Origin of the sequence: Lysinibacillus sp. FSL K6-3209 (assembly GCF_037976175.1) — a bacterium.
GTDB lineage: Bacteria > Bacillota > Bacilli > Bacillales_A > Planococcaceae > Lysinibacillus > Lysinibacillus sphaericus_D.
Genome location: NZ_CP150264.1, coordinates 4,033,209 through 4,090,879, shown reverse-complemented (window position 1 = coordinate 4,090,879; position 57,671 = coordinate 4,033,209). Strand labels below are relative to the sequence as shown.

Below are 57,671 nucleotides of genomic sequence, written 5' to 3'. Positions count from 1 at the left end.
TTGGATGTCATAGCAATGCGTTGAATACCAATACTCATTTCTTCAATTGTAATAGAACTTTCTTTAGCCTTTTGCACTTGTAAATCAGCACCACTAGCTATTTCTTGCATTGACGACGCTACATTATTGTATGAATCTGTTGCTTCTTGCATATTGCTTGATAAAACTTGTGCAGAGTTTGAAACACGTGAAGAAACATTTGTTGCACTTTTAATAACTGTTTTTAAGCTGTCAATCATAACATTGAAATTAGTTGTTAGTACGCCAATTTCATCATTTGAGTGAACAGGTAACGCTTCAAGCTCTAGGTTACCTTCCGCAACTTTTTTAGATTGTAAAGATAGCTGTTGGATAGGTGTTAGCTTCTTTCTTAATAGTGTATAAACCACGATGGAAGAACCAATTAGGAATAGTACAGTAATTAACAGAATCCATAATGCTTCTGTTAATGCTTTGGCATTTACCATAGATACATCATAATCGATGGCGTAAGCAGCTACAACGGAACCATCTTTATCTAAAATAGGCGTAAGACCTGTTTTATAGCTTCCAAACTCATCTTTATAAATATCTGTAGCTGTTGCTTCTTTTGTTTCAAATACTTCCTTTATTCTTGCAAGAAAATCTGGGGAAAGTCCCATGGCAACCATATCTTGGTTATATTCTGCACCTACTTCAAGTACGCTTGTGGAAAGAACCGGTGCGTTAATATTTTCACCATCTACTGTAATAAGAAAGAGATTGGTAATAATGTCTGATTCCTCGTTAATGGCATCCATTTCTTTCGTTAAATGTAGGACATCATTATTGTCAGCATTTGGGCTTTCTAGTACGGATTTTAATGTCTTTTGGTCTATTGTCTTAGATAAAATCATCCCTTTATCATAAAGAGATTGGTCCATATCTTTTAAATTACTATTTTTCACTATATAATAGGCAAATCCCATAGTCACTAGCCCAAATAATAGTAAAATACTAACCATGATGACGGTTAATTTCTTGCTAATCGACATTTGCTGTTTCTTATTTTTCTTCATATCTCTTCCTCCTAAAATTGTATACAAGACATATTTCAAGCGAAAAAGGGACGGCCGATAATGCGAAAGTCAAGTGTAATGGGAATAGTACAATGTTACAATTGACTGTTATGATATTCAAATATATGGAATTACCTTATACTTTTTTATCATTATTTCTTTGATTGTAAAATAATCCATTCATCCCCTAACATTAATCAACTATACTGCCAAAAAATACGATTCACAACCCAAAAATCCTCCTATTTAAAGTGTGAAATTTCGGTGAGCGAAATAATATATAGTGTTTTTATATCAATGTTTATTGGTGTCTATGCACATAATTAATAGAAAACGCGCTAATAATAGTATATTTTGTTTCTGGGACTAGCTATTATAATAAAGTGTTTATTATTCTGGACAAATATTATACGCAACCCAAGGGACAAATTGTTGTTGGTCGTTGCTATGTAGAAAAAATAAAGGCTCTCCATTTGTTCATTACTGAACGGATGGAAAGCCTTTTTTTATCTTGGATTACCAAATATGCCAGGTAAAATATCGGAAATACCTGGAGGTGTTAAACGAGGGAATCCTGGTAATTGCCCGCCTGGATATGGAGGAGGTGGGAATGGCTGCGGTGGATATGGACGTGGTGGATATGGTTGTGGCGGATGTGGATATGGTGGATATGGTTGCGGTGGGTACGGTTGTGGTGGATGTGGACGAGGCGGAAATGGTGGAGGGTAAGGGGGTGGATAAGGAGGTGGATATGGTGGAGGGTAAGGAGGTGGATATGAGCCAGGAGGCAAACCTGTCCCTGCTGCGGCAATTTGATTAACATCAACTGTTATAATTTGTCCAGAATCTAGTTGAATTTCTGCAGTTCTTCCGTCTTTTCCAAATGTTCGAATTAATGTACCGGAATAAGTACCAGTAGGAAGCGTGACCCATATTTTCATACCAGGTCGGAATTGCTGATTAAAATCTTCAGGGGCTAATCTTGGATAGACCAATAGAACACACCTTTCTTCATTTTTCTTTTCTAACATATGTCCCATATTATCTTTGTCATAGGCATATGGCATAAGAGAAATAAGAAAGAACAGGTATTATCGTTATATTTGTTATAAAATATAGCGATTTTAATTATAATAGGAAGAAATGACTGAAAAGGATGTTTGAAATGGCCATTATCAAAATAAAAAAAATAAAAATCCAAAATTTAAGAAATGTCCGAAATGGTGAGCTCACATTAGCCGTGAATTTTGCTTCGCTTATGACGGCAAATGTTGTGGGTGTGTATGGGCAAAATGGTTCAGGGAAAACAACTATTGTCGACGCATTTAGTTTGTTGAAGACAATTATTTCTGGTTGGATTGCTGAGGTAAAATTGCCATCACAAGATAAACGCTTAATTATGGCAGGGGAAAAAACCGCTAGTTTGGTTTTTGAATTTCTAGTGGACAACCAATTCGGAACATTTTTTGTCAACTATTCTGTAACATTGCAAGAAGATGAAAAACGACTGTTCATTATTGCAGAGCGCTTGACTTACAGGGAAGATGAAAAAGGAAAACGCTCAAAAGTGTTAGTAAGTGTCGCAGATGAGGATGTTCAAATTCGAAAAAGCTCTTTACGAGATATGAGTGAAAAGATACGTATAAAGACGCTTGTTATTCAACAATTAGCACGAAAACAATATATGTCTTTTGTCTTCCATAAAGATTTAAAGCCGTTGCTACAAGAAAAGCTATCAGAATTAGAAATGGAATTGCTTCGTAATATAGCAGTCGACTTTAATCGGGACTTACATGTTATTAATAACCAAAATATTGCACCTTTATTTGAAGAGCGTATTATGCCTTTTAGTATTCATTTAGAAAAAACGCGAGGCTCGATTCCTTACGATTTGAAAGGACCAGCATTATTGCCAGAGAATGCTTTCAATGTATTATGTGAAGTCATTGAGCAAAGCAACCAAGTATTGTCGACCATTATTCCAGGGCTAACGATTAAAATTCACGTTATTACAGAGCAATTATTAGATAACGGTGAAAAAGGCATACGTTTTGAGTTCTTATCGAAACGCGGTGAGCGGGAATTACCGTTACGAACTGAATCGGAAGGAATTTTGAAAATCATTGCTGTGCTTAGCGTTCTAATAGCTGTTTATAATAATCCGACTGCATGTGTCGTAATCGATGAATTAGATTCTGGTGTATTTGAATATTTGTTGGGTGAGTTGTTAACAGTGATTGATGAGGGCGGAAAAGGCCAGCTTATTTTTACGTCCCATAATTTACGGGTGTTAGAGGTGCTTGCGATTAAAAACTTATGGTTTACAACAACAAATGAGAATGATCGATATATGCAGCTAAAGGGCATCAAAGAAGTCAATAATGCGCGAGATGTCTATTTGCGTGCGATACAGCTTGGCGGACAGGACGAGGAAGTGTATAAAGAAACGAAAACGTTCAAAATTAAACGTGCTTTTAGAAAAGCTGGTGTGCAACATGACTAGAAAAGTACTATTAGTTATTGTTGAAGGTCAAACAGAGCAAATCATTTTAGAAGATTTTTTGGATGAACATTTTACTGATTCGACGATTCGCTTTGATGTACAACGAGAGGATATTTTGACGAAGTGGGATGCAAAAAAGAGAATCCCCAATATTAAAAATAGTGTTAGCCGAGTCATTCATAACTATCTTGAAAAGTATAAGTTTTTAGCAAAAGATTTAACGGCAGTTATTCATATTACAGATGCAGATGGTTGTTTTATCGCCCCGGAGTTTGTCAAAATCAAATCAGATATGGAACAAAATTTATTTTACACAGAAGATGCCATATTTGTAAAAACAGAGAGGCGTAAAGAGCAAATCGAACAGCGAAATGAAATGAAAGCGAATAACGTTAAGATTTTGCTTGCCAACGACCATTTTAGTATTGAGCGTTTAAAAGTCCCGTATCAACTTTTTTATTTTGCTACGAATTTAGAGCATGTGTTATGGAATGAGCGCAATGAAGTCGCAACAGAAAAAGTGCAAAAAGCAGATGAATTTATGGATAATTTATCGGGCTCTATTAAAGAATATCTTGCGGAGTTTTTGCCCGTTGATGGAACACTAACTTATAGGGAAAAGATGAAAGAAAGCTGGACGCACTTAACGAAGGGCTGTAACTCATTGCAACGCGGTACAAATGTGCCGTTATTATTTGATATGATTACGTCCAATGTAGGTGAATAATGGACAAAAAGGCTGGGACATAACTAAAAAATTTAAGGAACAGAGTAAAGGTGTTCATAAATTTTTGCTATATGGAGACCTTAGCTATTCTTGCTTTTGCAATTTAAAAATTAGAAGTGTTCACTAGTTGTTGGTAGCGAAGGCGGTGACTCCTGCTCAGAACGCACACAGCGTAAGACGCTGGCATTCCGCGCGTTAGCGAGGGTTGCGGCTTACGTGTGTGCCCGCGGAAAGCACCGCCGAAGCGGACAACAACGGAGTAGAGAAAAAGTGTTAGATTGATGGCAGTCAATCTAACACTTTTTCTCTTTTGTCCCACCCTCTTTCAATGAGCTAAAATTTTTATAAAATGTGTAACAAATATTGGATACTAACGACTTATTAAGGAATGTAGAAAGCGGGGTGAAGTTTTGCATAAAAATCAATTACAGATTGAGCAACTGTATGATGCCTATCATCGTGATGTCTACCATTTTGCCCTTTATTATACAAATAGCAAACAAGAAGCGGAAGATATCACGCAAGAAACTTTTTTAAAAGTACTTAAACAATTACACCACTTAAAGGATGGAGAGAAGGTAAAAACGTGGATTTTAACGATTGCACGGAATACAGCAGTAGATATACATAGAAAACAAAAGATTAAGCGTTTATTGACAGAGAAACTGATTAAACAACCTATTTTAACAGAAGGCATAGAACCTCCTACTATAGTTGAAAAAAACGAGCAATGGCAAATGGTACAGCAAGCATTAATGACATTAAAGTCACATGATCGGACAATCATAATATGTCGTATGTTAAAGGACTACACAATTCAAGAAACAGCAGCTATTCTTGGTATTTCTGAAGTGAAGGTACGCGTTGATTTTCATCGTGCAATGGCAAGACTTCGTAAAAAAGTAGGGAGGAGAAATTGATGGAAGACCGTGAGTTATTTGATACATTAAAAAATCGTCCCGATATTGAACCAGAGCAAGCATTTTCAAGCAGCCTACGTCGAAAGTTAGGAAACAATCCGGAATTAAAAACAAAAAAAATAACTGTCGCAACACTTCTTACTGTCCCTATGACTATAGCTATTTTTGTTTTTTTATGGATGATTACCACAGGTCAATCTTTAGATATAAGGAGTGCGGCATTACCTATTATCAGTCAAGAGAAAACAATGTTTTTGACAGGAGGGTTATTTGTATTGCTCTTTCTAGTGCTATTTATTGTTTTTGTGTTTAGCAAAGGTTATACAAAAGGGAAACTTGTCTTTATGACATTTGCCTTGTCATTGGGAGTATGGGTGGGGAACCTCGTGTACGCTAATTGGCAGCGTGTAGCTGAACCGATTGTGATGCCGTCTCAACATGATACTTATTTTTCCAGTACGAGTAAATTTTTAGAAGGGGACAGCGAGCTATTGCTATCACTTTTTAATCGAGATTTAGAACAATTGCGGGAGGGGAATGTTGATGAAAGATCCTTACAGTAATTTATATAATGGATTATGTTTTATTTTTTTAGATTTAAAATTTTTTGGACTACCTGACATTTTTCCTGATTTCTTTGGTTATATGTTTTTTGCTTATGGCATTCATCTATTGCCAACATTTCGTAAATTAAAGTATTGGACGAGGAACTTTGCAATAGTTTTAACTGTATTGTCTTTTGTTGTGGAACTGGACCAATGGACGGGGACATTGCTGTTGGGACAAATTGGAGTACAGTTAATGCAATTTTTATTGATACTTTTTATGTATTTTCTATTTCAACTGTTATTGCATATTCATGAAAATAAAGCTTTCGAGGCGAAAACATTTAGAACGTATCAAATATATATGACGCTTATGCTATGCGGTTTTGTTATACAATCATTTGCTATTAACTTAGATGCCAATATGCAAGAGGTGGCGCTTACTACAAGTATCCTACTCCAGCTTATAGCTTTTATACTGTTCATCTTTTATTGCCGTTCAGGTACTAAATACTTTAAAAGCAACCTAGCACGATAACAAATTGTGTGAGAATTGTTTGCGTGCCTGACACTCTAAAATGACATGTTTTCTTGTTTTATATCATAAGCTTTATAGCTATGGTTTCATTACGTAAAAAGGAGGCAAATCGCATTCAAATACATGTTGTACGGGCAGGGGAGTCCTTATATGGCATTGCACAGGCATATGGAACAACTGTTCAAAGTATAGTAGATGCCAACCAAATTCCAGATCCCAATCGATTAGTTGTTGGGCAAGCGCTCGTCATTCCAATCGTAGGTAGCTTTTATTATGTACAGCCTGGGGATAGCTTATGGTCGATAGGGCAACGCTTTGGCATCAATTATTTAACACTTGCTCAGGTCAATGGTATTCATCCCAACCAAATTTTATCAGTTGGTTTGCGTCTTTATATTCCGCCAGCACCGAAAACAAAAGCAGAGACATTGGCATATTTAGAGCCAAGAGGAACAGCGGTAAGTGAGGAGCTATTAAGCCAAGCAAGAGAAGCATCGCCATATTTAACGTATCTTGCATTATTTAGCTATGAGGTACAGAGGGACGGAACACTAAAGAAACCACCGATAAATGGTGTGACTGAAATTGCAAATGATACAGGTGCAGCTCTGGCTATGGTTGTATCTAACTTAGAGAACTTTCAATTTAGCGGAGACCTAGCAAGGGATATTTTCCAAAGTACCGCTGTGCAAGATGTACTTTTTGACAACATTCTTAATGAAGCGAAGCGCGTAGGAAGTATTAAAGATATACATTTTGATTTTGAGAACTTACCAGCCGATCAACGAGAAGCGTATAACAATTTTTTAAGACGAGCAGTCAAGCAGTTCCATGCCGAGGGATATACGGTGTCGACAGCGCTAGCCCCGAAAACAAGTGCTAATCAGCGAGGTCCTTGGATTGAGGCACATGATTACAAAGCGCATGGTGAGATTGTGGACTTTGTTTTGCTGATGACCTATGAGTGGGGCTATTCTGCTGGTCCTCCAATGGCTGTTTCACCAATTAGGGAAGTGGAAGCTGTTGTGAAGTATGCTGTATCGGAAATGCCAGCAAGTAAAATATTGCTCGGGCAAAACCTATATGGCTACGATTGGACATTGCCGTTTGTACAGGGTGGTCCGTATGCAGAGGCCGTCAGTCCGCAGAGGGCTATTGAGATTGCAAAAAAATATAATGCAGCGATTCAGTATGATTGGAATGCACAAGCACCTTTCTTTGACTATTACGACGAGCAAGGAAGAGCGCATGTAGTCTGGTTTGAAGATGCGCGATCGATTCAAGCAAAATTCAATTTAATTAAGCAGTACAAGCTTAGAGGTATAGGCTATTGGAAATTAGGGCTACCGTTCCCGCAAAATTGGCTATTGATAGGTTCGAATTTTGATGTGGTGAAAAAATGACAATGATAGGGATAAGGTTATACCTAATCTATTTCTCACCTAATTGGAAATAATCTGTAAATACTATTCCCTAATTTGGTAATATAATATATAATTATGGTAAATTGTAATTTAGGAGGGATATTTTGGGTAAATTTAAAAAGTTAGGAATTATCTTAACGTCTACTGCATTTTCTGTCGGAGTTCTTTCTCCAATGGCACAAGCTTCTGCTAATGTTAAGGATGCTCCAGAGAGAATTGAGATTCAAGTAGCCTCTACTGAAACAAAAGTAACAAAAAGCACACTTATTAAAAAATTACGTGAGCTTTTCCCAGAAAAGTTCAATTTTTTAACAGACAATGATTTTTATACTGGAAGTGGTCATTATTATAACGATGATAAAACTGTTCGTTATGAATTGAGCTTCCATAAAACGGTGAATGGTAAAGATATCTATGGTAGCATCACATTTAAGGGCGATAATTTAGAGCTAGAAAACTTCTATTACCAGCCAGCGAATGTTGCAGATGCGCTCTATCCTGCAAAATATTCAAAAGAAGATGCACAAAAAATTGCACAGGATTTCTTAAAGAAATTCCCGAATACAGCAAATTATAAGTTGCAAGAAGATGAATATGATTATCTTTACGGTTATAATTTCACTCGTCCATTATCAGAACCAATTACTTATTCCTATACGTATGCACCAACACAAAACGGTGTGGCAATTAGTGACCATTTCATTTCTATCGGCGTGCTTGCTAATGGAGAAGTTGTACAAGTATATCGCAATTCAGATGTATCTTCTAAAGCAACATTCGATAGCTTAGAAAAGAAAAAGAGTGAGCAAGATGTGCTTGCACAAATTCGTGAGAACTTTGCTGTTGAGCTACGTTATTATGTAGACTATAATTTCCAATCTGAAAAACGTAATGTCAAACTAGTGTATGTGCCAACATCAAGCTTCTCTGGTGTAAATGCATTAACTGGTCAATGGCAAACAGCGAATGGTTTCGTATCGCAAGCACCAAAAGCTAAGGGTGTTGAAAAGCTATCTTCAGAACAACTTGCTCCGAGAAAAAGCGGCATGACAATTGAAGAAGTTGAGGAATTTGCAAAGTCCTTCTTAAAAGTGGACCCTGAAAAGGCGAAATTGCAAATTGAGATGATTGATGAAAGAGAAAATGAAAACGGTGACACACTCTACTCTGTAAACTATATGTATAATTATGATAGTGGTGGCACTGGTGCGTCACTTGAAATTAACAAAGCAACTGGTGAAATTACGCAATTCTATGACGTACGTAGAGACTTCATGGTATCAGATAAAAAAGCAGAAACAATTACTAAAGATGCTGCGATGGCAAAAGCAATCGACTACTTAAAAGAGTGGGCTCCGTCTTATATTCATAACTATGCAAAACCTTTAGATGATTTTGCTTATGATAGTTATGGCAAGCAATATAGCTTCTCTTTCCCACGCGTAGTCAATGGAATTGCTGTTGTTGGCGATGAAATTTATGTAAGCATCGGATCAGACGGTTCATTGCGCTCATTATCAATTAACCAACAAAAAATTGATAACTGGCCGGCTGTAAGTAAGGCTGTACCAGCAGATAAAGTGAAGGAAACATTTAGTAATGCATTAAAACTAAAACTACAGTATACAAAGCAAGATAAAGAGGATAATAATCACTATGATTTAGTGTATGCACCGACTTATGAAGGTAGCCTTTTCAATCAAATTGATGCAACTACTGGCAAATGGGTGAATAGTGTAGATGATTCAAATAGTAAACCTCAAATTTCACACCCAACGGCTGCACAGGAACTAAATTACTTATTAGCTCAAAATGTGTTAGAAGTAAAGGATCCAGCAAGCTTTAATGCTGATACATCTGTGACAAAAGGTGAGGCATTGAAAATTATGCTTAAATCATTAACATATGGATATTACGGAACATATGGAAATGAAGAAGAAGCGCCTCAATCCTTTAGTAATATTGATGCGAAACATCCATTATACGGAGTGGTTGAGCAAGCTGTAAGATTAGGTGTATTACAACCAGCAAATGAATTTGCTGTCGATGCGAAATTGACTCGTCAGGAACTTGCTGAATGGTATATCCGAGTATTACGTTTAGAAAGTGCTGCTAAGCATAGCGATATTTATAAATTAAACTTCGCAGATGCAAGCACTATCGATCCAGCATATACAGGATATGTTGCATTAGCAAGCGCGATGGGGTTAATTGATGCACAACAAAATAACTTTAATGCCACTGCAGAAGTAAGTTATGCTGATTTAGCTGTGTCAACACTTCGCTTAGCTCGTGCTATTCATGAAAATAATGCTAGTCGTAATTTCTACTAGGACAATTTGAATGAATTCTTCCATCTGTTTAGGATGGAGGAAAAGGGTATCTCTTGACTTAAAGAGATACCTTTTTGCCGTTTAATTGGAGCGGTTTTAGGGAAGAATACATGCAAGAAAAGGAGTGGAAATAATGCGAATTTATAAAAACTTATTAGTATTCTCATTAGCGACAGGTTTACTTTATGGTTGTAATAAAGATGAGGTAAAAGACGTACCTGCAAATGCTCCAACTGAGCAAAATACAAATCAACAAGCTGGCGAAAATGTCACTGACCAAGTACCTTTTAACTTTTTGGAATTTGCATTGGATGTCGATTATTCGCCAACAGAATCTTATGAAATTGAATATGAAAATAAGAAGACCGGTTTAGAGGTTAAATTAAAAGATGATCGCAACAATGAAAGAATACAAGGTGATGAGGCTTATACGAAGGTCGAACCATTATTGAAGCAGCTAACGTTTGATTCAACAACACCGAATGATGAAGTAATTGAGCAGGTTATTAAAGTATTTAATATTAAAGATGATTACCAATCCATTGAGGTAGAAGTGGAATTTGCGGATGGAACAGAAAAAGAATTTAAACGATTGAAGTAATAGACGTGCCTTATACGGTAATATGTATAGGGCATTTTCTATGTTTTGCAACGCCTTTTATACTCAATTGGAGTCCGGTGTAAATGCCACAGGAAGAATTTTAGACAAAAGGATTGCTGTCAGGATATTTTTATGATATTATTATCTCGAATTAAAGATATTTAATTTCGAGGTAAATAGGAGCGTGCATCTTATGATGGAAGAAAATCGGTATTTAAAAGCTTTTACGATTATGTTCCGCGCTTATCAATCTGTTCAGGATGCAACCAAAAAAGATTTGCTTCAGTACGATTTAAACCAAACGGAATTTGGGGTACTAGATTTTTTATATCATAATGGCGAACAGCCTATTCAAGTAATTGGTAAGAAAATTTTAGTTGCAAGTAGTAGTATTACGTATGTGATTGATAAGCTGGAGCAAAAAGATTTTGTTTGTCGACGAGCTTGTGCTAATGACCGACGTGTCACGTATGCAGTGTTAACAGATGAGGGACAGGTTTTAATGGATAGAATTTTCCCGCTCCATGAACAGAAGATAAATGAAATTTTTCAAGTATTGGACCAGCAGGAGTTGGAAATAATGAATATGGCTTTAAAAAAGGTCGGTCTTAATGCTATTAATAAATAAAATTTTTTACACATATATCTCGATTTCGAGATAAATAGGAGGCTTTTAATTATGAATCATTTAAAAGGGATTCACCATGTAACAGCGATAACAAGTAGTGCTGAAGAAAATTATAAATTTTTCACGTATGTACTAGGAATGCGTCTAGTAAAAAAAACAGTCAATCAGGACGATATACAAACATATCACCTATTTTTTGCAGATGATAAAGGTAGTGCAGGTACAGATATGACATTCTTTGACTTCCCGAACATACCAAAAGGTGTACATGGAACAAATGAAATTTCCAAAACATCATTTCGAGTACCAACGGATGCAGCATTAGTTTATTGGGTAAAGCGATTTGATCGCTTAAATATCAAACATACAGGCATTAAAGAACAGTTTGGTAAGCAGACCGTATCGTTTGTTGATTTTGACGATCAACAGTATCAACTTATATCTGATGAAAACAACGAAGGCGTTGCCGCAGGTACACCTTGGCAAGATGGTCCTATCCCCCTTGAATATGCTATTACTGGATTAGGGCCAATATTTGTGCGTGTTGCGAATTTTACTTATTTTAAAGAAATGTTAGAAAAAGTAATGCTCTTCACAGAAATAGCAGCAGAAGGAGACTTCCACTTATTTGAGGTAGGAGAGGGAGGGAACGGTGCACAAATTATTGTAGAATATAACACAATCTTACCAGTAGCCCGTCAAGGGTTTGGTACAGTGCACCATGCAGCATTCCGTGTAGCAGATCGAGCTGTTCTAGATGAATGGACAGAACGTTTAGAAGGCTTTGGCTTTAATACGTCTGGTTACGTTAACCGTCATTTCTTTGAATCGCTCTATGCACGTGTAGCACCTCAAATTTTATTTGAATGGGCGACAGATGGACCTGGCTTTATGGGAGATGAACCTTATGAAACATTGGGTGAAAAATTATCATTACCACCTTTCCTAGAGCCTAAGCGTGCACAAATAGAAGAACTTGTTCGACCAATTGATACTGTTAGAAGTACGATACCATTCGAGAAAGAATATGAATAATAACTTTCCTCTGTGCATTAAGCAATTGGAAAGTAAATGCTAGTCAGGTCTTGATTATGAATGTACACAGTACTACCGAAGCAAAATGAATGACTGGAGGACGTCAGAATGGAGTTTACAAAGTTAATAGATAAACGTCGATCGGCAAATAATTTTATAGAGGGAATTACAATGACGGAGGAGGATATCCGTCCCATTTTAGAAGATGTAAAGCTTGCACCTTCAGCATTCAACTTGCAACACGCGGAATATATTGTTGTGTTAAATCAAGAATTAAAAGAAAAAGTACGTGAGGCTGCATATGGGCAATATAAAGTACATTCAGCGTCCGGTGTGATTTTAGTATTAGGAGATAGAGAAGCTTACAAGCAAACGGCTCATATTAGTCAAGGTATGGTTGATTTAGGTATTATTACAAACTGTGAGCTTGACAATCTTATAGACGATAATACGAAATTTTACGAAGAACGTGGCGAAGCGTTTATGAAGGAGGATGCCATTCGTAATGCATCACTTTCGGCTATGCTCTTTATGTTAGCAGCTAAAAATCGCGGCTGGGATACATGTCCGATGATTGGCTTTGATCAACAACAAATGCGTGCACTATTCAATGTGCCAGCAACACATGAAATTGTACTGATGATGACAATCGGTAAGGAAAAGGAAAGCAGTCAGAGTTTAAGAGGGTATCGTAAACCAGTTGAAGAGTTTACTACTTATTATTAGTGCAGTATAAAATATAAATGCTTAACCAATATTAAAAACAGTAACCATTTAGGAGGAAATATCGTGAAAGTAGTAGCAATCGTAGGTAGTATCCGTAAAGAATCTTATAATATGCAATTAGCAAAGTTTATACAAAAACGTTATACAGAAAAGTTTGAACTAGAAGTATTAAGCTTACGAGATTTACCAATGTACGATCAAGATATTGAAAATGAAGCACCACAAACGGTCTTGGATTTCAAAGCCAAAGTAAAAGCGGCAGACGCGGTACTGTGGATCACACCGGAATATAACGGAACGGTGCCAGGGGTTATGGTAAACGCGATAGATTGGCTATCACGTGTAGATAAAGTAATGATTGGCAAACCTTCCTTTATGATGGGTGCATCTATGGGGAACTTAGGAACAGTTAAAGCACAATTACATTTACGAGATATTTTATTCTCTCCTGGCATTAATTCACCATTATTAAGTGGTAATGATGTTTATATTGGCGCTGTTCATACAAAATTTGATACAGAAGGTAATTTAACAGATGAAGGAACTGTGAAATTCCTTGATTCAGTATTTGAAAACTTTTTAAATTGGGTTAAAAATTATATTTAATAAAAAAGAATGCTAATAAGTATACGACATACTTATTAGCATTTTTTTTAGGGTTGTTTGCATTTTACGGGGTCTTAAGTGTCATGCTTTTCCAGCAGGAGTCGAGCAAAACGTACCTCCTATATCTTTCTAATATATGGCTCATTCTTATTTGCATTAAGTACTACATAGGGTGAAAAATCAATGAGCATGTAGTTTTTATTTTATACTATTTAATAGAAGTATCTTTCTTCTGCATAAAATCTTCACACTTACACGTTATCATTTTGAACTATAGGTGGTTACAGGATGAAAAAACTTTCACTAAAGCTTGGCATTATCTTTTTTATCACATTGTTTTGCATAGAAACATTTATGATGTTATTTTTGCATCTTTCTTTGACGAATTCGAGAGTTGATGAAGAATTAACAAACTTGCAGACAACGGGTAATTCGCATCGAAAGATATTGGAGCAAAATTTCGAAAAGGAAACGTTATCACATATAGTATTAATGGAATCCCGAGATAATACAGACGTTGTCATAACAGATCGTGCTGGCAAAATTTTAGCTACTTCTTCGCAACACCTTGATATAAAAGCATATTTACAGAAGCTTGGAGCAAGCGTACCTTATGATGGTCGGGTGCTAGAGAACAATTGGCAAGATGAAAAGTATATAGCGACCGTTAGTCCAATTCAAAAACAGCAAAAGACCATTGGCTATGTTTTTATGTTCCAAAATACAGATTCTATCCATGCCTTAATGGAGCGATTAAATAAACACTTTCTAATTGTTGGGCTTGTGTCGGGATTGGTGACCATTGTAGTGATTATTGTGTTATCTAGAAAGCTAGCTCGTCCATTAATTGAAATGAAAGAAGCAACATTAAAAATGAGTAATGGGGATTTTACAGTAGACCTTTCAACAAATGGTCAAGATGAATTAAGTGATCTTGCGAATGCTATTCAACTTTTATCTGATGACTTAAATCATTTACGAGAGGAAAGGAAGGAATTTTTATCGAGTATTGCTCATGAGCTGCGAACACCGATTACGTTTATAAAAGGTTATACAGATATTCTTTATAAACGAGATTTATCGGAACGAGATCGTCAAAAGTATTTACGTATTATTATTGAGGAAACGAATCGATTATCACGGTTAATAAAAGAATTATTTGATTTAGCAAAAATGGATGAAAACGCATTTGTTATAAACAAAGAATGTCTTCATCTGGATGACTTTGTGGCAAGTATTGAGGCAAAGTTAAGACCTGCTTTTCATGAAAAACACATTGACCTTTTTGTGCAATGTGAAGCGGGCCTAACTTTATTGGCTGATACAATAAGATTGGAGCAAATTATTTTGAATTTGTTAAATAATGCGCTGACTTATTGTTCCTCAGGCGATTCGACTTTCTTACAAGTGGAAAGAAACAATGATTGCGTATCGATCATTATAAAAGATACCGGAAAAGGAATTCCACAGAAGGATTTACCTTATATTTTTGAACGTTTTTATAGGGTGGATAAATCTCGTACGCGTGCCAATGGCGGTTTAGGATTAGGACTTGCCATTGTAAAGGAGCTCGTTCAAGCACATGGAGGGGAAATTACCGTTGTTAGTGAGGAAAACAAAGGGACTACTTTTAAATTATTGTTTAAGGAGTAGGAACAAATGAAAACATTATTATTAATTGACGATGAACCAAGGATGTTAGAGTTACTGACCCTGTATCTTGAACCTTCTTTTCATTGCATTGCTAGGTCGTCTGTGAGAGATGCTTTAGAATATTTAGAAGAACATCATATCGATTTAGTGCTGTTAGACATAATGATGCCTGATATGGATGGCTGGCAAGTATGCCAGGAAATAAGGAAGTTTTGGGACGTGCCGGTGATTATGCTTACGGCAAAAGGGGAACAGGCTGATATTATAAAAGGGTTAAATCTTGGAGCTGACGACTATATTTTAAAGCCTTTCGATGAGGAAGAATTGCTAGCGCGCATACAGGCTGTTTTAAGAAGAACAAAGGCTGAAGAAATCGTTATTAATTTCGAAGGGCTACGCTTAAATAAAGAATCCTTTGAGTTATCTTTTCACCAAGAGATGATTTCTTTAACGCCAAAAGAATTTTCGATGTTAGCCTTATTTCTTGATTATCAAAATAAAGTTTTCTCAAGAGAGCATTTAATCAACACTGTATGGGGATATAATGTAGCAATTGAAGACCGAACGATTGATTCACATGTCCGCAATTTACGGGATAAGCTTCGAAAAAGTGGCTTTCCAGTGGATGATTATTTACAGACTGTGTGGGGAATCGGCTATAAATGGCATAAAAGCGGTGACAAAAAGGTTTTAGAATGAGGCTGGGACATAACTAAAAAAATTTAAAGAACAGAGGAAAGGTGTTCATAAATTTTTGCTATATGGAGAACTTATCTTTTCTTGCTTTTGCAATAAATAAAAAATTAGAAGTGTTCACTAGTTGTTGGTAGCGGAAGCGGTGACTCCTGCTCAGAACAGCACACAATGTAAGACGTAACAGACCGCGCGTTAGCGAGGGTTGCAGCTTACGGTGCTGAGCGGAAAGCACCGCCGTAGCGGACAACAACGGCGTAGCAAAAAAGGTGTTAGATTGACTGCCATCAATCTAACACCTTTTCTCTTTTGTCCCAACCTCATTATTTTGTCGCTAGCTCGCTATCAGTCACCCATTTATGATTTTTCATTTCTTCACCAGTAGTTGTTAAAGCAAAATCGACCATATAGACAGTCGTTTGTACTGCATCATCAATGCGTACAGTCGCATTTTCCATGCCTGTCATATGTGTAGCATCTGTTTTTACTTCTGTTCCTGGAGATAAAGGTGCTTCACCTGGGTCGATTAATTCCTCATGAATCACCCATTTATGATTTTCAATTGTCTTACCACCAGTAGTAGGCTCGAATGAAATAATATATGCTGTCGTATCGTAAGCGCCGACAATTGTCGCTTCGGCTCCTGTCATTCCTGACATATGGCCATCTGTAAGAATAGCCTTACTGCCGACAGGGAATTTTGGATTTTCGGCTGTTTTTAAAGTGGCTGGAACTTCACCAGAGCTTGAATGATTCATCATGGAATGATCCATTTCATCCCCATGATCCATCTCTTCGCCGTGGTCTGTTTTGTCGCTATGAACAGATTCTGATTTCGCTGTATTATCAGCACAAGCTGAAAGTATTAGTAAAGCAATTGCTGCCACTATCATTAGGAGCCGATTTTTATTTACCACCATATGAATTTCCTCCTTCGATTTGATGTGTCTTTAATGTAACAAGTAAATGTGCAGAAATGATGGATTTAGTTTGAAAAGAGGAAAGTTAGATTCCTAAATGAAGGAAATAATAGACTACGATAATGATGTATGATAGAATCGTCATAATTTTAAAATTTCAGATACTAATGGTGTGACGCTTGTAAACACGAGCATCACTTAAAAGGGAAGTCGGTGTAAATCCGACGCTGTCCCGCAACTGTAACGAGGAGTTCTATGATATTGTAGCCACTGTTTTTAAATGGGAAGGCAATCGTAGATACGATGAATCGGAGCCAGGAGACCTGCCAGTTAGTTCATACCTGTAATGCCCACGAGGATGCAAGCAATTACGGACAATTGATGGATATTTCTCCTAATTTGTTTAGCTAAGGGTATTTCTATGCATGTATGCGTAGAATGCCTTTTTTTATTGCTTCGTCTTTATCATGATTGATAAGGAGTTCATAACCAAATGAATAAAAAATTTATGTTATTTTCTTTGACCCTTTTTCTAGCGCTTATTGCGTCTATGACAGTGGCCATTATGATTGGGTCTGTGTCAGTTACGCCGTTACATGTATGGAAAGTAATTCTTTCGAAAATGCCATTTTTTTCTAGTTCTGTAGAGGCGGATTGGAGTCGCTCGCAAGAGATTATTATATGGCAAATCCGTGTTCCTCGCGTTATCCTAGCGGCTGTTGTTGGTGCAGGTTTAGCTGTTGCTGGTGCTGCTGTTCAAGCACTAGTCCGTAATTCGATAGCTGATCCGTATATTTTAGGTATTTCTTCTGGAGCGACAGTCGGTGCAACAGCTGTCATTATTTTAGGGGCGTTTTCATTTTTAGGCATCTACGCCCTTTCAGTCTCAGCTTTTTTAGGCTCTTTTATTGCAATTGTTTTGGTATTTTTGTTGTCGCGTGTAGGAGGCCGTATTTCGATTTTTCGCCTTTTACTAGCGGGGATGGCGGTGTCCTTTATCTTATCTGCCACTTCGAATTTTATGTTAATGATGTCTAAGGAAGAGGGCGGTATTAAAGCTGTTATGTATTGGATGTTAGGCAGTCTAGCAGGAGCAAAATGGAGTAATTTATTTATTCCAGTCATTGTCTTTTTTATCGTATTTGGATTGTTGTGGCTATACTATCGAAATTTGAATTTATTATTACTTGGGGAAGAAGCGGCCGTCACGTTAGGGGTGAATCTTCAACAGTTTCGCATACAGCTAATAGTACTCGTATCTTTACTGACAGGTGTGCTCGTTGCAGTAAGTGGTTCCATCGGGTTTGTTGGTTTAATTATTCCGCATATCGTACGCTTGCTAGTTGGCTCTAATTATAAACATGTTATCCCCATAAGTGCATTGTTAGGGGGGATTTTTCTAGTTTGGGCGGATGCACTTGCACGTGTATTAATAGCCCCAGAAGAAATGCCGATTGGTATTATTACTGCTTTTTGTGGAGGACCATTTTTCATTTGGCTATTACGTCGAAACAATTATTCATTTGGTGAAGGAGATTAAAGGTTATGACATTAGAAGCAAAGGATGTATCATTCTCCATTCATGATCAATGCATATTAGAGAAAGTAAGTATACAAATAAAAGATAAGCAGTTTGTTGGGTTAATTGGTCCTAATGGAAGTGGAAAGTCTACATTGCTAAAAAATATGTATCGTTTATTAAAGCCAGAAAACGGTACAGTGCTATTAAATGAGCAAGATATTTTTAAGCAATCGAGTAAAGTCATTGCAAAGAAATTAGCAGTTGTCAGTCAAGAAACGCCTGTGTTGTTCGACTTTCTAGTAAAAGATTTAGTGAGTATGGGAAGAACGCCGCATAAAAAGCTTTTTGAGCTGGACAATAAGGAAGACTTTAATATTGTAAAAGAAGCCTTGTCTCAAACAGGTATTGCCCATTTAGAAACACGTAGTTTTACTTCCCTTTCTGGAGGGGAAAAGAAGAGAGTAATGGTTGCGCGTGCACTTGCACAGCAAGCACAGATACTTATTTTAGATGAGCCGACAAATCATTTAGATATCCAGCATCAATTACAACTAATGGATTTAATTCAAACACTGCATTTGACGGTTGTCGCCGCCTTACATGATTTAAATATGGCAGCAATGTACTGCGACTACATTTATGTTTTACAACAAGGACGTATCGTTCAATATGGTACGCCAGAAGAAGTGTTAACGCCTAAACTACTGCGTGATGTTTTTGGAGTATGCGCCGATATTCAAACACACCCACTAACAGGCAAACCCTATTTAACCTATTTAAGTGCCAGTCACTCAAACAATTTTTGAACAATTTCCACGTAGCATAAGGGTACGAAGACTGTGGACTTTTCCGCTGTAGAATGCTTTTTTAGTATGTACATACTAGGCAATATAAATAAAGAAATAACTAATGGTCGTTTGTATAGTTGGGAGATATTCGGGGAACGTTATTTTTGAAAGGATGCGTGATGAATATGGAAGAAGTAAAATTTGCACAATTAGATCACACACAGCTTGAAAAAATTAATGAACTCGAAAAGAAAATTGGCGTTACATTAGTTGCTTATGATGCAGCGGCAATGCCAAACCAAGGTTCAGGTTCGTACGAGACTGATAAAGGCGCACATCAAAACCATCCATCCTAATGCATGAAAATGCCTTGCAGCAATGTAAGGTTTTTTCATTTTATAATAAAACAAAAGGAGATGTGTACATTGTTTCATGACTATTATGCAGATTTACATATTCATATTGGACGAACAATGAGTGGGCGCGCAGTGAAAATTACTGGGAGTAAAACGTTAACATTAGCACGGATTTTAGAGATGGCTAGCGCCAAAAAAGGGCTTGATATTATCGGCATTATTGATTGTCATTCACCAGAAGTCATTGCTGAAATGAATATAATGTTACAACAAGGCGAACTAAAGGAGTTATCGCAAGGTGGACTCCGGTTTCAAGAAACAACGCTTATTCCAGGTTCAGAAATCGAAATATATGATAGCTCCTGCCATGGACCAATTCATGTGCTAGCTTATTTCCCTACTATTCAAGTGATGAAAAAATTTTCTAATTGGATGAGCCAGTATATGAAAAATATTCATTTAAGTTCACAACGTATTTATTGTGAAGGTCGGGCTGTACAACAAAAAGTGCGGGAATTAGGAGGCCTTTTTATTCCAGCACATGTTTTTACGCCATTTAAAAGTTTATTTGGAAAAGGTGTTCATATAAGCTTAACAGAAGTATTCAATCCACAGCTTATAGATGCTATAGAGCTTGGTTTAAGTTCTGATACTAATATGGTCAAAAACATAAAAGAACTTCAAGCCTATACATTTGTTACAAACTCTGATGCACATTCGCTTGGGAAAATGGCTCGTGAATATCAAAAACTAAAATTAATGGCGGCTAATTTTAGCGAATTAAAGATGGCGCTCCATGAACAGGACGGGCGGGCAGTAGTGGCGAATTATGGGTTAAATCCATTGCTCGGCAAATATTATCAAACTGTTTGTGCTAATTGTGGTAAACAGTTAAGTACAGATGTTACCCTTTGTCCATCCTGTGCAAGTACGAAAATTATTAAAGGTGTTGCGACACGTATTAAGGAACTATCAGAGCCGTATGTTGATGAACGTGAGAGACCACCTTACATCCATCAAGTTCCACTCGATTTTATACCAGGTTTAGGTCCGAAAATGATGGAAAGACTATTACATGCATTTGGGACTGAAATGACTATTTTACACCGTATCACGACCGAGCAACTCGAGGAAATTGTGCCACATAAAATAGCTACAATGATTGATTTAGCGAGAACGGGACAATTACATATCGAGGTTGGTGGTGGAGGTGTCTATGGAAAGGTACAGCATAAATAGAGCAGGAAAAGAATGCTAGCCAAAGTATTTACAATATAATGCACCCACTTTTAACCTTAATCTAGTAAACTAGTAATTAGTAGATGAGCAGGAGGAGTGGGTATATGCAATTTTCAAAAAAATTTCGTTTTTTAGCTGCTAGCATGCTAGCTTTACAATTAACAATACCTGTAGGTGCGAATGCGGAAAATAAAGAAGATCACATAGCGCCAAGCTGGGTTGTACAGGCTGATTACATAGCGTTAGGTGATTCATTAGCACATGGTATGAATGAAGTAGGCGTCATTGGCTTAGGCTATACAGATTTTGTAGCACAAGCATTACAACAAGAAGGTTTACTTACATCCTATAATAAAGGGTTTGCCTATTCAGGGTATACAACTAAAAATGTGTTAGCAGACTTACAAAATGATGTAGAAAAACCAGTGACGGGATTTGGTTATACAAACGACCGTGCAAAGCTTAGAACTTCAATTCAAGAAGCAGAGCTGATTACGTTAACTGCTGGTGCTAATGATTTATTGCCAATTTTAAAACAATCGTCAACAACTGGTATTGATACAGCCGCCATTATAAAGGCATCCCAAGAAGCTATAAATAATATAGGGGCAATAATCAATGAAATAAAAAAGTTAAATCCACAGGTACAAATTTATGTGATGGGCTATTATAATTCTTTCCCGTATTATAGCGAAGACTTGCAAACACAGTTTAAAATGCTTTTAGGTATCATGAATGCCTCTATTAAAACAACTGCTGAAAAAGCAGGGGCAATATTTGTGCCAACATATGACGTAGTAGCGAAAGATGTACCTAACTTTTTGCCAAATCCAGAAAACATTCATTTAAGTGAAGCAGGTTATTTAGCGGTAGCAAAGCAGGCATTTTTACCAGCTATAAAAGCAAGTGCACTATGGGATGCATCTTCAGCAATCCAAGTCAATGTCAATAGTAGTACAGCGGCGACTGTAAAATGGCTGGCGGCGACTGATAATGAAGGTGTTACGAACTATCATGTGTATTTGAATAATAAGCTCTATTCTACGGTCGATGCCAATCAAACTGCTATCACACTTGATAGTTTAGCAGAAAATACTGCATATACTGTTGCTATAAAAGCGTTAGATGCGGCTGGTAATGAAAGTGTTCAAAGTCCAACAGCAAGTTTTACAACAGGCAGTAAAGTCCAATTTTTAGATATAGAAAATCATTGGGCAAGGGAGTTCATTCAAAAAGCGGCTGAAAGAGGCATTATGAAGGGCTATGTTGATGGTACTTTTAGACCTGAACAAAATATTACACGCGCTCAAGCAGCAGCGATGCTTGTTAGAAGCTTAGGTTTAACAACAACTAGCAAAGCGCCTTTCACAGATATAGCGAGCTATGATGCCGAAACGCAGTCAGAAATTGCCGCTGCTTATGCACATGGTCTTGTGAAGGGCATTGATGGCAAGTTTAATCCAAGCCAGCCTATTACGCGCGCGCAATTAGCATTAATGATGAATCGTGCTTATGAAAAACAGTTTAACCAAACATATGTGGTGAAACATCAAACACCGTTTACCGATATAAATAGCTACAATGAGGAAACGAAAAATGCGATCACAATGCTGTATGAGCTTGGTATTGTTGCAGGAAGTGAAGGAAGATTTTCTCCTGAAGCCCCAACAAAGAGAAGCCATGCTGCTAAAATATTAGTGAACTTTAGTGAACGTTTGAAATAAACCTTATCAGGAACTTCTTGAAAGCGAATCTATCAGAGGTCATTACGGTTAAGCTAACTATTAAAAAAAGCCGTTCAATAAATCCATTAAGAAGATTTATTGAACGGCTATTTGTTTTCATAGTGAGTAGAGGTACTCTACTTCAATAAGTCAGGGATAAGTGTCAAATCAACGCTGAACTATGAGTTGTCTTTCACTAGATGGCACATATTAATGCTTGCATAATCTGGACAAACTCAAAAGACCTAATGGTTTAGACACTATGATAGTTTGGCAATAATGCCTTCTTCATCATCTAATATAAGCTCAATACCAGTTGAGAAAGGATCGCCGTGTAGAACATCTTTAATCCATACACGTAATGCGCCAATCATAGCAGCGGTATTCAATACTTCGATTTGACCGTTTGTTTCGACTTCCGCGCCGAAGCCAGTCTCATCTTCGTAAGTTAGCTCAACAAGTACGTCTTCAGGGCGAATATTTTTATGATAAGCCTGTGAAAGACAAATTGCATTGATAATATCTTGCTCGTTAATTATTTGTGCCATTGTGTAGCTTCCTGTTCTTTACGTTTTTTATCTTTAAACATATTGATAATTTTAACGACAAGCATCACAATTACAGCAATAGCAGCGATATTAATTAATAAGCCTAAAATATTACCAAGCATACCAAGACTACTAAATAGACTACCGAATAGTAAACCTGCTAAACCACCTAGCATTAAGCCCTTCATAAGGCCGCCAGAGAAAAAGCCACCTTTTTTTGCAGTAGTTGAATCTGTTTTGTTTGTAGACGTCGTATTATTTTTATTTGTTGTAGCATTATTTTGGTCTTTAGAATTATCCTGAGATTTTTGGATATTTGAGCTATTGTTGTTGTTTGAGAAGCCTTTTTTACCTGACTTATATGATTTCGCTTCTGCAGTTGGTGTGTCTGATATTAATAGTGTTGCGCCAACTGATGCAAACATTAGTGTCGCTGCAAAAAGAGCAGCAAGAATTTTTTTCATTACTTACATTCCTCCAAAATCTTTTTTTGTTTTGTCATAAACTAGTTCTTAATAGTAATTTTACATGAACTATAGTGAAAAATAAAATATTCACTACCTGTCATTTAGGAAATTTGCAATATATGAACAAGTAGTGTCAGCATACTGCTGAATGGGAATAGAAAGGAAGGAAAGGAGTAAATGCAGTGCTTCCAACAATGACATTATTAATTTCTGTATTTTTAATGCTATTTATTACGGAAAAAAGGCGTTTTATTAACGCTGTCGTTCTAGGCTTAATAGGGTTGAATATATTTGTAGGTATGACAACACATAATGATTTGTTGATTAACGAACAAGGTATTGTGTCCAAAATGGGTATCATGACGTTGTTCGGTATTATACCAGGTATCATGTTAATACTATCCATTGCGATGTTTTTCAATAGTAAAATCTTGCTTGAAAAAGAAGGACGAAGATTTCGAAATTTACTATTAGCTGTGTTTGGATTGGCTTTCTTGGCAATGATGATTGGCTATGTTTTCGTATTCTTTACAAATATTGAAAATCCTCTTTGGCATATTCTTTTCTTTTATGCGTTTTTGATTTTTGCTTATACGGTATTTTTATATACAAGTGTGATGGTTTACGCTATCATTTATCATTTTGCACCGATAACATATGAACCTGATTATATTCTTGTGCTGGGATCTGGCCTTATTGGTGATAAAGTTCCTCCTCTTTTAGCGAGCCGTTTAGATGAGGCAGCCAAGCAATATAAAAAATATGGAGAGCGACCTTTCATTATCGTCTCGGGTGGGCAAGGGAGTGATGAACAAGTTTCAGAAGCGTTGGCGATGGAAACATATATGATAGATAAACACCAAATACCGAATCGGAAAATATTGATGGAAGATCGGTCGACAAATACAGAGCAAAATATGGCTTTCTCTAAAGCAATCATGGATGCGCACGCACAAGGGAAAAAGTACCGTTCACTTTTTGTTACGAATAATTTTCATGTATTTCGAGCAAGTATTTATGCAAGAAGGGCAAAGCTTGATGCACAAGGTGTAGGCTCTAAAACGGCTTTATATTATATACCTAACGCTTTTACTCGTGAATTTATCGGTTTGTTAGAAATGTATAAATGGGGACATATAACGCTCTTTTTCATCATTACGTTATTTGTAGGACTAATGTTAAGAGCATATGTGTAACCATTCTTGAACTGCCTTCCATATAATAATAGTAAGGCAGTTTTTTTACATAGTGTGCAAGGGGGGAAATGAAATGTATGGGCAATTTTTAGCAAAGCAAAATAAGGAGCGAACGCAGTCCTTACAACAATTAACAAATATACAGAATACATGGTTTGCGCAAAACCTCACTTTACTCGTATTGGATGAAGTACAACTGACAACCTTGCAAAAGATGCTCTATCAAGTTATTCAGGGATTGCTAAGAAAAAAACAACAGCGACACTTACAAATTGTACATCCGGAGCAAACACAAACAGTGCAAGACAATGTACTAACGCTGCTAGCAGAATATGATGATGTATTGCGTGAGGCAATTCCACTTCCAATATATATTTTAATATGGCAAATTACTTCCTTAGAGAAGTTAGCTTATACAACGGAGGTTGTTGATGATGTCCTCGATGTACTGGAATGGTATTTTACACAACAGGACGAAGCAGTTGCTGTTTTTGAAGAAGAAGATTTAGACCATGAAGAAATCATTGATTTATACAAAGCTGCGATTGAAGAACAAGATGCAGATGCCCAATTTGAACTTGGAGAATATTATAGTGCAAATGAGGATACATTTTTCCAACCGAAAAAGTCGATGAAGTGGTTTGAATTAGCGGCAAAACAAGATAATGCCAATGCCCAATATGCTCTTGGTAACTATTATTTTGAAGGAATTGGTGTAGAAGAGAGTTATGATCGTGCCTTTAAGTTATACGAAGCTGCAGCGCAACAAGGGCATGCAGATGCGGCAAATAACTTAGCGGATATGTATTTTAATGGTGAGAGTGTACCCGAAAATATGTCACTTGCTAAACATTGGTTCGAGATTGCTGCTGCACTAGGGGTAGCAGAGGCAATGTTTACATTAGGTATTATGCACGAACAAGGATTAGGTGTTGTGATAGATGAAGAGAAAGCATTTGCCTTTTATAAAAATGCGGCTGAGGCAGGTTATGTTGAAGCGCAATACAGACTAGGTGGAATTTATTTAGAAGGTCACTTAGGGCAAGCTCGGGACATCAATCGTGGCTTATATTGGTTTGAAAGAGCTGCTGAACAATATCATGTAGATGCATTTTATGATTTGGGCTTTATTTGGAGCAAGGGTTTAACGGGGATTCGTAATATTGAAAAAGGGATTCATTGGTTCAAGCAAGCCGCACTCCAAGGAGACCCTGAAGCAAAATTGCAGCTTGGCCATATTTATAACAAAGGTGAGGGAATACCGCGTAATATAAAAGAGGCCAAAAAATGGTATGGACTTGCGGCAGAATCAGGTATAGAAGAGGCAACCGTTTTACTTGAAGAATTAGAAAAGCTTTAAATTTAAAATTTTATGATACTGAAATTTACCCGTAATGGTTAGCAATGAACTAGCCGTTGCGGTTTTTTATTGTAGTGGAAGGGCAAATAGTGATCATATATCTATACATAGAAAAATGATATGGGAGAGAGTCTATTTTTATAGGGGGGCTATTAGTAAAATGGTTATTTTATTCTATTTATTAACAAAATTCACAATGGTTAATTCTATTCATTTTTAAATAAAAAAACAGGATAAAGGACTCTTAATAAATGGTCGAAGGGGAAATATTGAAATTATAGATACTTAATATTACATGTAGTGTTGCAGACGGAATACGTAAATTCTAATAAATACCGTAGAAATAGCTACTGAAAAAAATTGTGACAGCGTTTTAATGCAATTTAACAGATGAAACCCATTTAGTTTACGTTTAAATTGTATACTATTCAATGGTAAAATATAGGATATAATAAATTGACAATTATATTAAAAATGTATAATGTATATGAGTAATTTTAATAATGAAAAATGATGAATTACTGATTATTATGATGTTATTTTGTTATATTATTTTCTTGTAAATTTATTAATAGTTGTGGTATCTTTTCATAGATTTGTCAATATATTTGGGTAAACGGAATGGGATTTTTGCTCAGCTTTTCAAAAGAACACGTAATGAAAGAGGGAAAAGTGTGATTTTTCAAAAACAGAAAAAGGCAATGACGTTAGATTTACAGCAATACTCGGTGACAATGGATGTTCCGAACTCTCGAACACTGGTTAAGCAAATTGAAATGCTAAATTTGACAATAGAAGATTTACAATATTTAAAAGCTTTTAAACCATTTGTTGAGGACAACATAAATCACATCGTTGACCGGTTTTATGAAATGATTGGAACTGAGCATAGTTTAGTAGATATTATTAATAAACATAGTTCTGTGGATAAATTGAAGGTCACATTGCGTCGTCATATTATTGAAATGTTTAACGGTACAATTGATGATGAATTTTATAAAAGACGAGTAAGTATTGCAAAAGTGCATGTACATATCGGACTGAGAACACAATGGTATATTTGTGCTTTCCAAGATTTAACCATGTCATTTATTGATTTAGTTGAAGAACATGTAGTGCATCCGAAAGACCAATTGAATACAATACGAGCAATTTCTAAAATTTCTAATTTCGAGCAACAACTTGTATTAGAAGCGTTTGAAAGTACAATTGAGCAACTGAAGGAAAACGTTGAACGTGAGAAAGAAGCAGTTGAGAAAAAAATTGTGGAATCGTCAGAAGGATTAGCGACCATTTCACAAGAAACAAATGCCTCCTTCCATCTATTAAATAATCAATCACATGAAATTAAGCAATTGGCAAAAAAATCGCTTCAGGTGAGTACGTTAGCAGAAAGTCAAGCAATAGAAGGTCGCGAATGCTTACAACATCAATCTCAAAATATGTGTAATATTATTCAGTCAGTGGATGATATTACGGATAATATTAAACAATTAACGGATATGTCGAAAGAAATGGAAGCGATTATGAATGTTGTAACGAACATTGCCAACCAAACAAATCTGCTTGCTTTAAATGCAGCTATTGAAGCAGCCCGCGCTGGAGAGGCGGGGAAAGGCTTTAGTGTTGTGGCAGAGGAAGTACGTAAATTGTCTAGTCAGACGAAAGAATCTGTTACATCCGTTGCAAAATTATTAGAAAAAACGACAGAGCGAACGTCTAAACTGGCATATTCGCTTAGTAATATTCAGGCAGAGGTTGCTTCAGGTGAGGAGAACATGGCTCAAACTGAAGGACAGTTTAACAAAATATTAGATGCAATGACAGAAGCTAAGTGTCAAAATGACCTTATGGAAAAAGAGGTTCAGGCCGTTGCTCAGGTCCTTCATGAGCTTGGGCAAGCATTTAATGAGGTAACAAATTCAGCTGACAAATTAGCAAATGTCGCACAAAACTTAAACTAGGTGTCAGGCACTCAAACAATTTGAAATTGTTTGAGTGCCTGACACTTTATAGTGTTGCTAAATTTGTAATGGGTTGAACGTTATTGTTTGTGAAAAAAGTTTATACTAATAAGGAGAGAAATAACGAATTAGGGGCGATACTTTATGAAAACAATAGTTGTATTAGGTGGCGGCATTACTGGTTTATGTACGATGCATTATTTACAACGCCAAGTATTGCAAAAAAACATAGATGTCAAACTAGTGCTTGTTGAGAAAAATCCATACTTAGGTGGTAAGTTACATTCCGCTTATGAGCAAGGCTTCATTATGGAAACGGGTGCTGACTCAATTGTGGCTCGTCATAAAGGGGTCATGGAGCTGGTGCAGGAGCTTAATTTTGAACAGGAGCTAGTGTACAACGAAACAGGGATATCTTATATCTATACAAATGACGAATTACATGCGATCCCTGCTGATTCAACATTCGGTATTCCAATGAGTTTAGCGTCTCTTGAAGCAAGTACGCTAGTATCAGAAGCTGGTAAACAAATAGCATTGCAAGATTTAACAATGCCGAATAAAAGCTTTACTAAGGACAGCTCAATCGGTGAGTTTTTAACATATTACTTAGGGGAAGAACTTGTACAAAATCAAATTGCACCAGTATTAGCTGGGGTATACTCGGGTGACCTCCATCAACTGTCGATAGCTTCTACCTTACCGTACATAATCGACTATAAAAATGAGTACGGTAGTATTATTAAAGGTTTTGAGGCAAATCGCGAACAATTCGTGAAAGCTTCCAACAAAAAGTTTATTTCGTTTAAACAGGGCTTATCGTCACTTATCAATCGTCTTGAAGAAACGTTAACAAATGTAGAAATTATTAAAGGCGTAGCAACAACCAATGTAAAAAAACAGGAAAAACATTATACAATCACATTAGCAGATGGGAGGAAGTTTGAGGCTGGGCACGTAGTATTAGCACTGCCAAATGAAGCCGTGCAAAGCTTATTACTGGACCCATCTTTGGATCGCTATTTTAAAGAATTTACTACAGCCTCTGCCATCACCATATACTTAGGCTTTGATGTACCGGATGCAGTGCTACCAGCAGATGGGACAGGCTTTATTGTGTCACATAACTCGAATGTACAATGCAATGCCGCAACATGGACAAGCCGAAAATGGAAACATACATCTGCTAATAGTAAATTGCTTGTGCGCCTCTTTTATAAAAGCATTAACCCTGCATACGAAACATTACGTATGATGACAGATGAAGAATTGACAGCTGTAGCATTAGAGGATGTAAAGAAAAGCTTAGGCATTGATGAAAAACCAATGGTTGTAAATGTAGCCAAGTGGATCGATCAAATGCCAAAATACGATTTGGCACATCATGAGGCGTTGAAAGGCTTAACAGCGGAGCTTGCAGAACGGTATCCCAACTTATCGATAGCAGGTTGCTCATATTTCGGGGTAGGTATTGGTGCTTGTATTCAAAATGGTAAAAAAATAGGCGAAGCGCTTGCGGAAAAACTAGAATAACAGTGAAGTTAAAACTAAAATAATATTTTTTTCGGGAGAAATCTCCTTTGTTAAGTGAAATAGTCTTGACTCTATCGTCTGTAAACGATATGATTCTTTTAATTATTTGAAAAATTCATACTACATTCTTATCAAGAGAAGCAGAGGGACTGGCCCTATGAAGCTTCAGCAACCAACTTATGTCAGGTGCTAAATCCAGAAGACCTTTTTGGTCGAAGATGAGAAGGAACAACAATTGCGATTCGTTAAAGCCTTCTTTTTTGTAAAAGAAGGCTTTTTATATTTTGGATACAAGGAAAGAGAGGGCTACGATTTATGGGATTGCTAGAAAAGTTAAAAACACATGTGCTTACCGCGGATGGAGCCATTGGTACTGTATTATATGGCTACGGCTTAGAGTACTGTCATGAGGAAATGAATGTACAGAGACCGGAGTTAATTGAAAAAATTCATAGAGAATATATAGCTGCTGGTGCAGATGTCATTCAGACCAATACTTACGGTGCAAATGCGATTAAATTAGCACGTTACGGCTTAGAATCACGGGTTCAACAATTTAATGAAGCGGCAATCACGATTGCAAAACGAGCGGCAGCTGATGGCGGGCAATTTGTTTTAGGGACAATTGGGGGCATCCGTGGCATTCGTAAAAGTGATGCTACATTAGAGGAAATATTATTGACTGTTGAAGAACAAGCAAATGTGTTACTTGCAGGCAATCCTGATGGTCTTTTACTTGAAACGTATTATGATTTTGAAGAGTTAAGTGCAACATTAAAAATGTTACGCAGCAAAACAAAGCTACCAATTATTGCACAAGTATCCATGCATGAGCCGGGTGTGTTGCAAAATGGAATGACGTTAAATCAAGCATTACATGAGTTACAAGCTCTTGGTGCAGATGTAGTAGGCGTCAATTGCCGTTTAGGTCCCCATCATACAATTCAAGCATTTGAAGGTGTAGAGATTCCTGATAAAGCATTTATGTCAGCATATCCAAATGCGTCGCTACTAGATTTAGAGGATGGGCGTGTCGTGTATGAGTCAGAAGCTGATTATTTTGGCCGTGCAGCAGTTGCATTGCGTGACCAAGGTGTTCGTTTAATCGGTGGATGTTGTGGTACAACACCTAAGCATATAGCAGCTGCGAAGAAATATTTAGAAGAGTTAACGCCTGTTGAAGCAAAGTATACGAAACCTGAAAAAGTAGAGATTGTACGGGAAGCAGAACCTGCGACATATGAACCGCTACATGAAAAGGTGAAGCGCGAACGCTCGGTTATCGTAGAGTTAGATACTCCGAGACATCTAGAAATTGATGGTTTTATTCAAGGGGCAAAAAAATTATACGACGCAGGCGCAGATGTCGTGATGATGGCTGATAATTCGCTTGCATCTCCCCGCATTAGTAATGTCGCTATGGGTGCACTATTAAAGGAAACACATGGTGTACGACCGTTGACGCATATTACGTGCCGTGACCGTAACTTAATTGGTCTACAGTCCCATTTAATGGGCTTAAATGCACTTGGCATTCATGATGTTTTAGCGGTTACTGGAGATCCCACAAAGGTAGGAGACTTCCCAGGTGCCACAAGTGTTTATGATGTTTCATCCATGGAGCTTATTCAATTAATTAAACAGTTAAATGAGGGGATATCATTTTCCGGTAAGCCACTTCGTAAGAAAGCAAACTTTTCTGTTGCGGCAGCATTTAACCCGAATGTTCGTGTATTAGATCGGGCAGTAGCTCGCTTAGAGAAAAAAATCGAACATGGTGCAGATTACTTTATTTCACAACCAGTTTATACAAAAGAGAAAATTGTAGAAATTTATGAGGCAACAAAGCATTTAGATGCTCCAATTTATATCGGTATTATGCCAGTAACGAGCTATAAGAGCGCCGAGTTTTTACACCATGAAGTACCAGGGATTAAATTATCAGACGATGCACTATCACGTATGAAGGCGTGTGGTGAAGATAAAGAACGTTCAACATTAGAAGGGATTGCAATTGCCAAAGAGTTAGTAGAAGTAGCGGCAGAATATTTCAATGGTATTTATTTAATTACACCGTTTTTACGCTATGATATGACGCTTGAATTAATGAAATTTATCGGACAATTGGATGAACAGAAAAAAGGAGTAAGTATAGATGGCTAAGCACTTGATTGAAGAGCAACTAGAGAAACGAATTTTAATTCTGGATGGCGCAATGGGTACAATGCTTCAAAATGAAAACTTATCAGCAGAAGATTTTGGTGGTGAGGAGCTTGATGGTTGTAACGAGAATCTTGTATTAACGAGACCCGATGTGCTTGAAAAGGTTCATCGAAAATATTTAGAAGCTGGTGCGGATATCATTTGTACAAATACGTTTGGCGGTACACCTCTCGTATTAAACGAATATAATCTTGGGGCTAAGGCAGAAGAGATTAATAAACGTGCTGTGGAAATTGCACGTAAAGTAGTAGATGAGTTTTCTACTCCAGAATGGCCACGTTTCGTTGCGGGAGCGATGGGTCCAACAACGAAAACATTATCAGTCACTGGCGGTATTACCTTTGATGAACTAGAAGAAAACTTTTATGTACAGGCAAAGGCTTTAATTGAAGCGGGTTCAGATGTACTGCTACTTGAAACGAGTCAGGATATGCTCAATGTAAAAGCAGGGACACTAGGGGTGTCACGTGCGTTTGAAGAGACGGGCAAAGAATTGCCTGTTATGATTTCCGGGACGATTGAACCGATGGGTACAACATTAGCAGGGCAAACTATTGATGCTTTTTACATATCAATCGAACATATTAAGCCGCTTTCAGTCGGTTTAAACTGTGCAACTGGTCCAGAATTTATGACTGACCATATTCGTTCATTAGCGGAGCTTTCTACTGGTTATATTAGCTGTTATCCAAATGCTGGTTTGCCAGATGAGGAAGGTTGCTATCATGAATCACCCGAATCCTTATCACTAAAATTAAAAGGTTTTGCTGAAAAAGGCTGGCTGAATATTGTCGGTGGTTGTTGTGGGACAACACCAGCCCATATTGCAGCAATTAGAGAAGTACTGAAGGACGAAAAGCCACGTCAATTGCCTGAAGCTACACATGGTCATGTCGTATCCGGTATTGAACCTTTAGTGTACGATGATTCAATGCGTCCATTATTTATTGGGGAACGAACAAATGTTATTGGCTCTCGAAAATTTAAAAATTTAATCATTGATGGTAAATATGAGGAAGCGGCAGAAATTGCACGTGCGCAAGTGAAAAATGGTGCACATGTTATCGATATTTGTTTAGCGAACCCTGACCGAGATGAATTGGCGGATATGCGTGGCTTTATGCAGGAAGTTGTGAAAAAAGTTAAGGTTCCACTCGTTATTGACTCCACAGATGAAAAAGTAATTGAGGAAGCTTTGAAATTTTCTCAAGGGAAGGCCATCATTAACTCTATTAACCTAGAGGATGGAGAAGAACGTTTTGACGCCGTAATGCCATTAGTGAAAAAATATGGTGCTTCTTTAGTTGTTGGTACGATTGATGAGCAGGGGATGGCAGTAGATCGTCATCGTAAATTAGAAATTGCTGAGCGTTCTTACCAATTATTAACGGAGAAATGGGGCTTAGCGCCAGAAGATATTATTTTTGACCCGTTAATGTTCCCGGTAGGTACTGGAGATGAACAATATATTGGATCAGCACTTGAAACAATCGAGGGCATTCGTCTTATCAAAGAAAAAATGCCACGTACGTTAACGGTACTCGGTGTCAGTAATATTTCTTTCGGCTTACCACCAGTTGGTCGGGAAGTTCTGAACGCTGTTTATTTATATCACTGTACACAGGCGGGCTTGGATTACGCGATTGTAAACACAGAGAAATTAGAGCGCTATGCATCAATTCCTGAAGCGGAAATTAAGCTAGCAAATGATCTATTGTTTAATACAAATGATGAAACATTAGCGGTTTTCACTGATTTCTATCGTGATAAAAAGAAAGAGAAAACAGAAGCGGATATTCCGAAAACGGTGGAAGGACGCTTAGCTTACTATATTTTAGAAGGAACAAAAGAGGGGCTTATTGAAGACTTAGATGCCGCTCGTGAAATTTTTGAGGCGCCGCTGGATATTATTAATGGGCCGCTGATGGAAGGGATGGCTGAGGTTGGTCGTTTATTTAACGATAATCAGCTTATCGTCGCAGAAGTATTACAATCAGCGGGTGTTATGAAGGCTGCTGTAGCACATCTTGAGCAATTTATGGAGAAAAATGAGGACAGTGCCGGCAAAGGTAAAATGGTGCTTGCCACTGTAAAAGGTGATGTCCATGATATTGGCAAAAACTTAGTAGATATTATTTTAAGTAATAATGGCTACAAAGTTGTTGATTTAGGTATTAAAGTCACGCCAGCTCAGTTAATTGAAACGATTCGTAAAGAAAAACCTGATTTCATCGGACTATCTGGCTTACTCGTTAAATCCGCTCAGCAGATGGTCATTACCGCACAAGACTTTAAGGCTGCTGGCATTGATGTGCCGATTCTTGTAGGAGGCGCAGCGTTGTCTCGACGCTTTACAGAAACGAAAATTGCCAATGAATATGAAGGACCTGTTATTTACTCTAAAGATGCGATGCAAGGGCTAGAGCAAGTGAATCTGTTAATGGGTACAGAGACGCGAGAAAACTTTTTAGCTGAAATAGCGGAGTCCCGCCAAAAACGATTAGAAGCAGATGAGAAACGTGCAGCACGACCTGCGAAAGAAATTACAGTGAAGCCTGTACGTACTGTGAAAGATGCACCGGTGTTCCTGCCAGCGGATGTTCGCCGTCATGTGAAAAAGGATTACTCGGTGTCGCATCTATATCCATATGTCAACATGCGAACATTACTAGGTCATCACTTAGGACTAAAAGGACAAGTGCAACAATTACTAGATGCAGGGGATGCGAGAGCAACAGAATTAAAAGCATTGGTGGATGATTATTTACAAAGTGATCTATTAAAACCTTCAGGCTTGTATCAATTCTTCCCAGCACAAGCTGATGGAGATGATGTCATCGTTTATGATCCTGCCGATAGTAAAACGGAAATTGAACGCTTTACTTTCCCTCGCCAACAGGTGGAACCATTTATGTGTTTAGCAGATTTCTTGAAAACTGTAGAAAGTGGAGAAATGGACTATATTGCATTGATGGTTGTCACAGCTGGTCAAGGTGTAATGGCGACAGCTCGTCAATTAAAAGAAGAAGGGAAGTTCCTTGAAAGTCATGCCCTTCAATCAACGGCTCTTGAGCTTGCCGAGGGCTTTGCGGAACGTATGCACCAAGAAATTCGTGATCAATGGGGCTTCCCTGACAACACAGATTTCACGATGCGTGACCGTTTTGCTGCGAAATATCAAGGGCAACGTTTCTCATTTGGCTATCCTGCATGTCCAAATTTGGAGGACCAAGAGAAATTATTTGGTTTGCTCAAACCAGAAGATATCGGAGTTCAATTAACAGAAGGCTTTATGATGGAGCCGGAGGCTTCCGTATCTGCAATAGTTTTCGCGCACCCAGATGCGAGATATTTTAACGTGTAATTTTGCTAAAAATGCTTTATCTTTATGAAGAACGCTTTAACGGTCAACGATTAAAGTACATGTGAGCAACGGATATTACGGATTTTGAACGGGCAATATCTAAGCCTGCTCAAAATCCGTGTTTCCTTTGTGGCTTGTCGAATGGACTATTTGTGCAATGCATACCCTGCTGTTATCGGTGGGGTTCTATTTCTTTTTAGGTGAGGACGTGAACTGGATGATTCGATTTATGGAAGAAAAAGATTTACCTGAGGTTTTAGCTATTTATAACGATATTATTTTAACGAGTAAAGCGGTATATAGGTATGAAATACAATCGCTAGATGAAAAAAAGCAATGGTTTCATGCGCAACAAGCAGCGGGTAACCCGTTGTTAGTTTTTGAGGAAGATGGAGTAGTGGCGGGTTTTGCAAATTACAGTCAGTTCCGCCCTTATCCAGGTTATAAGCATACGATGGAGCATTCGGTATACGTACACAAGGGCCATTATCAGAAAGGCATTGCCAGTAAGTTAATGCATCAATTGATTGCTATCGCAGAGAAACAGGGTGTGAAGACTTTGGTTGCCGGTATCGATGGCGAAAATATTGCCAGTATTAAGGCGCATGAGAAGCTAGGCTTTGAATATGCAGGGACAATTAAAAATGCGGGATACAAATTTGGAGAGTGGTTGGATTTAGTATTTTATCAATTGCATTTAACGGGACCTAAAAAGTAATAAGGCAGCGCTAATCAAGTAACATCAGCATCGCTAACGTGCTGAAATAACCTTAGCGGAGAGCGAAATTTTATAGAGTTGTCTTTTAAGTATGACAAATGTCATATGCTTTTTATGATGTTTGCGTCTATTGCTCGTTATACTCTTGTTTTATGATGAGATCATAAGCAAAAGGAAACGAGGGAAAAAGGAATGGCAATAGATAAAGAAAAAACGAAAAAATTGCGCCAAGATGTAGCGCCATTTGCGAAATCGGACACAGGTAAAAGTGTTTTTCAAATGGTTAACACAATAGCGCCGTTAATCGTCCTATGGATTGCTGGTTATATGTTAGTGGATGTTTCGCCATGGTTAACTGCAGGTTTAAGTGTTATTGCTGCTGGTTTTGTCGTAAGAACATTTATCATTTTCCATGATTGTACCCACGGTTCATTTTTCAAAAGTAAAAAGGCAAACGACTGGGTTGGCTTATTAACTGGGGTACTAACATCGTTCCCTTATGAAAAATGGAAACGTGAGCATACAATTCACCATGCAACAAGCTCGAACTTAGATAAGCGCGGTATTGGTGATATTGATATGATGACAGTAGAAGAATATTTACAATCTTCTAAAGGTCAACGATTATGGTATCGTTTTTATCGTAATCCACTTGTAATGTTCGGCTTAGGTCCTTTATATATGGTATTAGTTTTAAATCGTTTTAACCGAAAAGATGCGAAGCAAAAAGAGCGTATGAATACGCATTTAACAAATATTATTATTGCCGGCATTTGTGCAGGACTCATTTACTCTATGGGTTGGCAAGCGTTTTTATTAGTTCAGGGTGTTACTTTATTTATCGCAGGTGCATTAGGAATTTGGTTGTTCTATATCCAACATACGTACGAAGATTCTTATTTCGAGCATGACTCTGAATGGGATTATGTGAAAGCCGCAGTGGAAGGTAGTTCTTACTACAAATTACCGAAGTTATTACAATGGATAACAGGTAATATCGGCTTCCACCATGTGCACCATTTAGCTCCGCGTGTACCGAACTATAATCTTGAAAAAGCGCATAAAGAAACGCCACCATTACACACGGCTACTACAATTACGTTACGTACAAGCTTAGAATCGTTACGCTATAAATTATACGATGAAGAACTTGGCAAATTTGTCTCTTTTAAAGAAGTCAATGAAATTATAAAACGAAAAACGAAAGGCAGTATTGCTGCTTAGTCGTAAACAGCCATCTCTTCTTAGGAGGTGGCTGTTTTACATAAATAAGGATAGGCTCGTATGAAAGTCACTGTATGGCAATGGACGGGCGCAAATATGCTTTTCTTGATATAATATAGGGAAAAGTAGGAAAGAGCGTGAGATTATGATGAGGAAACGGCATAGTATCATTCCGAATAGTCCTATGCTCAGCGTTTATTTATGGATTATTTTTTGTTTTCTCCCGTTTTTCTTTATATTTAGAAAATCATCGTATATTGAAATATCAATAGGCATTACTTTTTTAATGCTCTATTTTATTTTTTACCGATTTTCTGTGAACGCTAAAAACGGGCTTGTCTATATGTGGATTAGCTTTGAGATGGTCATTAATATTACGTTGACTATATTGTTCGGCTATGTGTATTTATCAATTTTTACAGCCTTTTTCATTGGAAATATCCGTAGACCTGTTGGCTTTTACATTATGTATGGGCTTCATATCGGTTTTACTGTGATATCTACAGGATTTGGTTTCTTTGTTGAGCTACATTTATTTTTATCACAGCTTCCATTTGTCGTTTTAACGATTTTGGCAGTGGTGCTTCTACCGTTAACAATTTATTCGAAAAATAAGCGTGAAAATTTAGAAGGGCAATTAGAAACTGCAAACGAACGAATTGCCGAATTAATTGTTTTTGAGGAACGGCAACGTATAGCAAGAGATTTACATGATACGCTCGGTCAAAAATTATCCATGATTGGCTTAAAAAGCGATTTAGCTTCTAGACTTATTGCACGTGATCCTCAGCAAGCATTAATCGAGATAAAAGATATTCGTCAAACAGCTAGTATTGCTTTAAAAGAGGTACGAGAATTAGTATCGGATATGCGGACAAATAAATTTGAAGATGAGCTTATGCGTATTTCTCAAATTTTAAAAGCGGCTGAAATGGAATTTGTTTTTGAGGGGGATAAGGACTCCTTACGTGTCCCACCACTTGTAGAGAATGTGTTGTCTATGTGTTTGAAGGAAGCCGTAACGAATATTGTCAAACATAGCGGCGCAACCAAATGTGAAATAGCCTTCCACCAAAACTTTAAAGAAGTACACTTGATTGTTCGTGATAATGGACAAGGCATTACGAAAAAACAAGCATTGAAAACAGGTAACGGCTTAAAAGGGATGCGTGAACGTTTAGAGTTTATTAATGGCACATTTAAAATAGAAAGTGAAAATGGCACTACTTTAACGGTATCAATTCCAGTGACCATTACACATCAAAAGGTTGCAGAAAATCTGAAGAACCTATAGAAAAGAGGGTTATGACATGATACGAATTGTAATCGCTGAAGATCAGGGGATGCTGTTAGGCGCACTTCGTTCCTTACTTAGTATGGAGGAAGATATGGAAGTTGTCGGTTTAGCCAAAAATGGTGAGGAAGCATTGGCGCTTGTAGCAGAGCACCAGCCGGATATTTGTATTATGGATATTGAAATGCCGGTGAAAACTGGGCTTGATGCGGCTGAAGAATTACATGGTTCTGACTGTAAAGTTATTATATTAACGACCTTTGCAAGACCTGGCTACTTTGAACGAGCAAGAAAAGCAGGTGTACGAGGTTACTTATTAAAGGATAGTCCTATCGAAGAATTGGTTAGTGCCATTCGAACAATTGTCGATGGCAAACGCATTTATGCACCCGAATTGGTTGACTTTGTCTATGAGGATGATAGTGAGAATCCGTTAACTGAGCGCGAAAGTCAAGTGTTGACACTTGTGGCAGAAGGTAAAACGACGAAGGAAATTGCGGCTGAGTTATTTTTATCGGCAGGAACTGTCCGTAACTATATTTCCACCATTTTAGAGAAGCTTCATGTGGGCAATCGGATTGAAGCGATTGCACGCTTTAAGGAAAAAGGATGGAATAAATAAGTCTTCTGAATGTACTTTTCAAGGATGAATAGGTATGCTAAACAACAGAGATTTTTCTATCACTACTTATAAGGGAGCAAGATATATGCAAACGATTACTGGTAAAACAGCTTTAATAACTGGTGCAGGTCGTGGTATTGGCCGTGCAACAGCCATCGCCTTTGCGAAAGAGGGTATTAATGTTGGGCTTGTAGGACGCACATTAGAAAATTTACAACAGGTTGCTGACTTATTAAAGGCGTATGATGTCAAGGTGGCACTAGCTACAGCGGATGTAGCGAATTTACAATCTATCACAACAGCAGTAGAAAGTATTCGTGCTGAGTTAGGACCAATCGATATTTTAGTAAATAATGCGGGTATTTCAAAATTCGGTAAGTTTTTAGATCTTTCACCTGAAGATTGGACTAATATTGTAGATGTAAATGTCAAAGGTGTATATTACACAACACGTGCCGTCCTACCTGAAATGATTGAGCGTTCTTCCGGAGATATTATTAATATTTCATCTACCGCTGGTCAAAAGGGTGCTCCAATTACGAGTGCGTATAGTGCTTCGAAAGCGGCTGTTATTGGTATGAGTGAATCGCTGATGTTAGAAGTTCGCAAACATAACATTCGTGTTGTGACATTAACGCCAAGTACGGTTGCAACGGATATGGCAGTGGAATTACAATTAACTGATGGCAATCCGGAAAAGGTTATGCAAGCGGAAGATTTAGCAGACTTAATGGTCGCTCAATTAAAATTACATCCACGTGTTGTGTTAAAACATGCAGGTCTTTGGTCAACAAATCCTTAAAAAGTAGTTGTCCATCAAATGAAAAAAGAGTTACCAAAAATGGTGACAAGATTAAAGGCATCAAGATTTTACTCTTGATGCCTCTTGTTATTTTTATAGTTAAGAAATGTTATTTGATACTAAGTTAAATGCATTTATTAGTTGATTGGAGCGGAAAGCGTCCGCCCGTAGCGGAAATCAACGGCAATAGTTAGCGCTATAAGTTTTTCTACAAGATTTTTTATTACTTTTTACGCTTTGTTAAACGTCCAAGTACGAATGCACCAGCTGCTACGGCAAGAACGGTATTCGTTTTTTTCGTAAATACTTGTTTTGTAACAAGGTTAAGGTTTTGCGGACGTTCCGCTAAACGACGCATAAAGTAACCGTACCAATCTTCGCCAAATGGTACGTAAACACAGAAGTTATAGCCTTCTTTCGCCAGCTCTTTTTGCATATCTGTGCGGAAGCCGTACAACATTTGGAATTCAAATTTATCGAGTGGAATATTATTATCTGCAACAAAGCGTTTAACATGCGCAATGACGTTATGGTCATGTGTCGCAATCGATGTGAATTTGCCGTGTAATAAATGATATTCAATCAATTCGATAAAGTTTAAATCAATATCTAACTTATCTTGGAAAGCTACATCAGCAGGCTCTTTATATGCACCCTTTACGATCCGTAAGCGGTAGTTTTTGAATTTTTCGATATCGTCTTTAGCTCGGTAAAAGTATGATTGGATTACCGTTCCAACATTATTGAATGTTTTTGAAAGTTCTTCCACCATATCAAATGATGTTTGTAGACGACCGTAATTTTCCATATCAAAGTTAACAAAAATATCATAAGCTGCTGCTTTTTCTACAATCTCATATAGATTGTCATAGCAAAAATCAACATCAATGTCTAAACCTAATTGAGATGGTTTTAACGAAATATGCGCATCCACACCATTTTCATGAATGGCTTCAATGACAGCGAGGATTTGTTCCTTAGCTTTTGTCGCTTCTTCTTCATTGGCAACAAATTCCCCTAGATTATCCACCGTGCAAGAGATATTATGTGCGTTTAAATCTTTGATGCTTGCAATTGTTTCTTCTATATTAGTACCAGCTACCACACTTTGGGCACCTAATTTTAAGCCGTATTTTTTAGCAGTACTATTTAATAGTTGGTTTTCAGATAATTGGATGAAAAAATCGCGTAATAACATGGGTCATTCTCCTCACTGCATTTTTCTTACTAGTATAACATATTTATAGTAATTGTCATGATATCACGAAAACAATTATTCAACTTCCAACAATTGTAACCTTTCATTAAAAAGCGCAGGATAGCTTAAAAAACCTATCATTATGCTCGATAATGTTGCTGTTGTTAACAGGGCGAAAATAATTAATAATTGAAATTGTACTGCCTGTATAGGGTCTGCACCACCAATTATTTGGCCACTCATCATACCTGGTAATTGAACAAGCCCAATCGTTTTTTGGCTTTCGATGGTAGGGATCATGCTCGCTTTAATCGCATTGATTAATTGGCGATGAATGGCTTGCTTAGGTGTACCTCCTAGCGATAAGATGAGCTCAATTTCATTTTCGTGACTTGTAATTTCCGCAGTAAAGCGATTTAAAAATAAAATAGATAGTACCATGGAGTTGCCAATTAGCATTCCGCTAATAGGAATAATATACTGTGCAGTTGTAGGAACAATATTGAAACCGAGTAAAACGCCTTGTGTGACAATTTCCACCATTACAAGCGTAAACACTATTTTCCATGTAATACCCTTAATACCTTTTCCCTTTTTTCGGGCATTTAAAGTGGCAGCCACAATCATCAATGCCACCATTAGAAAAATATATATAATACTCCCTTCATCGAAGACGAAATTTAAAATATAGCCGACTGCAAGCAATTGAATAATTGAGCGAATCGTTGCAATAATTGTGTCTTTTTCAAGCCCTAGCTTAAATGTCTTTGATAGTACTAGCGGGATTAAAACAAAAATTAATGTTAGCGAAAGTGAAGTATAAGTCATGCGTTTACCCCCTGTATAAATTCAGCGACTCTTGGGTTAGTAGGGGCTTTCAATAACGAGCTTTCACCTGTTTCAATAAGCTCTCCATCCATCATGACCCATGTGTAATGGCCGATCGAGAGCGCTTGCTGTAAATTGTGGGTAATCCAGATAATCGTAACATTATAATTTTTGTTTAATGATACGATAAGTGCCTCAATATCCTGTACAGATTGACGATCCAATGCAGAAGTAATCTCATCTAACAATAATATAGAAGATTGGTTAATGAGGGTACGTGCAATGGATACCTTTTGACGTTGTCCACCAGATAATTCATTAGTGGCACGGTGTAAAAAACTAGCATCGAGCCCGACATCTAGTAAATATTGAATGGCATCTTGTTGTGTGAGCTTTTTACCTTGTAGAGTGAGTGGAAGAGCCAAATTGTCAAATACAGTCCCAGCAATCATAGGTGCTGCTTGAAGGGCAATTCCGACATGCTTTCTTAATGTAGTTGGCTCATAGGTAGTGATTGTTTGATTGTCAATAAGTATAAGCCCGTCAGTTGGTGACAATAGTCCGTTACACATTTTTAATAAGGTTGTTTTGCCAGCGCCAGATGGGCCAACGAGCGTCGTAATTTTCCCTTTAGGAAATGAACCGGTAATAGACTTTAAAATAGCCTTATCTTTTACTGAAAAGCTCACTTGTTGAAGATGGATAGCGGGCTCGTATATCGTAGTCATGTAGTTGAAACTCCTTTATGCTAATAGGTAAAATAACTGTAGCATGAAATATTTGTTAACTACAGTTATTTTACCTTTTTGCAGTATACTGCTAATCATTATGTGTAAGGAGAATTTTATAATGACTATTTTATATGTAGATACACTAACATTCGCACAAGGCGAGATGTATATTATTGCGGCGAATGAAGGGCTTGTCTATCTTGGCACACCCAATACAGCATTTGATGAGGTGGAAACGTGGGCTCAAAAGCACTTTAAAGGCTACAGTTTTGAAGAAAACAGTGAAAAGCTTAAGCCTTATGTTAAACAATTCACAGCCTATTTTAATCGAGAGCTGACTGAGTTTAATTTACCGATATATGTGAAAGGAACAGCATTTCAACTAGCTGTCTGGGATGCACTCAAAGAACTTCCTTATGGAACAACTACAACATATGCTGCTATTGCAGAGCGAATAGGCAATCCAAAGGCTGTGAGGGCTGTTGGAAGTGCAATCGGTGCGAACCCGATATTAGCGATTATTCCGTGCCACCGTGTAATTGGGAAGAACGGTAAGCTAACAGGCTTTCGCAGTGGGTTAACGATGAAACAGTTCTTACTTGATTTAGAGAGAGAATAAATATAACAAAAAGAAACTGCTAGAGATCCGCGCAAATTGATACGGATAGCTAACAGTTTCTAGTGCCTTTTAATGGATAACGTATCTATTTTTTAGACATGTTTTTCGGTCACGTTTGTTTGTGTTTTGCCGATGTGAGTTAAACGTTGTGCAAATGTTTCACCTTGTATAGCGGAGCTTTTAAAAATCTCTTGGTATTCATAAGCAGGTGTACCATGTTCGATCACATCTAGACCTGTAATTTCTTCTTCTGCTGATACACGTAAAGGGACAAATGCTTTAATGATATATAAGCCTGCTGTGACAGTAACGCTAACCCAAGCAATTGTAGCAATCACACCTATAGCCTGAATACCTAGCAAGCTAATGCCACCACCGTAGAACAGACCTTGACCACCAACATCAAATAGCCCAACTGCAAGTGTACCCCAAATTCCACAAATACCGTGAACAGCAATTGCACCAACAGGATCATCTACTTTTAATTTCCATTCAATAAAACGGACACCTTCTACTAATAATGGTGCTGCGATTAAACCAATAATAAGTGAACCAACAATGCTGACGTTTGCAGCACCAGCAGTAATGCCTACTAGACCTGCTAATGCACCGTTAAGAGTTAGGGAGCCATCAATGTGACCGTAGCGGAATTTTGTATAGAATGCAGTGGCAACAACGCCAGCCGCTGCTGAGAAAAATGTATTGGCAATTACTGTTGGAACAAGTGCAGGGTCTGCTGCTAACGTAGAGGCACCGTTAAAGCCGAACCAACCGAACCAAAGTAAGAATACACCTAATGCGCCGATAGGAATACTATGACCAGTAATAACGTTAACACGTCCATTTTCGTATTTACCTAGACGTGGTCCAACCATTATGGCTGCTATAAACGCAGCTACTGCACCAGTTAAATGGACAACAGTAGAACCAGCAAAATCGATAAAGCCGAGGTCAGTTAACCAACCTTGACCGCTCCACACCCAATGTCCTACAACAGGATAAACAAGTATTGTCATCAGTATAATGACACCGATATAAGCAAAAATATTTGTACGTTCTGCTACTGCACCAGATAAGATAGTCGCACCTGTGGCAGCAAACATTGTTTGGAAAATAAAGAAGGAGAGGTCATCTACACCATTTAAAGCGAAACCACTTGTTCCGAAGAAGCCTCCTGCTGTGTCGCCAAACATAATGGCATATCCACATAGGAAATAAACAATCCCACCAAGCGAGATGGTTAAGAAATTTTTCATAATAATGTTAACTGCATTTTTAGAACGAGTAAAACCTGCCTCGACCATTGCAAAACCTGCATGCATAAAGAATACTAAAATTGTACCAAGCATAATCCAAACTAAATTTACAGATAATATAACGTCATCCATAACTATCTCCCCCTTATTCTACAGCAATTGATCCGACTTCTTTAGTACGGATACGAATTGCCTGTTCTACTGGATAAATGAAAATTTTCCCGTCTCCAACTTTACCAGTTGCAGCATCGCGCAATAAAACTTCCACAATAGCATCAACTTTTTCATCATCGATGACCATTTCTAATTTCAATTTTGGTAAAAACTCAATTTCATAGGCATTGCCTCGAAACAAACCTGTATGACCTAATTGACGACCGCAGCCAGCGATTTCAGAAATACTTAAACCTGCAATGCCTACTTTTGCAAGTCCGTCTCGTACAGCCCCAAAAACTTCCGGACGAATAATGGCCTCTATTTTTTTCACTCACAACAGCTCCTTGCGTAAATTTAATTTACATATTATAGCGAGTCGATAAATGGCGCAATTGTTTTTTTTATTATGATGTTAGGTTATATTACATGATATATTTCGTCTTTCGTAGTAGTTTACTAAAAAGCTATATATAAAAGGAATGAAAGCGGTGCTAAAATTTGTGTCTAAAATGTGAACTGTTCGAAATTTTCTGACTATATGTGTTAGGAAACCTAACATAGGTACGGAAAAGTGTAAAACGCAAGATTTTGGGTATATAGTGTATACTAGGACTAATTATGAAAGTGGAAGAAGGGATTCCTATGAGATCGAACTATGCTGACGATAGCTTAGCGCTACACACAGACTTGTATCAAATTAATATGGCAGAGTCTTATTGGGCTGATGGCATACATAATAGAAAAGCGATTTTTGAATTATATTTTAGAAAATTACCATTTGGAAATGGCTTTGCCGTATTTGCTGGATTGGAACGCATGCTTGAGTATTTACGAGATTTTCGCTTTAGTGAGTCAGATATCGCGTATTTACGTGAAGAGGTTGGATATAAAGAAGACTTCATTGACTATTTAAAAAATATTCGCTTTACAGGCGATATGTATTCAATGGTGGAAGGGGAGCTCGTTTTTGCCAATGAGCCAATTGTACGCATTGAGGCACCTTTAGTTGAAGCACAACTAATTGAGACGGCGCTATTGAATATTGTCAATTACCAAACACTAATTGCCACTAAAGCAAGTCGTATTAAGCAAATCGTTAAAGATGAAATGGCGATGGAGTTTGGTACACGTCGAGCGCAAGAAATGGATGCGGCTATTTGGGGAACTCGTGCAGCCTTTATAGGAGGGTTTGCTTCAACTAGTAATGTGCGTGCAGGAAAACTATTTAACATTCCGGTAGCTGGTACTCATGCTCATGCACTTGTGCAGGCTTACAAAAATGATTATGATGCATTTCACGCTTATGCGAAACGTCATCGCAACTGCGTATTTTTAGTGGACACCTATAACACGCTGAAATCTGGAGTGCCGAATGCGATAAAAGTGGCAAAAGAACTTGGCGATAAAATTAATTTTATTGGTATTCGTTTAGATAGTGGCGATATTGCTTTCTTGTCAAAAGAGGCACGTCGTATGTTAGATGAAGCAGGCTTCCATGATGCCAAAATTGTTGTCTCTAATGATTTAGATGAATATACGATTTTAAACTTGAAAGCACAAGGTGCCCGCGTAGATATGTGGGGGATTGGTACAAAATTAATTACAGCTTACGATCAGCCTGCATTAGGGGCTGTCTATAAAATGGTCGCTATTGAAAATGATGAAGGCAAGCTAGAGGACACGATTAAAATTTCTGCTAATGCTGAAAAAGTTTCAACTCCTGGTTTGAAAAGTGTTTATCGTATTATTGACCGTAAAAACGGTAAAGCAGAGGGTGATTACATTACGATGTATGACGAAGACCCTCAATCCGAAGAGCGAATAAAGATGTTCCACCCTGTTCATACATTCGTATCAAAATTTGTCACGAATTTTGAGGCGAAAAATTTGCATCAGCATGTCATTAATAATGGGGACGTAATTTATGACAATCCAACGTTAGAAGAGATGCGTAATTATGCAGCTGACAATTTAGAATTGCTATGGGATGAATATAAACGTGCTATGAATCCAGAGGAATATCCAGTCGATTTAAGCCAAAAATGCTGGGATAATAAAATGCGAAATATTGAAGAAGTACGAGAAATGGTCGATCGAATTGTAAAAGACTAAGGAGTGGAAGAGGTTATGGCATTACAACAGCAAATTATTACCGAATTAAAAGTTTTGCCAACAATTGATGCACAGGAAGAAATTCGTAAATCCATTGATTTTTTGAAGGCATATGCACAAAAATATAGCTTTGTAAAAGGGTTTGTACTTGGTATATCAGGTGGTCAAGACTCTACGTTAACCGGTAAATTAGCTCAACTAGCAGTTAATGAGTTAAATGAGGAAGCGGGCGAGCAAAAGTATTCGTTTTGGGCAGTGCGTTTACCATATGGTATCCAAAAGGATGAACAAGACTGTCAGGACGCTATTGATTTTATTAAGCCTACGACTACTTACACGGTCAATATTAAGGAAGCGGTTGATGCTAGTGTTCGTGCTTTAGCTGATGCTGGAGTTGTGCTTAGTGATTTTGTAAAAGGTAATGAAAAAGCAAGGGAACGCATGAAAGTACAATTTTCTATCGCTGCTATGAATAGTGCTGTTGTGTTAGGAACAGACCACGCGGCGGAGGCAATTACAGGTTTCTTTACAAAATATGGTGACGGTGGAGCCGATTTAATGCCTATTTTTCGTCTGAACAAGCGTCAGGGGAAACAATTATTAGCGGCGCTTGATTGTCCAGCGCATCTGTATTTAAAAGTTCCGACTGCTGACTTGGAAGAACATCGTCCATCATTGCCAGATGAAGTGGCGCTTGGAGTAACTTATGAGCAAATTGATGATTATTTAGAAGGGAAGCAAATTCCTGACGATGCTCGTGAACGATTAGAGCAACATTATTTACGCTCTCAACATAAACGCCATATGCCAATTACAATTTTTGATAATTTTTGGAAGTAACGCTTACGAGAATAGAGTTGTTCAAAAGTGATAGATACTTTTTGAATAATTCTATTCTTTTTTATATATTTGGTTCTGTTTGCTTAATTTCTTGCATATAATGTCGATATAAATACCTATAAAGTAAGTAAAATGAAAAGGAGGGTAACTAATTATGAGGACTTCTAGAGTAAATGCGACGACAGGTAGCACTTTTCGTAATGAACAACAGTATTTACATGCTGGTGATATTAGTCATAACTTTAGCCACCATACACAGCAACAATTTAAAAAAAGTTTGCAAAAAAATAAAGAAAAAAAGCAATCAAGTAATAAGAGGCCAATGCAGCAACAACGTCATAATCAGCTAGAACCGATTTTTGCGGAAAGCGGAGGCAATGTTCAAATTCACAATGAACTAAATGAAACAGCTGGAAAACTGAGCCGTCTTAGTAAGCTAAAGAAGCGCCACAATAGTTACCGTACCTCTATATAGCAAAACAAGTTCGAGAACATGGGTTGTTGATTGTGGCGACTTTACTAAAGAACACACAACCAATCGCCAGTAAAAGTCAGTGAATCAAAGACCCGCCCGTAGCGGACAACAACGGCAAGTGTTAGATTGATTGCAGTCAATCTAACACTTTTCTCTTTTGTCCTCGCTTTTTTAATCGTTTTAGTTTGTAAGAGAATACTTTGACTTCAAGACGTTCGCAAAGTAGCCATATAGATTTTTCCGAATCTTCACAGAGGTTTTCATCTTATTTCACATCTTATCTGTAAAATACTAGGTAGTAACAGAAAAGAATTGGGGGAGCAATAGTGAAGAAATTATGGTTACCAGTACTAGCTACGTTACTAATATTGACAGCGTGTGGTACTGAAAAGGCAGAAGTGAAGGAAGAAAAAGCGAATTCAGAAGTTGCATCGAAAGAGTCTGAAGTGAAAGATGAATCAGTGCAAGTTGCTTCTTTAGTAGATCCACGATTACAAGAACCACAAGAAGATACAGTTTGCGAAATGTGTAATATGAAGGTTTATATGAAAGACCATGAAATGGGTGTATTTTCTGCTCAAGCGATTAAAGCAGATGGTACAATTGCGTTTTATGATGACATTGGCTGTTTAGTCAATGCAGAGGTAGCGAATAACGAGAAAAATGATAAGTTTGTACGTGATTATAATACAAAAGATTGGGCGAAGGTCGAAGATGTCACAATCGTGAAAACAGATTTAAAATCACCAATGAACTGGGGATATATCTATTTCATTAACAAAGCGGATGTAGACAAGTATTTAGCTAAAAATCCAAAAGCGCATGTAGAAGAATTACAAAAAATTAAAGACGATGCATTAGAGCGCCGTAAAAAGAAAATGCAAGAAACTGAAAAGGAAGCTAATGGAGAATCCGATAAAATGAATATGGAAGAAATGAATCATGAAAGTGATGACCATAATCATTAATACAGAAGGGCTAGGGGAATTTCCTCTAGTCTTTTCTTACTGAACTTGGAGGTACTAAAGGTGAAAAAAATAGGATATGTCTTATTGTTTTTGCTATGTATAAGTTCGACTGCCTATGCAAAATTTGATATACAGGAGGCAATCGACAGAGCGGAACCTGGGGCAGTCGTCAACATTCCAGCAGGTCATTATAAAGGGAATATAATTGTGACAAAAAACATTACATTGCGTGGAGAAAAAGGCACAGAGATTGCAGCCGTTGGGGAAGAACCAGCAATTCGTATTGAAGGTGCAGACGCAGTAATGATTGACAATATGACGCTATCGGGAAAAAAGGGAATTGTTGCTAGTAAGGTGGAAGGTCTTGTGCTACGACAATTGAAAATTAACGACGTGCATAGTGCTGTGCATATTCAACACGGCGAAAATGTCCACATCCAACATGTTGAAATAGTTGGCACTTTGGCGCATTATTCGAAAAAGGGTAATGGTATAGCTATTTATCAAAGCGAGAAGATAGTGGTTGAAGATAGTAATATTAAACAAGTGCAAGATGGTATTTACGTAGAAGAGGTTGACGGCATTGTTGTTCAACGCAATACAGTAGAGAATAGCCGTTATGGTACGCATTCTATGTATACTGAAAATGCTAAAGCTCTAAACAATACGTATGCGAGCAATGTAACAGGATTGATGGTGATGATGACCAGCGGCATTACGATTAAGGACAATCTAGTCATCAATCATAACGATATGAATGGCAGCGGAGCATTGCTATATGATGTGCAACGTGCAGACCTTGCTTATAATACGATGAAGAACAATCGAACGGCCATTGCATTACAAAAAAGTGCAGAGGTTCAAATTATGCATAATCATTTTCAAATGAATCAAACGGCCATTGAAGGAACAAAGGTAGATGACCAAACAGTTGTGCAAAATAATCAGTTTACTGGCAATATATTAACCGCTCGCTCCGATCAACAAGGCTTTCAGTTAGCGAGTAATTATTATGATGATTATGTTGGAACGGATTTAAAAAATGACGGTACTGGCGATGTTCCATATGTCGCTGTATCTAGCTTTGGACAATGGATGGTCAGACAGCCAGTGTATCAATATTTTGTAGCGTCACCAAGTGTTGTTTTACTAACTTCACTGGATCAGCAAATCAATAAAAGTGCGAGGACGGTGCTTGTTGATGAAACGCCGAAACTGGTGAAAGACCAAAGTGTAAAAAAAGCAGATATGGATATAGCACAGTTTTTGCTAGGTCTATTTTTTATTTTAAGTAGTGTATGGCTATGGAAAAGAGGTTTGATGGAATGAAAAAGTGGATACTAATAATTTGCGTTAGTTGTTTACTGGCTGTAGGGTGTAGTGAAAAAACGTTTAAACCACGTGACATTGTCAATGAAACCGATGTTTGTAAAGTTTGTAATATGTCAATTGTGCATAACGAGTATGCCGGACAAATTGCCTTGAAAAATGGTGACTATGAAATGTTTGATGATATTGGGTGTTTAATTGAGTATATTGCGACAAATGGGGACGAAGAGGTTGGAGCTGCATTCATTAAGGATGCAAAAGAGAATAAATGGATTGATGTTTCGAAGGCGACGTTTGTCTACAACAAAGATTATTGGACGCCGATGAATTATGGTGTACTTGCTTTCGAAACGCAAGAAGCTGCGCAATCGTGGATGGCTACTGAAGGTAAGGGACAAGTGCTTACTTATGAGGATTTAAGCGATTTTAATTGGGGGATTCATCAGTGATGTACAGCATGCTCATCAAACTTGAATTGAAACAAATGTTGCGCAGTCGGTGGATGCAATTAGTTGGCTTACTCTTCACTTTTGTTTTTACATCGATTATAGTTATCCAGCAAATGGCACTGCCTGATGTAGAAGGTTTTACTCGTCAAACCGCTTCGTTTTTAAATGTCCTTTTATTTTTATTGCCTCTATTTATTTTGACAATTGGCAGTATGAGTATTGCTGGTGATATAGAGACAGGGTGGTTTTCTTTATTAAAAACCTATCCGATGACGCGTAAACAATATATTTTTGGAAAGTATTTAGCTACTGTTATTGCCTTTTTATTAATCGTGATGGTGGCGTTTGGTGTTGTTTTAGCACTTGGCGGATTACTTGGTGGCGTACGTTTGCCGTTTATTTTTATAAGTCTAACATTATTATGCATTGCTATTTTTACTTCCTTAGCGCTAGCTATTGGGGCGGTAGCGAAAACGAGATTATTTGCGCTATCGCTGTCGTTAGTTTTATGGTCATTTTTCTTATTGCTTCTGTCGTATGCCTTAATGGCAATTGGCACAGTAGTTGCAGGGCATCTTTTACAAAAGTTAACGATTATTGTTATGCATATTAATCCTGTAGAATGGTTGCGCTTTGGTTACTTTATATTTACAAAACAGGCCAGTGTGCTTGGTCCATCTTTTTATAGTGTGACAGCATTTTATGCATCACCATTGGGCTATGTGGTATATGGATTGGTAACATGTTTGTGGGTAGCTTTACCGCTTGCCTTTACTGCAAGGAGACTAAAGAAAGGGGAGAAGCGGTAGTGTTACTAGAGGCGAATCATCTATCGAATGTCTATGAAAATAATAGAGGGCTTAAAGATGTATCCTTTACTGTGCAAAAAGGGCGTATTTTAGCGTTAGCAGGTGGTAATGGAGCAGGGAAAAGTACGCTTATTCGCCTGTTAACTGGACAGGAGAAACCAATGTCAGGGGAGCTGAAATGGCAGGAGAGTCAGGCGATTCGTTATATGCCAGATGATGTAGATTTTCCCTCAATGTTAACGGCAGCAGAAGTTTTGCAGTTACTGTCCTCTTTGAAAAGAATAGATAAAAAAGAGCAAGAGCAAGTATTGAAACGCGTGGGCTTGTGGGACGTTAGAAAGCAAAGGGTTCAACAGTTTTCGAAGGGAATGCGGCAACGGTTAAATCTTGCACAAAGTTTACTAGGTGCGGGGTCGCTCCTTATTTTAGATGAACCAACGAATGGACTAGACCCATTTTGGATTGCAGAGTTGAAAAAAATGATGCTGGAACAAAAGGAAATGGGCAATACAGTGATATTTTCTACACATTTACTAGGATTTGTAGAGGAAGTAGCGGACGATGTGTTAGTGTTACATGAAGGGAATATATTACTTTCAGGAGACTTAAAAGAAATTTTGAGAAATGAAAATGTTGCTACACTAGAGAGTTTATGGTTAAAAAAATTAAATCTGTAACATTTTTGTAAATGAAACGTTATACTAATAGGTAGGTTTGTTTGATAAGAAACATCAAACAAACCTCTTTTTATAGAGGCATATAAAATATGTTAATTTATGATTTTAACTGGATAATGGCACATTAATTGTGTTACGAAACAGTTTTCGATATGCTTGAACTAAATTATCGTGCAATTCAAATAATTGGTTAGCGAAAATGGGAGGTTTTTTGTTTTATGAATTTACAAATCCAAATGGTATTAGAAAATATAGAGAAAGTAATGATAGGGAAGAGAGAGGTAGCAGAACTTAGCATTGTAGCCTTACTTGCAAGGGGGCACGTATTACTTGAGGATGTGCCAGGAGTTGGTAAGACCATGATGGTACGTGCGCTTGCTAAATCCTTCGATGCCCAATTCAAACGTATTCAATTTACTCCCGATTTACTGCCCTCAGACGTTGTAGGTGTTTCAATCTATAACCCAAAAACAATGGAATTTGAATTTCGTCCAGGGCCGATTATGGGCGATGTAGTTTTGGCTGATGAAATTAATAGAACGTCACCGAAAACACAATCGGCATTACTTGAAGCGATGGAGGAGGCGTCTGTTACTATTGATGGCAATACACTTATGATTAATCAGCCATTTTTCGTTATGGCGACGCAAAACCCTATCGAACACGAGGGTACGTATCCTTTACCAGAGGCGCAGCTAGATCGCTTTTTACTAAAAATAAAAATGGGCTATCCAACGAGAGGGCAAGAAGTAGAAATACTGCGTCGTGCTGAAAATGGCAAGTCTATTGAAAAAATTGATGCTGTGCTTTCGGTGGCACAATTAATTGAATTACAGCAACTTGTGCAAGGTGTTTATGTGGAGGACTCCGTTAAAAATTATATGGTTGAACTGGCTTCTCAAACGAGAGAAAATAGCTACGTGTATTTAGGGGTTAGTCCTCGAGCGACTATTGCTTTGATGAAAGCATCTCAGGCATATGCATTTATGAAAGGTCGCAGCTATGTGATACCGGACGATGTTCAATATTTAGCGCCCTATGTCTTTAGCCATCGATTAGTGCTCAAGCCAGATGCGCGTTATGATGATGTAACAGCAGAAGAAATTATTGAACGTATTATTGCGAAAACGCCTGTACCGACGAAGAGGTTAGCAGAGCAATGAAGAAATGGCGAGCCCTTTTTGAAAAAAGTAAACATTTTCTATTAGTGAGCTTTCTGATACTTATTACGTTTTGTTATGCTATGTTTCAAGGTGGATTTGTCAGCTGGTTTGTCTTTTTTACGGTAAGTCCATTTTTGTTGTATGCTTTTATATTCCAACTTGTGCGGGAGGAAATATACAGTGTAGAGCGCAAAATTGAACCTTCTCATGTAGAAAGCGGACAATCGGTTCAGGTGACAATAAGTGTAGAAAGAAAAACGCGTTTTCCATTTGCGTATATGCTGATGGAAGAACTTGTTGGTAGCGAGATGCTAGTGAAGTCAAAGGTGCAAGAGAAAGACGCCATAAAATTCGTTGGTTTTAAAAAAACGTTTACTTGGCGTTACACACTTGAAAGCTTGTCACGTGGTGAGCATCGTTATTTAGGTGCGCAAATCATCTTCCATGATTTTTTCGGATGGGCAAAGAAGCGCATTTTGGTAGAAAAAGAACAAATCGTTCTAGTTTATCCGAGAGTGCATGATATAAAATATGCTACATTACAAACAAAATTAGATGTTGGGTCCATGATGACCCCTTATTCCATTGTGAAGGACACATCAATGGCTATAGGTTTACGCGAATATGTACCAGGTGACCGCTTTTCGTGGATTCATTGGAAGTCTTTTGCAAAAACACAAACACTTCAGTCAAAGGAATTTGAAGATCGTCAATCACAGGAATTGATGTTAATGCTCGATGTAGGTCCTTCTCCGTTATTTGAAGAGAAGGTGGAGTTGGTCGCTTCAATGCTTAGTGCGATTGTACGAGGGCGTGGGGATATTTCCTTTGTTTCAACAGGTGTAAAAACAAAAGTGTTTTCTTCCATCCAAGGTGAAAAGCAATTAGATCGAGTGATGCATCATTTAGCTTGTGTCAATCCTGTTGAAAATGCCAAATATCAATTGCGTGATACCCAAGTCCTTCAGCGTGTGGCAACGCTTCTATATGTTACGAGTGATATATCAGATGAATTACTACATACTTTAGGTAATACGGTGAAAAGTTGTATTTGTTTTGTAGTATCTCAAGAGACACAGGCACGTTCTGATGTAACAAAGCGTTATAAACATATTCAAGTCGTACATGTAAACCCAACAGATTATTACCACTTGTTCACGGAGGTGATGAAGCCGTGAAAAAATCACTAGAACATTCTATTGAGCTAGCTTTCGCGTACGTCATTATTTTCTTTATATTACGTGAGTGGCTAACACCAGTTATGCAATTAACCAATACAGGTTTAAGTCAGTTGTTTCTAGTTTTTATCGGCTTAGCACTAGTGCTTTCTTTATTTAAAGTTCGACCGTTATTGTCCGGGCTTATAAAGTTAGGTTATATTACATGGTTTGTTATATTTGTTTATAGCGAGAATCCGTTTTTTTCAGGACACACCATTCCATTTTTAGTGAATGAAGTGACGTGGAACATGGTGAATATTTTTTCAGGGAATTTTGGACAAGTATCAGATGCATTTAGAACAGTATTGTTTTTAGCGTTGATTTGGATGTTAATTTATTTAATTCACCACTGGATTACAGTGCATCATAATATTTTCTACTTCTTCGTATTAACTGTATTTTTCATCGCGACACTTGATACGTTTAGTGAATATAATGGAAAGCTCGCTATTATTAAAGTAATTGTGCTTGGTCTAATTATGACGGGTGTACTTTTTTTAAAACGTTTAAGACTTCAGCTCGATGCACCGAGCGATATGCTTAGAAAGTGGAAAATTGTTTTACCAATGCTTATTTCGGTGGCACTTGTCAGTATGGTGGCATTCTATTTACCAAAAGCAGGACCTACATGGGCTGATCCAGTACCGTTCATCAAAAGCGTTACAGGGCAAGATGGTGTAGGAGATGGACAAAGAACAGTTGGTTATAGTGATGATGACAGTAGGTTAGGTGGTCCGTATAAAGGAGATAATACATTAATATTTACGGCAACCTCACGTGATCGTCATTATTGGCGTATCGATACTAAAGATACGTATACATCGAAAGGCTGGGTGTTATCAGGTGAGTATGTGGGGGAAGCTGTTTTTGAAAACGATACCCCAATTTATACATCCTTGCAGGTTGGACCACGAGAAAATGAACGGCAAATTCAAATAGATATGGCTGTCCCTATGCCATTTTTAATTCAAACATATGGCATGTTATCCGTTTCGGCAGAGGACCCTACCTTGTATATTCAAGATGGACAAACCGAAAAAATAGTAACAAAACAACCGAGTGGCGAATTGGTGACGACGGATAATGGTAGTAATAAATTACTGTCAAACTATACGATCACTTATAGTGAGCCAAACTTTAGTTTGCAACAGCTTCAAATGTCTGAACCAGCTATGTTAGAAACATTAGATCCTTCTTATAATCGTTTTTTACAATTACCTGACACACTTCCGCAGCGTGTACAAGATTTAACGCTCGATATAACGCGTGATAAAGCCTCTGTATACGAAAAAATAAAGGCAGTGGAAGGCTATTTTTCAAAGGGAAACTATAGATACGATAAAAAAGCAGCAGCTATTCCTGCTGAAAAACAAGATTATGTAGATCAATTTTTATTCGATACAAAAGTAGGCTACTGTGATAACTTTTCTACATCCATGGTTGTTATGCTCCGTTCTATCGGCATTCCCGCTCGCTGGGTGAAAGGTTTTGCACCAGGGGATGCAGGGGCGTTATCAAATGGTCTGCGTGAATATAAAGTGACGAATGACAATGCCCACTCTTGGGTAGAGGCATATGTTCCAGGCACAGGGTGGATAGAGTTTGAACCTACAATTGGCTTTTCTGGTACAGTGAATATTGATTATGATTTACAGCAAAATCGACCTCAGCAAGAAGAAGTACTACAACCAGAAGAAAAACCAGCGCAGCAGCAAAAGAAAGAGCAACCAACAGAGCAAACAGCTAACAATTCAGCTTTTAGCTTAGACCGTGTATGGGCTTGGGTGAAATCGTTAAAATATGTTTGGTTCACGCTAATGGCTTTACTCATTATTATTGGTGTGGCTTTATTTGTACAACGAAAAACATGGATTCCTAAAATGCAGGTGCGTGTCTATCGCAAAAAAGAAGCGGATTGGTCAAGTTTTGATGCTTCTTATCAGGCGTTAACAAAGCAATTAGGGCGCATTGGCTTAAAACGAAAACATGGCGAAACATTGCGAGCGTTTGCTGAACGGGTAGATGCATCGCTAGAGACAGAAGAGATGCAAAAGTTAACGGCCGTATACGAGCAACATATTTATGGCAAGAATGCACAAGATGTTGACTTCGTTAAACTGCGGGAAAGTTGGGAATATTTAATCAATCGCACAATCGGTTGATTTTAATGGGTACAAAGAGTAAAATGAAAAAAATTATATATGATTAGGATGGCTTTCATATAAGTTCGAAAATAGGGTTCGGATGTTTCTACGAAATCACCGTAATGATTTCTCTATGAAGGTGAATGTTTTGGCTAGGTGAGAAGTTTTATACATCACTTTTCTTTGTTACGCATTCCCCTTTATATATCAAGAGCTTATGGACGCGTAGGAAGTTTTTTTTACTTTCATACGCGTTTTTCTTTGAACATATGAAAACGTCCTTTAAAAATAGAAGAAGAGGTGGAAATATTGTCAGCAAGCCCTTTATTAAAAGAGCAAGAAAAAATCGTCGTTCTAGACTTCGGTAGCCAATTTAACCAATTAATTACGCGTCGTATCCGTGAATTTGGTGTTTTCAGTGAATTACACCCACATACGATTACAGCAGATGAAATTAAAGACATGAATGCAGCAGGTATTATTTTTTCAGGTGGTCCTAACTCTGTTTATGATGACAATGCATTCCATGTAGATCCAGCTATTTTCGAATTAGGTTTACCAATCCTAGGTATTTGCTATGGTATGCAATTAATGGCGCATACGCAAGGCGGTAAAGTAGAAGGCGCTGAAACACGTGAATACGGTAAAGCGGAAGTTCAAGTAACGGCTGCTAATAAATTATTCGGTGATTTACCAACAGAACAAATCGTCTGGATGAGTCATGGCGACCACGTAACAGAAGTACCTGCTGGCTTTGAAATCATTGCAACAAGTGCATCTTGTCCAATCGCTGCTATGGCAAACGCAGAACGTAAACTATATGCAGTACAATTCCACCCAGAAGTTCGTCACTCTGTATATGGT

The 57,671-nt window shown here is 37.6% G+C and carries 53 protein-coding genes and 3 riboswitches (2 of these 56 cut by a window edge); of the genes, 43 read left to right on the top strand and 10 right to left on the bottom strand.

Annotation, left to right across the window (positions count from 1 at the left end):
• Positions 1-1,037: the 5' portion of a methyl-accepting chemotaxis protein gene (locus tag MHH88_RS19885; RefSeq protein ID WP_339260217.1), read on the bottom strand. Its footprint begins 712 nt before the window's first position; only the first 1,037 of its 1,749 coding nucleotides appear in the window; it begins with the start codon at positions 1,035-1,037; the stop codon falls past the left edge of the window.
• 506 nt (positions 1,038-1,543) lie between these two features.
• Entirely contained in the window at positions 1,544-2,032 is a 489-nt protein-coding gene (locus tag MHH88_RS19880; protein WP_339260215.1) for a hypothetical protein, read from the bottom strand.
• Between the two features lie 170 nt (positions 2,033-2,202).
• Here MHH88_RS19880 and MHH88_RS19875 point away from each other — a divergent pair, with 170 nt between their 5' ends.
• From MHH88_RS19875 to MHH88_RS19810, 14 genes are all read left to right on the top strand, one after another.
• Positions 2,203-3,540: an ATP-binding protein gene (locus MHH88_RS19875; RefSeq protein ID WP_069510979.1), complete on the top strand. Its 1,338-nt coding sequence runs from the start codon at positions 2,203-2,205 to the stop codon at positions 3,538-3,540.
• Complete coding sequence (locus MHH88_RS19870; protein WP_339260213.1) at positions 3,533-4,267, top strand: hypothetical protein; 735 nt, start codon at positions 3,533-3,535, stop codon at positions 4,265-4,267. The genes MHH88_RS19875 and MHH88_RS19870 overlap by 8 nt, the downstream gene beginning before the upstream one ends.
• Before the next feature lie 410 nt (positions 4,268-4,677).
• Complete coding sequence (locus tag MHH88_RS19865; protein ID WP_339260211.1) at positions 4,678-5,187, top strand: RNA polymerase sigma factor; 510 nt, start codon at positions 4,678-4,680, stop codon at positions 5,185-5,187.
• Positions 5,187-5,750 (top strand): hypothetical protein, encoded by a 564-nt coding sequence (locus tag MHH88_RS19860; RefSeq protein WP_339260209.1) that lies wholly within the window; start codon positions 5,187-5,189, stop codon positions 5,748-5,750. The genes MHH88_RS19865 and MHH88_RS19860 overlap by 1 nt, the downstream gene beginning before the upstream one ends.
• The gene (locus MHH88_RS19855) at positions 5,731-6,270 is read left to right on the top strand and encodes a hypothetical protein (RefSeq protein ID WP_339260207.1); all 540 of its coding nucleotides are present in this window, start codon (positions 5,731-5,733) and stop codon (positions 6,268-6,270) included. The genes MHH88_RS19860 and MHH88_RS19855 overlap by 20 nt, the downstream gene beginning before the upstream one ends.
• Positions 6,271-6,383: 113 nt before the next feature.
• Positions 6,384-7,673 carry a glycoside hydrolase family 18 protein gene (locus MHH88_RS19850; protein WP_339263134.1) on the top strand — a complete coding sequence of 430 codons (1,290 nt, stop codon included), beginning with the start codon at positions 6,384-6,386 and terminating at the stop codon, positions 7,671-7,673.
• A 125-nt stretch (positions 7,674-7,798) separates the two neighbouring features.
• On the top strand, positions 7,799-10,027 hold the full coding sequence (locus MHH88_RS19845; RefSeq protein ID WP_339260205.1) for a YcdB/YcdC domain-containing protein: 2,229 nt from the start codon (positions 7,799-7,801) through the stop codon (positions 10,025-10,027).
• A 133-nt stretch (positions 10,028-10,160) separates the two neighbouring features.
• A complete protein-coding gene (locus MHH88_RS19840) occupies positions 10,161-10,628 on the top strand; it encodes a YusW family protein (RefSeq protein WP_069510967.1) in 468 nt (155 codons plus the stop codon).
• A 193-nt stretch (positions 10,629-10,821) separates the two neighbouring features.
• Positions 10,822-11,256 carry a MarR family transcriptional regulator gene (locus tag MHH88_RS19835; protein ID WP_339260202.1) on the top strand — a complete coding sequence of 145 codons (435 nt, stop codon included), beginning with the start codon at positions 10,822-10,824 and terminating at the stop codon, positions 11,254-11,256.
• A 51-nt stretch (positions 11,257-11,307) separates the two neighbouring features.
• Complete coding sequence (locus MHH88_RS19830) at positions 11,308-12,291, top strand: ring-cleaving dioxygenase (RefSeq protein ID WP_069510962.1); 984 nt, start codon at positions 11,308-11,310, stop codon at positions 12,289-12,291.
• A 108-nt stretch (positions 12,292-12,399) separates the two neighbouring features.
• A complete protein-coding gene (locus tag MHH88_RS19825; RefSeq protein WP_069510960.1) occupies positions 12,400-13,017 on the top strand; it encodes a nitroreductase family protein in 618 nt (205 codons plus the stop codon).
• Positions 13,018-13,080: 63 nt separating this feature from the next.
• On the top strand, positions 13,081-13,623 hold the full coding sequence (locus MHH88_RS19820) for an NADPH-dependent FMN reductase (RefSeq protein ID WP_069510958.1): 543 nt from the start codon (positions 13,081-13,083) through the stop codon (positions 13,621-13,623).
• 288 nt (positions 13,624-13,911) lie between these two features.
• Positions 13,912-15,276, top strand: coding sequence for a HAMP domain-containing sensor histidine kinase (locus tag MHH88_RS19815; RefSeq protein WP_339260199.1), 1,365 nt, complete (start codon positions 13,912-13,914; stop codon positions 15,274-15,276).
• A gap of 6 nt (positions 15,277-15,282) precedes the next feature.
• Positions 15,283-15,975 (top strand): response regulator transcription factor, encoded by a 693-nt coding sequence (locus MHH88_RS19810; RefSeq protein ID WP_069511340.1) that lies wholly within the window; start codon positions 15,283-15,285, stop codon positions 15,973-15,975.
• A gap of 317 nt (positions 15,976-16,292) precedes the next feature.
• Here the strand turns inward: MHH88_RS19810 and MHH88_RS19805 are convergent, their stop codons facing one another.
• Positions 16,293-16,889 carry a YdhK family protein gene (locus MHH88_RS19805; protein WP_339260196.1) on the bottom strand — a complete coding sequence of 199 codons (597 nt, stop codon included), beginning with the start codon at positions 16,887-16,889 and terminating at the stop codon, positions 16,293-16,295.
• Positions 16,890-17,040: 151 nt separating this feature from the next.
• A riboswitch (cobalamin riboswitch) is annotated at positions 17,041-17,235 on the top strand.
• Positions 17,236-17,382: 147 nt separating this feature from the next.
• On the opposite strand from MHH88_RS19805, the gene MHH88_RS19800 reads away from it, so the two are divergent.
• The 5 genes from MHH88_RS19800 to MHH88_RS19780 all read left to right on the top strand — a co-directional run bounded on the left by MHH88_RS19800 (position 17,383) and on the right by MHH88_RS19780 (position 22,518).
• A complete protein-coding gene (locus tag MHH88_RS19800) occupies positions 17,383-18,429 on the top strand; it encodes an iron chelate uptake ABC transporter family permease subunit (protein WP_339260194.1) in 1,047 nt (348 codons plus the stop codon).
• Between the two features lie 5 nt (positions 18,430-18,434).
• Positions 18,435-19,217: an ABC transporter ATP-binding protein gene (locus tag MHH88_RS19795; protein ID WP_339260192.1), complete on the top strand. Its 783-nt coding sequence runs from the start codon at positions 18,435-18,437 to the stop codon at positions 19,215-19,217.
• A gap of 167 nt (positions 19,218-19,384) precedes the next feature.
• Entirely contained in the window at positions 19,385-19,555 is a 171-nt protein-coding gene (locus MHH88_RS19790) for a hypothetical protein (RefSeq protein ID WP_176723185.1), read from the top strand.
• A 117-nt stretch (positions 19,556-19,672) separates the two neighbouring features.
• Entirely contained in the window at positions 19,673-20,794 is a 1,122-nt protein-coding gene (locus MHH88_RS19785) for an endonuclease Q family protein (RefSeq protein WP_339263132.1), read from the top strand.
• Between the two features lie 104 nt (positions 20,795-20,898).
• Positions 20,899-22,518, top strand: a complete 1,620-nt coding sequence (locus tag MHH88_RS19780; protein WP_339260190.1) for an S-layer homology domain-containing protein — start codon at positions 20,899-20,901, stop codon at positions 22,516-22,518.
• 260 nt (positions 22,519-22,778) lie between these two features.
• On the opposite strand, the gene MHH88_RS19775 is transcribed toward MHH88_RS19780, so the two are convergent.
• Positions 22,779-23,066 carry a DUF2653 family protein gene (locus tag MHH88_RS19775; protein ID WP_103978015.1) on the bottom strand — a complete coding sequence of 96 codons (288 nt, stop codon included), beginning with the start codon at positions 23,064-23,066 and terminating at the stop codon, positions 22,779-22,781.
• Entirely contained in the window at positions 23,054-23,530 is a 477-nt protein-coding gene (locus MHH88_RS19770; RefSeq protein WP_024363961.1) for a hypothetical protein, read from the bottom strand. The genes MHH88_RS19775 and MHH88_RS19770 overlap by 13 nt, the downstream gene beginning before the upstream one ends.
• 197 nt (positions 23,531-23,727) lie before the next feature.
• On the opposite strand from MHH88_RS19770, the gene MHH88_RS19765 reads away from it, so the two are divergent.
• From MHH88_RS19765 to MHH88_RS19715, 11 genes are all read left to right on the top strand, one after another.
• Complete coding sequence (locus tag MHH88_RS19765) at positions 23,728-24,729, top strand: YdcF family protein (RefSeq protein WP_339260187.1); 1,002 nt, start codon at positions 23,728-23,730, stop codon at positions 24,727-24,729.
• A 73-nt stretch (positions 24,730-24,802) separates the two neighbouring features.
• On the top strand, positions 24,803-26,089 hold the full coding sequence (locus tag MHH88_RS19760) for a tetratricopeptide repeat protein (RefSeq protein WP_339260185.1): 1,287 nt from the start codon (positions 24,803-24,805) through the stop codon (positions 26,087-26,089).
• Between the two features lie 674 nt (positions 26,090-26,763).
• Entirely contained in the window at positions 26,764-28,053 is a 1,290-nt protein-coding gene (locus MHH88_RS19755; RefSeq protein ID WP_339260183.1) for a globin-coupled sensor protein, read from the top strand.
• Between the two features lie 144 nt (positions 28,054-28,197).
• Positions 28,198-29,586, top strand: a complete 1,389-nt coding sequence (gene hemG, locus MHH88_RS19750; RefSeq protein WP_339260181.1) for a protoporphyrinogen oxidase — start codon at positions 28,198-28,200, stop codon at positions 29,584-29,586.
• 125 nt (positions 29,587-29,711) lie between these two features.
• Positions 29,712-29,811: riboswitch (SAM riboswitch) on the top strand.
• 90 nt (positions 29,812-29,901) lie between these two features.
• Positions 29,902-31,749: a bifunctional homocysteine S-methyltransferase/methylenetetrahydrofolate reductase gene (locus tag MHH88_RS19745; protein WP_339260179.1), complete on the top strand. Its 1,848-nt coding sequence runs from the start codon at positions 29,902-29,904 to the stop codon at positions 31,747-31,749.
• Positions 31,742-35,173, top strand: a complete 3,432-nt coding sequence (gene metH, locus MHH88_RS19740) for a methionine synthase (protein ID WP_069511311.1) — start codon at positions 31,742-31,744, stop codon at positions 35,171-35,173. Before MHH88_RS19745 ends, metH begins: the two co-directional genes overlap by 8 nt.
• A 217-nt stretch (positions 35,174-35,390) precedes the next feature.
• On the top strand, positions 35,391-35,891 hold the full coding sequence (locus tag MHH88_RS19735; RefSeq protein ID WP_339260177.1) for an N-acetyltransferase family protein: 501 nt from the start codon (positions 35,391-35,393) through the stop codon (positions 35,889-35,891).
• 192 nt (positions 35,892-36,083) lie between these two features.
• Positions 36,084-37,115, top strand: coding sequence for a fatty acid desaturase (locus MHH88_RS19730; protein WP_339260175.1), 1,032 nt, complete (start codon positions 36,084-36,086; stop codon positions 37,113-37,115).
• Between the two features lie 286 nt (positions 37,116-37,401).
• A complete protein-coding gene (locus tag MHH88_RS19725; protein WP_176723184.1) occupies positions 37,402-38,409 on the top strand; it encodes a sensor histidine kinase in 1,008 nt (335 codons plus the stop codon).
• Positions 38,410-38,425: 16 nt separating this feature from the next.
• A complete protein-coding gene (locus tag MHH88_RS19720) occupies positions 38,426-39,031 on the top strand; it encodes a response regulator transcription factor (RefSeq protein ID WP_103978022.1) in 606 nt (201 codons plus the stop codon).
• Positions 39,032-39,116: 85 nt separating this feature from the next.
• Positions 39,117-39,833 carry a 3-ketoacyl-ACP reductase gene (locus MHH88_RS19715; protein ID WP_069511303.1) on the top strand — a complete coding sequence of 239 codons (717 nt, stop codon included), beginning with the start codon at positions 39,117-39,119 and terminating at the stop codon, positions 39,831-39,833.
• Between the two features lie 223 nt (positions 39,834-40,056).
• Here the strand turns inward: MHH88_RS19715 and MHH88_RS19710 are convergent, their stop codons facing one another.
• The 3 genes from MHH88_RS19710 to MHH88_RS19700 form a co-directional block, all read right to left on the bottom strand.
• Entirely contained in the window at positions 40,057-41,031 is a 975-nt protein-coding gene (locus tag MHH88_RS19710) for a proline dehydrogenase family protein (protein WP_069511302.1), read from the bottom strand.
• Between the two features lie 75 nt (positions 41,032-41,106).
• Complete coding sequence (fetB, locus tag MHH88_RS19705; RefSeq protein WP_024363974.1) at positions 41,107-41,859, bottom strand: iron export ABC transporter permease subunit FetB; 753 nt, start codon at positions 41,857-41,859, stop codon at positions 41,107-41,109.
• Positions 41,856-42,587: a phosphate ABC transporter ATP-binding protein gene (locus tag MHH88_RS19700; protein ID WP_339260171.1), complete on the bottom strand. Its 732-nt coding sequence runs from the start codon at positions 42,585-42,587 to the stop codon at positions 41,856-41,858. The genes fetB and MHH88_RS19700 overlap by 4 nt, the downstream gene beginning before the upstream one ends.
• A 121-nt stretch (positions 42,588-42,708) precedes the next feature.
• Between MHH88_RS19700 and MHH88_RS19695 the strand changes: the two genes are divergently transcribed.
• The gene (locus tag MHH88_RS19695) at positions 42,709-43,209 is read left to right on the top strand and encodes a methylated-DNA--[protein]-cysteine S-methyltransferase (RefSeq protein WP_339260169.1); all 501 of its coding nucleotides are present in this window, start codon (positions 42,709-42,711) and stop codon (positions 43,207-43,209) included.
• A 92-nt stretch (positions 43,210-43,301) separates the two neighbouring features.
• Here MHH88_RS19695 and MHH88_RS19690 read toward each other — a convergent pair whose 3' ends face one another.
• Positions 43,302-44,597, bottom strand: a complete 1,296-nt coding sequence (locus MHH88_RS19690; protein WP_339260168.1) for an ammonium transporter — start codon at positions 44,595-44,597, stop codon at positions 43,302-43,304.
• Positions 44,598-44,610: 13 nt separating this feature from the next.
• A complete protein-coding gene (locus tag MHH88_RS19685) occupies positions 44,611-44,952 on the bottom strand; it encodes a P-II family nitrogen regulator (protein WP_339260166.1) in 342 nt (113 codons plus the stop codon).
• Between the two features lie 311 nt (positions 44,953-45,263).
• Between MHH88_RS19685 and MHH88_RS19680 the strand changes: the two genes are divergently transcribed.
• The 12 genes from MHH88_RS19680 to guaA all read left to right on the top strand — a co-directional run.
• Complete coding sequence (locus MHH88_RS19680; protein ID WP_339260164.1) at positions 45,264-46,733, top strand: nicotinate phosphoribosyltransferase; 1,470 nt, start codon at positions 45,264-45,266, stop codon at positions 46,731-46,733.
• A 15-nt stretch (positions 46,734-46,748) separates the two neighbouring features.
• The gene (nadE, locus tag MHH88_RS19675) at positions 46,749-47,573 is read left to right on the top strand and encodes an ammonia-dependent NAD(+) synthetase (protein WP_339260162.1); all 825 of its coding nucleotides are present in this window, start codon (positions 46,749-46,751) and stop codon (positions 47,571-47,573) included.
• Positions 47,574-47,727: 154 nt separating this feature from the next.
• Positions 47,728-48,048 carry an NAD synthetase gene (locus MHH88_RS19670; RefSeq protein ID WP_339260160.1) on the top strand — a complete coding sequence of 107 codons (321 nt, stop codon included), beginning with the start codon at positions 47,728-47,730 and terminating at the stop codon, positions 48,046-48,048.
• Between the two features lie 326 nt (positions 48,049-48,374).
• Positions 48,375-49,016, top strand: a complete 642-nt coding sequence (locus MHH88_RS19665) for a hypothetical protein (protein ID WP_339260158.1) — start codon at positions 48,375-48,377, stop codon at positions 49,014-49,016.
• A gap of 60 nt (positions 49,017-49,076) precedes the next feature.
• The gene (locus tag MHH88_RS19660) at positions 49,077-50,345 is read left to right on the top strand and encodes a NosD domain-containing protein (RefSeq protein ID WP_339260156.1); all 1,269 of its coding nucleotides are present in this window, start codon (positions 49,077-49,079) and stop codon (positions 50,343-50,345) included.
• Positions 50,342-50,794: a nitrous oxide reductase accessory protein NosL gene (locus MHH88_RS19655; protein WP_069511281.1), complete on the top strand. Its 453-nt coding sequence runs from the start codon at positions 50,342-50,344 to the stop codon at positions 50,792-50,794. Before MHH88_RS19660 ends, MHH88_RS19655 begins: the two co-directional genes overlap by 4 nt.
• The gene (locus MHH88_RS19650; protein ID WP_256093174.1) at positions 50,794-51,603 is read left to right on the top strand and encodes an ABC transporter permease subunit; all 810 of its coding nucleotides are present in this window, start codon (positions 50,794-50,796) and stop codon (positions 51,601-51,603) included. Before MHH88_RS19655 ends, MHH88_RS19650 begins: the two co-directional genes overlap by 1 nt.
• A complete protein-coding gene (locus MHH88_RS19645; protein WP_069511279.1) occupies positions 51,603-52,280 on the top strand; it encodes an ABC transporter ATP-binding protein in 678 nt (225 codons plus the stop codon). The genes MHH88_RS19650 and MHH88_RS19645 overlap by 1 nt, the downstream gene beginning before the upstream one ends.
• Before the next feature lie 218 nt (positions 52,281-52,498).
• Complete coding sequence (locus tag MHH88_RS19640; RefSeq protein WP_069511277.1) at positions 52,499-53,443, top strand: MoxR family ATPase; 945 nt, start codon at positions 52,499-52,501, stop codon at positions 53,441-53,443.
• The gene (locus tag MHH88_RS19635; protein ID WP_339260154.1) at positions 53,440-54,621 is read left to right on the top strand and encodes a DUF58 domain-containing protein; all 1,182 of its coding nucleotides are present in this window, start codon (positions 53,440-53,442) and stop codon (positions 54,619-54,621) included. The genes MHH88_RS19640 and MHH88_RS19635 overlap by 4 nt, the downstream gene beginning before the upstream one ends.
• Positions 54,618-56,825 (top strand): transglutaminaseTgpA domain-containing protein, encoded by a 2,208-nt coding sequence (locus MHH88_RS19630; RefSeq protein WP_339260153.1) that lies wholly within the window; start codon positions 54,618-54,620, stop codon positions 56,823-56,825. The genes MHH88_RS19635 and MHH88_RS19630 overlap by 4 nt, the downstream gene beginning before the upstream one ends.
• 35 nt (positions 56,826-56,860) lie before the next feature.
• A riboswitch (purine riboswitch) is annotated at positions 56,861-56,961 on the top strand.
• 155 nt (positions 56,962-57,116) lie between these two features.
• Positions 57,117-57,671, top strand: the beginning of a protein-coding gene (gene guaA / locus MHH88_RS19625) for a glutamine-hydrolyzing GMP synthase (protein WP_024363990.1). Its footprint extends 999 nt past the window's final position; 555 of the gene's 1,554 nt are visible here — the first part of the coding sequence; the start codon lies at positions 57,117-57,119; its stop codon lies off the right edge, out of view.

Coding starts and splice junctions, on each gene's coding strand:
- MHH88_RS19875 (WP_069510979.1), top strand. CDS start 2,203: ATGGCCATTATCAAAATAAAAAAAATAAAAATCCAAAATTTAAGAAAT.
- MHH88_RS19870 (WP_339260213.1), top strand. CDS start 3,533: ATGACTAGAAAAGTACTATTAGTTATTGTTGAAGGTCAAACAGAGCAA.
- MHH88_RS19860 (WP_339260209.1), top strand. CDS start 5,187: ATGGAAGACCGTGAGTTATTTGATACATTAAAAAATCGTCCCGATATT.
- MHH88_RS19855 (WP_339260207.1), top strand. CDS start 5,731: ATGAAAGATCCTTACAGTAATTTATATAATGGATTATGTTTTATTTTT.
- MHH88_RS19840 (WP_069510967.1), top strand. CDS start 10,161: ATGCGAATTTATAAAAACTTATTAGTATTCTCATTAGCGACAGGTTTA.
- MHH88_RS19835 (WP_339260202.1), top strand. CDS start 10,822: ATGATGGAAGAAAATCGGTATTTAAAAGCTTTTACGATTATGTTCCGC.
- MHH88_RS19830 (WP_069510962.1), top strand. CDS start 11,308: ATGAATCATTTAAAAGGGATTCACCATGTAACAGCGATAACAAGTAGT.
- MHH88_RS19825 (WP_069510960.1), top strand. CDS start 12,400: ATGGAGTTTACAAAGTTAATAGATAAACGTCGATCGGCAAATAATTTT.
- MHH88_RS19815 (WP_339260199.1), top strand. CDS start 13,912: ATGAAAAAACTTTCACTAAAGCTTGGCATTATCTTTTTTATCACATTG.
- MHH88_RS19810 (WP_069511340.1), top strand. CDS start 15,283: ATGAAAACATTATTATTAATTGACGATGAACCAAGGATGTTAGAGTTA.
- MHH88_RS19805 (WP_339260196.1), bottom strand. CDS start 16,889: ATGGTGGTAAATAAAAATCGGCTCCTAATGATAGTGGCAGCAATTGCT.
- MHH88_RS19800 (WP_339260194.1), top strand. CDS start 17,383: ATGAATAAAAAATTTATGTTATTTTCTTTGACCCTTTTTCTAGCGCTT.
- MHH88_RS19795 (WP_339260192.1), top strand. CDS start 18,435: ATGACATTAGAAGCAAAGGATGTATCATTCTCCATTCATGATCAATGC.
- MHH88_RS19790 (WP_176723185.1), top strand. CDS start 19,385: ATGGAAGAAGTAAAATTTGCACAATTAGATCACACACAGCTTGAAAAA.
- MHH88_RS19785 (WP_339263132.1), top strand. CDS start 19,673: ATGAGTGGGCGCGCAGTGAAAATTACTGGGAGTAAAACGTTAACATTA.
- MHH88_RS19780 (WP_339260190.1), top strand. CDS start 20,899: ATGCAATTTTCAAAAAAATTTCGTTTTTTAGCTGCTAGCATGCTAGCT.
- MHH88_RS19775 (WP_103978015.1), bottom strand. CDS start 23,066: ATGGCACAAATAATTAACGAGCAAGATATTATCAATGCAATTTGTCTT.
- MHH88_RS19770 (WP_024363961.1), bottom strand. CDS start 23,530: ATGAAAAAAATTCTTGCTGCTCTTTTTGCAGCGACACTAATGTTTGCA.
- MHH88_RS19765 (WP_339260187.1), top strand. CDS start 23,728: ATGACATTATTAATTTCTGTATTTTTAATGCTATTTATTACGGAAAAA.
- MHH88_RS19760 (WP_339260185.1), top strand. CDS start 24,803: ATGTATGGGCAATTTTTAGCAAAGCAAAATAAGGAGCGAACGCAGTCC.
- hemG (WP_339260181.1), top strand. CDS start 28,198: ATGAAAACAATAGTTGTATTAGGTGGCGGCATTACTGGTTTATGTACG.
- MHH88_RS19745 (WP_339260179.1), top strand. CDS start 29,902: ATGGGATTGCTAGAAAAGTTAAAAACACATGTGCTTACCGCGGATGGA.
- metH (WP_069511311.1), top strand. CDS start 31,742: ATGGCTAAGCACTTGATTGAAGAGCAACTAGAGAAACGAATTTTAATT.
- MHH88_RS19735 (WP_339260177.1), top strand. CDS start 35,391: ATGATTCGATTTATGGAAGAAAAAGATTTACCTGAGGTTTTAGCTATT.
- MHH88_RS19730 (WP_339260175.1), top strand. CDS start 36,084: ATGGCAATAGATAAAGAAAAAACGAAAAAATTGCGCCAAGATGTAGCG.
- MHH88_RS19725 (WP_176723184.1), top strand. CDS start 37,402: ATGCTCTATTTTATTTTTTACCGATTTTCTGTGAACGCTAAAAACGGG.
- MHH88_RS19720 (WP_103978022.1), top strand. CDS start 38,426: ATGATACGAATTGTAATCGCTGAAGATCAGGGGATGCTGTTAGGCGCA.
- MHH88_RS19715 (WP_069511303.1), top strand. CDS start 39,117: ATGCAAACGATTACTGGTAAAACAGCTTTAATAACTGGTGCAGGTCGT.
- MHH88_RS19710 (WP_069511302.1), bottom strand. CDS start 41,031: ATGTTATTACGCGATTTTTTCATCCAATTATCTGAAAACCAACTATTA.
- fetB (WP_024363974.1), bottom strand. CDS start 41,859: ATGACTTATACTTCACTTTCGCTAACATTAATTTTTGTTTTAATCCCG.
- MHH88_RS19700 (WP_339260171.1), bottom strand. CDS start 42,587: ATGACTACGATATACGAGCCCGCTATCCATCTTCAACAAGTGAGCTTT.
- MHH88_RS19695 (WP_339260169.1), top strand. CDS start 42,709: ATGACTATTTTATATGTAGATACACTAACATTCGCACAAGGCGAGATG.
- MHH88_RS19690 (WP_339260168.1), bottom strand. CDS start 44,597: ATGGATGACGTTATATTATCTGTAAATTTAGTTTGGATTATGCTTGGT.
- MHH88_RS19680 (WP_339260164.1), top strand. CDS start 45,264: ATGAGATCGAACTATGCTGACGATAGCTTAGCGCTACACACAGACTTG.
- nadE (WP_339260162.1), top strand. CDS start 46,749: ATGGCATTACAACAGCAAATTATTACCGAATTAAAAGTTTTGCCAACA.
- MHH88_RS19670 (WP_339260160.1), top strand. CDS start 47,728: ATGAGGACTTCTAGAGTAAATGCGACGACAGGTAGCACTTTTCGTAAT.
- MHH88_RS19655 (WP_069511281.1), top strand. CDS start 50,342: ATGAAAAAGTGGATACTAATAATTTGCGTTAGTTGTTTACTGGCTGTA.
- MHH88_RS19650 (WP_256093174.1), top strand. CDS start 50,794: ATGTACAGCATGCTCATCAAACTTGAATTGAAACAAATGTTGCGCAGT.
- MHH88_RS19640 (WP_069511277.1), top strand. CDS start 52,499: ATGAATTTACAAATCCAAATGGTATTAGAAAATATAGAGAAAGTAATG.
- MHH88_RS19635 (WP_339260154.1), top strand. CDS start 53,440: ATGAAGAAATGGCGAGCCCTTTTTGAAAAAAGTAAACATTTTCTATTA.